This is a genomic window from Roseobacter insulae (assembly GCF_019375555.1).
Taxonomy (GTDB): domain Bacteria; phylum Pseudomonadota; class Alphaproteobacteria; order Rhodobacterales; family Rhodobacteraceae; genus Roseobacter; species Roseobacter insulae.
In genome coordinates, this window is sequence record NZ_JAHXDN010000001.1 from 573,400 (window position 1) to 629,306 (window position 55,907).

59 protein-coding genes (2 of these 59 only partly in view) are annotated in these 55,907 nt (G+C 58.9%); 36 read left to right on the plus strand and 23 right to left on the minus strand.

Annotated elements, in window-relative coordinates:
- The 3 genes in view from KX928_RS02800 to KX928_RS02810 are tightly spaced (each overlapping or abutting the next) and all read right to left on the minus strand, a layout consistent with a single transcriptional unit that may run on beyond the window.
- Nucleotides 1-246: the start of a Smr/MutS family protein gene (locus KX928_RS02800; protein WP_219498623.1), read on the minus strand. 354 nt of this gene lie to the left of the window's left edge; 246 of the gene's 600 nt are visible here — the first part of the coding sequence; its start codon is at nt 244-246; the stop codon falls past the left edge of the window.
- Nucleotides 243-1,280 (minus strand): murein transglycosylase A, encoded by a 1,038-nt coding sequence (mltA, locus tag KX928_RS02805; RefSeq protein ID WP_505561403.1) that lies wholly within the window; start codon nt 1,278-1,280, stop codon nt 243-245. Before mltA ends, KX928_RS02800 begins: the two co-directional genes overlap by 4 nt.
- Nucleotides 1,277-1,936, minus strand: a complete 660-nt coding sequence (locus tag KX928_RS02810; protein ID WP_219498628.1) for a Tim44/TimA family putative adaptor protein — start codon at nt 1,934-1,936, stop codon at nt 1,277-1,279. Before KX928_RS02810 ends, mltA begins: the two co-directional genes overlap by 4 nt.
- 105 nt (nt 1,937-2,041) lie before the next feature.
- On the opposite strand from KX928_RS02810, the gene KX928_RS02815 reads away from it, so the two are divergent.
- Complete coding sequence (locus KX928_RS02815) at nt 2,042-2,521, plus strand: FxsA family protein (RefSeq protein WP_219498631.1); 480 nt, start codon at nt 2,042-2,044, stop codon at nt 2,519-2,521.
- Nucleotides 2,522-2,580: 59 nt separating this feature from the next.
- Complete coding sequence (gene secB, locus KX928_RS02820; RefSeq protein WP_219498632.1) at nt 2,581-3,060, plus strand: protein-export chaperone SecB; 480 nt, start codon at nt 2,581-2,583, stop codon at nt 3,058-3,060.
- Nucleotides 3,061-3,063: 3 nt separating this feature from the next.
- Here secB and dnaQ read toward each other — a convergent pair whose 3' ends face one another.
- Genes dnaQ through KX928_RS02840 form a run of 4 tightly spaced genes read right to left on the minus strand, consistent with a single transcriptional unit; the run spans nt 3,064 to nt 5,774 of the window.
- Nucleotides 3,064-3,750 (minus strand): DNA polymerase III subunit epsilon, encoded by a 687-nt coding sequence (gene dnaQ / locus KX928_RS02825; RefSeq protein ID WP_219498634.1) that lies wholly within the window; start codon nt 3,748-3,750, stop codon nt 3,064-3,066.
- Nucleotides 3,743-4,333: a dephospho-CoA kinase gene (gene coaE, locus KX928_RS02830; RefSeq protein ID WP_219498636.1), complete on the minus strand. Its 591-nt coding sequence runs from the start codon at nt 4,331-4,333 to the stop codon at nt 3,743-3,745. Before coaE ends, dnaQ begins: the two co-directional genes overlap by 8 nt.
- Entirely contained in the window at nt 4,333-5,178 is an 846-nt protein-coding gene (locus KX928_RS02835) for a shikimate dehydrogenase (protein ID WP_219498639.1), read from the minus strand. The genes coaE and KX928_RS02835 overlap by 1 nt, the downstream gene beginning before the upstream one ends.
- Nucleotides 5,175-5,774 (minus strand): Maf family protein, encoded by a 600-nt coding sequence (locus KX928_RS02840; RefSeq protein ID WP_219498643.1) that lies wholly within the window; start codon nt 5,772-5,774, stop codon nt 5,175-5,177. Before KX928_RS02840 ends, KX928_RS02835 begins: the two co-directional genes overlap by 4 nt.
- 402 nt (nt 5,775-6,176) lie before the next feature.
- Here KX928_RS02840 and hemJ point away from each other — a divergent pair, with 402 nt between their 5' ends.
- From hemJ to KX928_RS02875, 7 genes are all read left to right on the plus strand, one after another.
- Entirely contained in the window at nt 6,177-6,626 is a 450-nt protein-coding gene (hemJ, locus tag KX928_RS02845) for a protoporphyrinogen oxidase HemJ (protein WP_219498647.1), read from the plus strand.
- Between the two features lie 126 nt (nt 6,627-6,752).
- Nucleotides 6,753-8,060 (plus strand): transcription termination factor Rho, encoded by a 1,308-nt coding sequence (rho, locus tag KX928_RS02850; protein WP_219498650.1) that lies wholly within the window; start codon nt 6,753-6,755, stop codon nt 8,058-8,060.
- A 30-nt stretch (nt 8,061-8,090) separates the two neighbouring features.
- On the plus strand, nt 8,091-9,377 hold the full coding sequence (gene mnmE / locus KX928_RS02855) for a tRNA uridine-5-carboxymethylaminomethyl(34) synthesis GTPase MnmE (protein ID WP_219498653.1): 1,287 nt from the start codon (nt 8,091-8,093) through the stop codon (nt 9,375-9,377).
- 4 nt (nt 9,378-9,381) lie between these two features.
- The gene (mnmG, locus tag KX928_RS02860) at nt 9,382-11,253 is read left to right on the plus strand and encodes a tRNA uridine-5-carboxymethylaminomethyl(34) synthesis enzyme MnmG (protein ID WP_308342103.1); all 1,872 of its coding nucleotides are present in this window, start codon (nt 9,382-9,384) and stop codon (nt 11,251-11,253) included.
- 2 nt (nt 11,254-11,255) lie between these two features.
- Nucleotides 11,256-11,855 carry a 16S rRNA (guanine(527)-N(7))-methyltransferase RsmG gene (gene rsmG, locus KX928_RS02865; RefSeq protein WP_373274787.1) on the plus strand — a complete coding sequence of 200 codons (600 nt, stop codon included), beginning with the start codon at nt 11,256-11,258 and terminating at the stop codon, nt 11,853-11,855.
- Entirely contained in the window at nt 11,848-12,657 is an 810-nt protein-coding gene (locus KX928_RS02870; protein WP_219498659.1) for a ParA family protein, read from the plus strand. Before rsmG ends, KX928_RS02870 begins: the two co-directional genes overlap by 8 nt.
- A 10-nt stretch (nt 12,658-12,667) precedes the next feature.
- Nucleotides 12,668-13,570 (plus strand): ParB/RepB/Spo0J family partition protein, encoded by a 903-nt coding sequence (locus KX928_RS02875; protein WP_219498663.1) that lies wholly within the window; start codon nt 12,668-12,670, stop codon nt 13,568-13,570.
- On the opposite strand, the gene hemW is transcribed toward KX928_RS02875, so the two are convergent.
- From hemW to rph, 3 genes are read right to left on the minus strand one after another with little or no spacing between them, the layout of a single operon-like run.
- Nucleotides 13,567-14,724 carry a radical SAM family heme chaperone HemW gene (hemW, locus tag KX928_RS02880; protein WP_219498666.1) on the minus strand — a complete coding sequence of 386 codons (1,158 nt, stop codon included), beginning with the start codon at nt 14,722-14,724 and terminating at the stop codon, nt 13,567-13,569. The genes KX928_RS02875 and hemW overlap by 4 nt on opposite strands.
- On the minus strand, nt 14,717-15,328 hold the full coding sequence (rdgB, locus tag KX928_RS02885) for an RdgB/HAM1 family non-canonical purine NTP pyrophosphatase (RefSeq protein ID WP_219498669.1): 612 nt from the start codon (nt 15,326-15,328) through the stop codon (nt 14,717-14,719). The genes hemW and rdgB overlap by 8 nt, the downstream gene beginning before the upstream one ends.
- Nucleotides 15,325-16,038, minus strand: coding sequence for a ribonuclease PH (gene rph, locus KX928_RS02890; protein WP_219498672.1), 714 nt, complete (start codon nt 16,036-16,038; stop codon nt 15,325-15,327). The genes rdgB and rph overlap by 4 nt, the downstream gene beginning before the upstream one ends.
- Before the next feature lie 111 nt (nt 16,039-16,149).
- Here rph and hrcA point away from each other — a divergent pair, with 111 nt between their 5' ends.
- Both hrcA and KX928_RS02900 read left to right on the plus strand, forming a co-directional pair.
- Complete coding sequence (gene hrcA, locus KX928_RS02895; protein WP_219498676.1) at nt 16,150-17,214, plus strand: heat-inducible transcriptional repressor HrcA; 1,065 nt, start codon at nt 16,150-16,152, stop codon at nt 17,212-17,214.
- A 9-nt stretch (nt 17,215-17,223) separates the two neighbouring features.
- A complete protein-coding gene (locus KX928_RS02900; protein WP_219498678.1) occupies nt 17,224-17,787 on the plus strand; it encodes a nucleotide exchange factor GrpE in 564 nt (187 codons plus the stop codon).
- Nucleotides 17,788-17,819: 32 nt separating this feature from the next.
- Here the strand turns inward: KX928_RS02900 and mutS are convergent, their stop codons facing one another.
- On the minus strand, nt 17,820-20,456 hold the full coding sequence (gene mutS / locus KX928_RS02905; RefSeq protein WP_219498681.1) for a DNA mismatch repair protein MutS: 2,637 nt from the start codon (nt 20,454-20,456) through the stop codon (nt 17,820-17,822).
- A 136-nt stretch (nt 20,457-20,592) separates the two neighbouring features.
- Here mutS and KX928_RS02910 point away from each other — a divergent pair, with 136 nt between their 5' ends.
- On the plus strand, nt 20,593-22,848 hold the full coding sequence (locus KX928_RS02910) for an NADP-dependent malic enzyme (protein WP_219498684.1): 2,256 nt from the start codon (nt 20,593-20,595) through the stop codon (nt 22,846-22,848).
- 2 nt (nt 22,849-22,850) lie between these two features.
- Here the strand turns inward: KX928_RS02910 and msrA are convergent, their stop codons facing one another.
- Nucleotides 22,851-23,513, minus strand: a complete 663-nt coding sequence (msrA, locus tag KX928_RS02915; protein ID WP_219498687.1) for a peptide-methionine (S)-S-oxide reductase MsrA — start codon at nt 23,511-23,513, stop codon at nt 22,851-22,853.
- A gap of 191 nt (nt 23,514-23,704) precedes the next feature.
- On the opposite strand from msrA, the gene KX928_RS02920 reads away from it, so the two are divergent.
- Nucleotides 23,705-24,400, plus strand: a complete 696-nt coding sequence (locus tag KX928_RS02920; protein WP_219498688.1) for a sulfotransferase-like domain-containing protein — start codon at nt 23,705-23,707, stop codon at nt 24,398-24,400.
- Nucleotides 24,401-24,523: 123 nt separating this feature from the next.
- On the opposite strand, the gene KX928_RS02925 is transcribed toward KX928_RS02920, so the two are convergent.
- Nucleotides 24,524-25,744: an argininosuccinate synthase gene (locus KX928_RS02925; protein ID WP_219498690.1), complete on the minus strand. Its 1,221-nt coding sequence runs from the start codon at nt 25,742-25,744 to the stop codon at nt 24,524-24,526.
- A gap of 131 nt (nt 25,745-25,875) precedes the next feature.
- Between KX928_RS02925 and ilvA the strand changes: the two genes are divergently transcribed.
- Nucleotides 25,876-27,111, plus strand: coding sequence for a threonine ammonia-lyase IlvA (gene ilvA, locus KX928_RS02930; protein ID WP_219498693.1), 1,236 nt, complete (start codon nt 25,876-25,878; stop codon nt 27,109-27,111).
- Nucleotides 27,112-27,121: 10 nt separating this feature from the next.
- On the plus strand, nt 27,122-27,934 hold the full coding sequence (locus KX928_RS02935) for an SDR family NAD(P)-dependent oxidoreductase (RefSeq protein ID WP_219498697.1): 813 nt from the start codon (nt 27,122-27,124) through the stop codon (nt 27,932-27,934).
- Here the strand turns inward: KX928_RS02935 and KX928_RS02940 are convergent.
- Entirely contained in the window at nt 27,931-28,263 is a 333-nt protein-coding gene (locus tag KX928_RS02940; protein WP_219498700.1) for an Hpt domain-containing protein, read from the minus strand. The two genes, KX928_RS02935 and KX928_RS02940, sit on opposite strands and share 4 nt — an antisense overlap.
- A 148-nt stretch (nt 28,264-28,411) precedes the next feature.
- Here KX928_RS02940 and KX928_RS02945 point away from each other — a divergent pair, with 148 nt between their 5' ends.
- A complete protein-coding gene (locus KX928_RS02945) occupies nt 28,412-29,695 on the plus strand; it encodes a PP2C family protein-serine/threonine phosphatase (RefSeq protein WP_219498701.1) in 1,284 nt (427 codons plus the stop codon).
- On the opposite strand, the gene KX928_RS02950 is transcribed toward KX928_RS02945, so the two are convergent.
- Entirely contained in the window at nt 29,683-30,120 is a 438-nt protein-coding gene (locus tag KX928_RS02950; protein ID WP_219498704.1) for an NUDIX hydrolase, read from the minus strand. The two genes, KX928_RS02945 and KX928_RS02950, sit on opposite strands and share 13 nt — an antisense overlap.
- 81 nt (nt 30,121-30,201) lie before the next feature.
- Here KX928_RS02950 and hslO point away from each other — a divergent pair, with 81 nt between their 5' ends.
- The 8 genes from hslO to KX928_RS02990 all read left to right on the plus strand — a co-directional run bounded on the left by hslO (nt 30,202) and on the right by KX928_RS02990 (nt 39,420).
- Nucleotides 30,202-31,191 carry an Hsp33 family molecular chaperone HslO gene (gene hslO, locus KX928_RS02955; RefSeq protein ID WP_219498708.1) on the plus strand — a complete coding sequence of 330 codons (990 nt, stop codon included), beginning with the start codon at nt 30,202-30,204 and terminating at the stop codon, nt 31,189-31,191.
- On the plus strand, nt 31,181-31,777 hold the full coding sequence (locus KX928_RS02960; RefSeq protein WP_219498711.1) for a CoA pyrophosphatase: 597 nt from the start codon (nt 31,181-31,183) through the stop codon (nt 31,775-31,777). The genes hslO and KX928_RS02960 overlap by 11 nt, the downstream gene beginning before the upstream one ends.
- Nucleotides 31,753-32,931 (plus strand): CCA tRNA nucleotidyltransferase, encoded by a 1,179-nt coding sequence (locus KX928_RS02965; RefSeq protein ID WP_219498715.1) that lies wholly within the window; start codon nt 31,753-31,755, stop codon nt 32,929-32,931. Before KX928_RS02960 ends, KX928_RS02965 begins: the two co-directional genes overlap by 25 nt.
- A gap of 168 nt (nt 32,932-33,099) precedes the next feature.
- Complete coding sequence (locus KX928_RS02970; RefSeq protein ID WP_219498718.1) at nt 33,100-34,938, plus strand: ABC transporter ATP-binding protein; 1,839 nt, start codon at nt 33,100-33,102, stop codon at nt 34,936-34,938.
- Entirely contained in the window at nt 34,935-36,767 is a 1,833-nt protein-coding gene (locus KX928_RS02975) for an ABC transporter ATP-binding protein (RefSeq protein ID WP_219498720.1), read from the plus strand. Before KX928_RS02970 ends, KX928_RS02975 begins: the two co-directional genes overlap by 4 nt.
- Nucleotides 36,768-36,806: 39 nt before the next feature.
- A complete protein-coding gene (locus KX928_RS02980) occupies nt 36,807-38,033 on the plus strand; it encodes a class I SAM-dependent RNA methyltransferase (RefSeq protein WP_219498721.1) in 1,227 nt (408 codons plus the stop codon).
- Between the two features lie 20 nt (nt 38,034-38,053).
- On the plus strand, nt 38,054-38,833 hold the full coding sequence (locus KX928_RS02985) for an ion transporter (protein WP_219498723.1): 780 nt from the start codon (nt 38,054-38,056) through the stop codon (nt 38,831-38,833).
- A gap of 86 nt (nt 38,834-38,919) precedes the next feature.
- The gene (locus KX928_RS02990) at nt 38,920-39,420 is read left to right on the plus strand and encodes a L,D-transpeptidase family protein (RefSeq protein ID WP_219498725.1); all 501 of its coding nucleotides are present in this window, start codon (nt 38,920-38,922) and stop codon (nt 39,418-39,420) included.
- A gap of 3 nt (nt 39,421-39,423) precedes the next feature.
- Here the strand turns inward: KX928_RS02990 and dalA are convergent, their stop codons facing one another.
- The gene (gene dalA / locus KX928_RS02995; protein WP_219498728.1) at nt 39,424-39,951 is read right to left on the minus strand and encodes a divisome-associated lipoprotein DalA; all 528 of its coding nucleotides are present in this window, start codon (nt 39,949-39,951) and stop codon (nt 39,424-39,426) included.
- A 165-nt stretch (nt 39,952-40,116) separates the two neighbouring features.
- Between dalA and KX928_RS03000 the strand changes: the two genes are divergently transcribed.
- Together KX928_RS03000 and KX928_RS03005 are read left to right on the plus strand one after the other, a co-directional pair.
- Nucleotides 40,117-40,728, plus strand: coding sequence for a L,D-transpeptidase (locus KX928_RS03000; protein WP_219498729.1), 612 nt, complete (start codon nt 40,117-40,119; stop codon nt 40,726-40,728).
- Between the two features lie 140 nt (nt 40,729-40,868).
- Nucleotides 40,869-41,045, plus strand: coding sequence for a hypothetical protein (locus tag KX928_RS03005; RefSeq protein WP_219498731.1), 177 nt, complete (start codon nt 40,869-40,871; stop codon nt 41,043-41,045).
- Nucleotides 41,046-41,120: 75 nt separating this feature from the next.
- On the opposite strand, the gene hemH is transcribed toward KX928_RS03005, so the two are convergent.
- Both hemH and KX928_RS03015 read right to left on the minus strand, forming a co-directional pair.
- The gene (hemH, locus tag KX928_RS03010; RefSeq protein ID WP_219498733.1) at nt 41,121-42,191 is read right to left on the minus strand and encodes a ferrochelatase; all 1,071 of its coding nucleotides are present in this window, start codon (nt 42,189-42,191) and stop codon (nt 41,121-41,123) included.
- A 56-nt stretch (nt 42,192-42,247) separates the two neighbouring features.
- Nucleotides 42,248-43,060, minus strand: coding sequence for a methyltransferase domain-containing protein (locus tag KX928_RS03015; RefSeq protein ID WP_219498737.1), 813 nt, complete (start codon nt 43,058-43,060; stop codon nt 42,248-42,250).
- Between the two features lie 47 nt (nt 43,061-43,107).
- Between KX928_RS03015 and KX928_RS03020 the strand changes: the two genes are divergently transcribed.
- Genes KX928_RS03020 through KX928_RS03035 form a run of 4 tightly spaced genes read left to right on the plus strand, consistent with a single transcriptional unit; the run spans nt 43,108 to nt 45,374 of the window.
- Complete coding sequence (locus KX928_RS03020; RefSeq protein WP_219498740.1) at nt 43,108-43,806, plus strand: ComF family protein; 699 nt, start codon at nt 43,108-43,110, stop codon at nt 43,804-43,806.
- 37 nt (nt 43,807-43,843) lie between these two features.
- Nucleotides 43,844-44,101 (plus strand): glutaredoxin 3, encoded by a 258-nt coding sequence (gene grxC, locus KX928_RS03025; protein ID WP_219498743.1) that lies wholly within the window; start codon nt 43,844-43,846, stop codon nt 44,099-44,101.
- The gene (locus tag KX928_RS03030; protein WP_219498747.1) at nt 44,101-44,931 is read left to right on the plus strand and encodes a carbon-nitrogen hydrolase family protein; all 831 of its coding nucleotides are present in this window, start codon (nt 44,101-44,103) and stop codon (nt 44,929-44,931) included. The genes grxC and KX928_RS03030 overlap by 1 nt, the downstream gene beginning before the upstream one ends.
- The gene (locus tag KX928_RS03035; RefSeq protein ID WP_219498750.1) at nt 44,931-45,374 is read left to right on the plus strand and encodes a MarR family winged helix-turn-helix transcriptional regulator; all 444 of its coding nucleotides are present in this window, start codon (nt 44,931-44,933) and stop codon (nt 45,372-45,374) included. The genes KX928_RS03030 and KX928_RS03035 overlap by 1 nt, the downstream gene beginning before the upstream one ends.
- On the opposite strand, the gene ubiG is transcribed toward KX928_RS03035, so the two are convergent.
- Complete coding sequence (gene ubiG / locus KX928_RS03040) at nt 45,371-46,117, minus strand: bifunctional 2-polyprenyl-6-hydroxyphenol methylase/3-demethylubiquinol 3-O-methyltransferase UbiG (RefSeq protein ID WP_219498753.1); 747 nt, start codon at nt 46,115-46,117, stop codon at nt 45,371-45,373. The two genes, KX928_RS03035 and ubiG, sit on opposite strands and share 4 nt — an antisense overlap.
- A gap of 48 nt (nt 46,118-46,165) precedes the next feature.
- Between ubiG and pip the strand changes: the two genes are divergently transcribed.
- The 6 genes from pip (at nt 46,166) to infB (ending at nt 53,507) form a co-directional block, all read left to right on the plus strand.
- Nucleotides 46,166-47,137 (plus strand): prolyl aminopeptidase, encoded by a 972-nt coding sequence (pip, locus tag KX928_RS03045; RefSeq protein WP_219498756.1) that lies wholly within the window; start codon nt 46,166-46,168, stop codon nt 47,135-47,137.
- A complete protein-coding gene (locus KX928_RS03050) occupies nt 47,134-48,030 on the plus strand; it encodes an ABC transporter substrate-binding protein (protein WP_219498759.1) in 897 nt (298 codons plus the stop codon). Before pip ends, KX928_RS03050 begins: the two co-directional genes overlap by 4 nt.
- Nucleotides 48,031-48,163: 133 nt before the next feature.
- On the plus strand, nt 48,164-48,754 hold the full coding sequence (gene rimP, locus KX928_RS03055) for a ribosome maturation factor RimP (RefSeq protein ID WP_219498764.1): 591 nt from the start codon (nt 48,164-48,166) through the stop codon (nt 48,752-48,754).
- A complete protein-coding gene (nusA, locus tag KX928_RS03060; RefSeq protein ID WP_219498767.1) occupies nt 48,755-50,374 on the plus strand; it encodes a transcription termination factor NusA in 1,620 nt (539 codons plus the stop codon). It begins immediately after the preceding gene.
- A 22-nt stretch (nt 50,375-50,396) separates the two neighbouring features.
- Entirely contained in the window at nt 50,397-51,017 is a 621-nt protein-coding gene (locus KX928_RS03065; protein WP_219500073.1) for an RNA-binding protein, read from the plus strand.
- 9 nt (nt 51,018-51,026) lie between these two features.
- A complete protein-coding gene (gene infB, locus KX928_RS03070; protein WP_219498770.1) occupies nt 51,027-53,507 on the plus strand; it encodes a translation initiation factor IF-2 in 2,481 nt (826 codons plus the stop codon).
- Between the two features lie 71 nt (nt 53,508-53,578).
- Here infB and KX928_RS23930 read toward each other — a convergent pair whose 3' ends face one another.
- The 4 genes from KX928_RS23930 to KX928_RS03085 form a co-directional block, all read right to left on the minus strand.
- Complete coding sequence (locus tag KX928_RS23930) at nt 53,579-53,713, minus strand: hypothetical protein (protein WP_257883492.1); 135 nt, start codon at nt 53,711-53,713, stop codon at nt 53,579-53,581.
- 129 nt (nt 53,714-53,842) lie between these two features.
- Nucleotides 53,843-54,250: an 8-oxo-dGTP diphosphatase MutT gene (mutT, locus tag KX928_RS03075; RefSeq protein WP_219498772.1), complete on the minus strand. Its 408-nt coding sequence runs from the start codon at nt 54,248-54,250 to the stop codon at nt 53,843-53,845.
- Nucleotides 54,247-55,473 carry a bifunctional glutamate N-acetyltransferase/amino-acid acetyltransferase ArgJ gene (gene argJ, locus KX928_RS03080; RefSeq protein ID WP_219498775.1) on the minus strand — a complete coding sequence of 409 codons (1,227 nt, stop codon included), beginning with the start codon at nt 55,471-55,473 and terminating at the stop codon, nt 54,247-54,249. The genes mutT and argJ overlap by 4 nt, the downstream gene beginning before the upstream one ends.
- Nucleotides 55,474-55,479: 6 nt before the next feature.
- Nucleotides 55,480-55,907: the final stretch of a peptidylprolyl isomerase gene (locus tag KX928_RS03085; RefSeq protein WP_219498779.1), read on the minus strand. 436 nt of this gene lie beyond the right edge of the window; 428 of the gene's 864 nt are visible here — the last part of the coding sequence; its start codon lies beyond the right edge, outside the window; the stop codon is at nt 55,480-55,482.

The following is a 55,907-nucleotide window of genomic DNA, read 5'->3' on the forward strand; positions in this document are numbered from 1 at the left end:
TTTCTGCAATTCTGCGGGCAGGGAGGGTACAAGAGTGTACCGGGTTTTGCGCGGCGCGGGTTTGGGGGGGGAAGTGCCATCGAGCCGGCCCAGATCGGCCTTTGGGGCCGTGTCCGTTTTTGGCTTGCCCACAGGCGCATAGGCGGCGGGGTCAAATGTCTCTTGAGCGGTCAGCTTCTCTGTCTTCTCGGTGACTTTCTGCCAAAGTGCAACTTCATCCGGCGACAGCTTGCGCCGCCGCGTCACAAGGCACCTTCGGGCGCCATCGCATAGGCGCGCTGGATCGGCAGCAGGACAATCATGCGACCGGGATCCTTCAGCTTGCCCGCCGCACGCCCGGCCTGATCGCCTGTGCCGAAGAAGATGTCGGCGCGTTGCGCCCCCTTGATTGCCGAGCCTGTATCCTGCGCGATCATCAGGCGTCGCAAAGGCTCCCTGCCATCTTTCTCGATCCAGACCGGAGCCCCAAGCGGCGTGAACCTGGGATCGACCGCGATGGTGCGCATCGGCGTGACCGACCGGTTCATCGCACCAAGCGGCCCCTTGCTGGCTGGCACCTCGCTGACTTCCCGGAAAAAGACGTAAGAGGGGTTGTGGAACAGAAGCTCCTTGCCCGCCGCCGGGTTGCGACGCACCCAGTTCTTGATCACATCCGCACTGACCTGATGGGCCTGGTACGTTCCGCGACGCACCAGTTCCGCCCCGATAGAGCGATAAGGATGCCCGTTTGCACCCGCGTATCCGACCCGCAACTTGCCGCCATCCGGCAGATTGACCCGGCCTGACCCCTGAATTTGCAGAAAAAACAACTCTACCGGATCATCGACCCAGGCGATTTCGAGACCCCGCCCGCTCAGCCGGTTTCCGTCCAGTATCTCGCGGCGCGAGAACCAGGGGGCGGACGCCTTGGCTTCCTGGGGCATGGCGTAAAGTGGAAATCTGTACCGCGCTGACCGTGTCCGCGACCCGTCCAGTTCAGGCTCGAAATACCCGGTGAACAGCATGTCCGCGCCATCTTCGATCAGGACCGGACGAAACAGCAGCTCAAAGAACGAACGTGGTTCTGGATTTGACGTGGCATAGGCGCAGACAGCGCGCCAGTCCGGGTCCGGCATGTCCTGACAGGTGTTCCGAAATGTCTCGAAGGCCTCGGCGTGATCGTCGTCTGCCCATCCCGAAAGATCGTCAAACGACAGCACCTCTATCCTTGTCTCGGCATTGGTCGGATGTGTCATACTGAACATCCCCGCGATCAATGCCAAGACAAGCGCGGGCTTCATGCGTCTGTGGAAACGAGCTGCCAATTCGGATCATCCGAACCCATGTCACGCGCAAAGATCCATGTATCCGTCTGGCGCTTCACTTGTGATGTGCTGCCTTCAATGATCTCGCCCTCGCTGTTGCGCACTGCGGAGGTCAGTTCGGCAACAAAGCGGATGGTAAGCTCAGCCTCGTTCGATGCCTCGTTGAACGTCGCATCCATCAGCTTGAGTTCCCTTACACCGATAAAGCTCGCCTCGATCGTCAGGCCCTGATCCTCACGCGCGGCAACACCATCCACGAAGGATTCGTAAATGTCCTCGGCCAAGAACGGCTGAATGTCCGACAACTCTCCTGTCTCATATCCCATTACGATCATCTCGTAGGCGCCGCGCGCGCCGCCCAGAAACTCGGTGACGTTGAAAGAAGGCTCAACCCGTTTCATCGCCGCAAGCGCCTTGGCCGCGTCGGAATCCTCGTCCACGTGATCCACGATATCGAGGTCAGGCCCGCCTTCGATCACTTCGAATTCGCGGCCGCTGCGGCGGCTGGGTTGCTGGTTGGTGACAGGAGGTTGTTCAAAGCCGTCCCGTGTCCCCAGCACGTTTTTCAGACGGAGAATCAAAAAAACAGCAATGCCAGCAAGCACCAGAAGCTGTATCAGGGGCGAATTCATATGGACCTCATGTCGGGCAAAACGTGGAAACAGGTGTATACTGACCTTATGTAGGTGTCGGACTACGCCAAGTCCACTACAGGCTCCACGAAAGGAAGCATCAAAATGTGGCTATTTATCGCTTTTCTTGCGGTACCACTGATCGAAATCACCCTTTTTATTCAAATCGGTGGCGTGATCGGTCTTGGGTGGACCCTGGTGACGGTCGTGCTGACCGCCATCGCGGGGACATGGCTGGTGCGGAATCAGGGGATTCTCGCGCTCTCCCAGCTTAAGTCTTCTTTCTCCGATCTCAAAGACCCAACCGAACCTCTGGTGCATGGCGCGATGATCCTTTTTTCCGGCGCTTTACTGCTGACACCCGGGTTTTTCACGGATGCGGTCGGCTTTTTGCTGCTGATCCCGGCTTTTCGAACGGCGATGTTCAAAGCAATCCGGTCGCGGATCAAGGTGCAGACCTTTGACGCCCGCCCACATCATCCGCGCCACCGCAACCCGGACGGGGACATCATCGATGGCGAGTACTCCGAGGTCCCGCCGAATTATGACCAGATCAAGCGCCCATCCGGATGGACCGACCATTGAGAACCGCAGACCAAGCTGCTAAGGCTCGCCCGATTTATTTTGCACTGTAGGAGTGACCCATGGCCGAAGCCGAAGCACAACAACAAGGGCCGCAGATGCGTGTTCTTGGGCAATTCATTCGTGACATGTCTTTCGAGAACATCATGGCGCAAAAAGGCGCCCCCGCTGACGTGACCCCGGATGTCCAGGTTCAGGTCAATCTGGACGCCAAAAAGCGCAGCGCGGATAACCAGTACGAGACATCCATCAAGCTGAACGTGACATCGAAAGCCAAGGATGGCGACGCGACATTGTTCGTTCTGGAAATTGATTACGCCGGTATTTTCCATGTGGAAAACGTGCCCGAAGACCAGCTGCATCCCTTCTTGTTGATTGAATGCCCACGAATGATCTTCCCGTTTCTGCGCCGGATCGTCAGCGATGTGACGCGTGACGGCGGGTTCCCGCCGCTGAACCTTGAAAACATCGATTTCCTGTCGCTCTACCGGAACGAGCTGGCCCGTCGTCAGGCGGAAGATGCGCCCAAAATGGACGCCTGACCGTCAGGATTTCAACCAAAGCGCCCCGTCGCCCAGTTTCGCTACAAATTCCGAATGGGCGGCGGCTTCCTTCTCGGTGATCCGGGGCGCCAATGGGGTCGGACGCGGGCGCGGTGTCCAGTCTTGCGATCCCTGACCCGCTCTGTGCTGCGCTGTCGTCGACAGGCCGAAATCCGGCTGACGCCCGCCAATCAGTTCCAGATACACCTCGGCCAGAATTTCACTGTCCAGCAACGCGCCGTGCAACGTGCGCGACGAATTGTCGATGTTGAACCGACGGCAGAGCGCATCCAGAGACGCCGGTGACCCGGGAAACCGCTTGCGCGCGATTTCCAGTGTATCGATTGCCTGCTCCCACGGGATTTGCGGCAGACCCATCCACCGCAGTTCCGCGTTGAGAAACTTGATGTCAAACGCCGCGTTGTGGATCACCAGATTGGCATCGCCGATGAAATCAAGAAAGGCCTGACCCACCTGGGCAAACTTCGGCTTGTCGCGCAGAAAATCATCCCCCAACCCATGGACCTGAAAGGCTTCTTCGGGCATCGCGCGTTCGGGGTTGATGTATTGATGGTAGGTTTTGCCGGTGGCCATGTGACCCATCAGTTCAACTGCACCGATCTCGACAATCCGGTCGCCTTTTTCGGGGTCGAATCCAGTGGTTTCTGTGTCGAGGACAACTTCACGCATCGCGCAATCTCTTTCTGATCTGCTCGACGATATTCTGAACCTGTACGCGGGCATGTTCAACCGTGTCCGTCTCGATAACGAAATCTGACCGGGCGCATTTTTCCACGTTGGGCAGCTGCTTTTCGCGAATTTTCAGGAAGGTTTCGCGGGTCATTGTTCCGCGCTCCAGGACACGTCTTTCCTGCTCATCCGGCGGAATGGAGACGCATGCCACGGCGTCCATGCCGGTTTCGCCGCCGGTTTCGAACAGCAAGGGGATATCCAGAACCGCAATATCCGCAACAGGCGTGCGAAGAAACCGAGCCCGGTCTTCTGCAACAAGCGGATGCACAATTGCCTCCACTTGTCTGAGCGCTTGGGGGTCAGTCGAAATGCGCGCTCGCAGCGCATCCCGGGACACCGCACCGTCGATGATGACCTTCGGGAAAAGCTCGGCAATCGGCGCAACTGCTGCACCACCCTTGGCATAGAGCCGATGCACGGCTTCATCCGCATCCCAGAGCGCGCAGCCTTCATCAACGAACATCCGGGCGGTTGTCGATTTGCCCATCCCGATGGATCCGGTCAGACCAAGCCTGAACACTACCGCAATACCGCCGCGCGCGCTTCCCGGTCGACCTCCGGACGTGGACCAAACCAGCGTTCAAAGCCCGGGACCGCCTGATGCAGCAACATGCCCAGGCCGTCCACTGTGACGCAGCCCTTTTCATCGGCCGTTTCAATCAGCCGGGTCTTCAACGGTGTATACACCAGATCCGTCACAACGGTTTCTTTTCGCAACCCGTCGAGAGGCACCCGCATTTCCGGTTTCCCCACCATTCCGAGCGAGGACGTATTGACGACGAGGCTTGCTTCTTCGAGCATATTTCCCGCCTGCACCCAATCAATCACGGTAATGCGGTTGCCAAAATCGGATTGTAGTTTTTCTGCCCGCACGCGCGTTCGGTTGGAAAGCAGGATTTCAGGCACCCCCGCTTCAAGCAGGGATGCGATCACAGCGCGGGAGGCGCCTCCCGCGCCGAGGATTGCCGCGGCGCCTTGTGTAGGGTTCCATTTCGGCGCACCGGCTTTCAGATTTTCAAGAAAACCGTAACCATCTGTATTATCTGCATGAATCTTCCCATCTTTGCGAAAGATCAGCGTATTCGCCGCACCGATCAGCGTGGCCCTATCAGTAACCAGATCGGCAATTTCCAAAACCGCTTCTTTGTGAGGGATGGTGATGTTGACACCAACAAATCCGGCCTTCGGCAGGGTGATCAGGACGTCCCGCAAATCTCGGGCCGCCACATCCATGGGAATGTAAAACCCGCGCACGCCGTACTTGCTCAGCCAGTGACGATGCAGTTGAGGCGATTTGGAATGCGAAATCGGCGATCCGATCACCCCGGCGAGAGGAATGCTGGAAGGCGCTTGTGTGTCGGTCATGTCTCTAGGTCTCCGCGCAGCGTCAGGTAGGATAACAGCTCAAGCAAAGGCAAGCCGAGGACGTTGAAATAGTCGCCCTCGATACCGGTAAAGAGGCGCACACCTTCTTCTTCCAGTTTGTAGGCGCCCACCGCATGACGAATACTCTCCCAGTTTCGGGCGACATATCCTTCGATGTAGTCATCGGACGCTGCCCGCATCCTCAATCGGACGGTGCCGACATGTCGCCAGATCGGTCGACCCGCTTCGCAGATCACGGCTGCGGACAACAGCATATGGCGGTCATTGCGCAGCGCCCGCAGTTGATCAACTGCCTCATCTTTTGTTTGCGGCTTGGACAGAAGCTGCCCCTTGTAATCCAGCACCTGATCACACCCCAGGACAAGCGCATGCGGGTTTTTTTCGCTGATCTTCCTTGCCTTCAGCTCCGCCAGGGCGTCGGCGATATTGCGCGGTGGCTCTGCTTCTGCCAGCATGGCGTCACGCACCATTTCTTCGTCCACGCGGGCCGGCACAACCGTGAAATCAACTGCTGCCTGACCCAAGAGCTGCGCTCTGATGTCCGAGGTGGAGGCGAGGATGAAAGGCTGGGTCATGTGGATAAGCCTGTGTGCGGCGTTAAGATATTCTTAATATGTTCTTCTGAGCAAAAGAACGGTTTGACGCAAGAGGCTCGGTTGATGGGGGTAACACCTCTGAACACAAAAACGACACCACTGCGCATAATAACAACTGCGAACCTGTGCATAAGAAAATGGTGTTGGAATTACCCACAGGGTTATACCTGACATCCGTATAGAAGGCTAGTTTTAAGTAATTGTAATAATTATATTTTTTATGATATTTTGGTTATCCTGAAAAAGGATGGCCGGGGTTTTCCATCGGTAGAAATCATGGGAGAAAACCATAATCCACAGAAGTTCGGATCCCTACATAATCATCATCCTTTTATCTTTCTTTATTAATTAATATGAGAGGCGAACGGATCGGAGAATTTCATGTCGGACTTTCTTGCCCTCGCCTACCCGTGGATCAAGTCCTTTCACATCATGGCGGTGATTGCATGGATGGCCGGGTTGTTCTACATGCCGCGGCTTTTCGTTTATCACGCGGAACAGGTGGGGCAGACGGGTGACACGCACAGGCTGTTTCAAACCATGGAAGTCAAACTGCTGCGCGTCATTATGAACCCGGCAATGATCGCGACATGGGTTTTTGGGTTGTGCCTGGTTTTCACTCCGGGTGTCGTGGACTGGTCCGACATCTGGCCATGGACCAAGGCGATCGGTGTCTCGGCCATGACCGTCTTTCATCATTGGCTTGGAAGGCGTCGCAGGGATTTTGCGAACGGCGCGAATGTTCTGACCGGTCGGCAGTATCGCATGATGAACGAGGTTCCGACCGTCTTGATGGTGCTGATCGTGCTGTCGGTCGTGGTCCGCTTCTGAACGATTTGACTCGCGCCGGGCGCGCGCTTATGTAGAAAGCACCACCCCGTCCGGGGATGGCGCAGACCTACAATTTCCAAATCACTCCAGTCGGCAGCTTTGCTCCGGCTGCTTACGGGTATTTTCATGACATCTGACGTGACCGACACCAAACCTGTTCCAGACACGCTGGAAACGCTGAACCTTGCCGATCTGAAGCGCAAAAGCCCCAAAGACCTTTTGTCCATGGCCGAGGATCTCGAAATCGAGAACGCGTCGACGATGCGCAAGGGCGAGATGATGTTCCAGATTCTGCGTGAACGCGCGGATGAAGGCTGGGAAATCTCCGGGGATGGCGTGCTCGAAGTGCTGCAGGACGGGTTCGGATTCCTCCGCTCGCCGGAGGCGAACTACCTTCCCGGCCCGGATGATATTTATGTGTCGCCCGAGATGATCCGTAAATACTCGCTGCGCACGGGCGATACGATCGAGGGGGTGATCAAGGCACCGGACGATAATGAACGCTACTTCGCGCTGTTGGATGTCACTCAAATCAACTTTGAAGAGCCCGAGAAAGCCCGTCACAAAGTGGCGTTCGAGAACCTGACACCGCTTTACCCGGATGAGCGCCTGACCATGGAAGTTGATGACCCAACGGTTAAGGATCGCTCGTCGCGCATCATTGACCTGGTCGCACCCATCGGGAAGGGGCAGCGCTCGCTGATCGTGGCACCGCCGAGAACCGGTAAGACCGTGCTGCTGCAAAACATCGCGAACTCGATCGAAAAGAACCATCCGGAATGTTACCTCATCGTTTTGTTGATCGATGAACGCCCCGAAGAGGTGACGGACATGCAGCGCTCGGTGAAGGGTGAGGTCGTGTCCTCGACCTTTGACGAACCGGCCACACGTCACGTGGCGGTGTCGGATATGGTGATTGAAAAGGCCAAGCGGCTCGTTGAGCACAAGCGCGACGTGGTGATCCTGCTCGATTCGATCACACGACTTGGACGCGCCTTCAACACGGTTGTCCCATCGTCGGGCAAGGTTCTGACCGGTGGTGTCGATGCAAACGCCCTGCAGCGCCCAAAACGGTTCTTTGGCGCCGCGCGGAATATCGAGGAAGGCGGGTCGCTGACCATCATCGCGACAGCACTGATTGATACCGGCAGCCGGATGGATGAAGTCATCTTCGAAGAGTTCAAGGGTACCGGTAACTCCGAGATCGTGCTGGATCGCAAGATCGCGGACAAACGTGTTTTCCCGGCAATGGATATTCTCAAGTCCGGAACGCGCAAAGAGGATCTGTTGGTCGATAAGGTGGATCTGCAGAAAACCTTTGTCCTGCGCCGTATTCTCAACCCGATGGGCACCACGGATGCGATCGAATTCCTGATCTCCAAGCTGAAACAGACCAAGACCAATTCGGACTTCTTCGATTCCATGAATACGTAACTTATTGTTTTAAAACAGTGAGTTAGATTTATGAATACGATTTTTGCTCTGGCGTCTGCTCAGGGGCGCGCGGGGGTATCCGTTATCCGGATTTCGGGGCCGGATGCTTGGGATGTTGCACGGGGTCTTTCCAGTGAACTGCCCTTGGCCCGGCACTCTGCGACCCGCAAGCTGACGGATCAGGCGGGCGCGGTGCTGGACCATGCGCTGGTGTTGAGCTTTCAGGCGCCACATAGCTTTACCGGCGAAGACGTCGTTGAGTTTCATGTTCATGGCAGCGTTTCGGTTGTTCAGGCGGTGTTGGCGGAATTGTCCGCCAGCCCGGTTGCGCGCATGGCGGAGCCCGGAGAATTCACCCGCAGAGCGATGGAGAACGGCAAGCTGGATCTGGCGCAGGTCGAAGGCCTGGCGGATCTCATCGATGCGGAAACCGAGGCACAGCGCAAGCAAGCCGTGCGGGTTTTTTCCGGCGTACTGGGGGAGCGCGTGGAGACCTGGCGGCGCAAGCTGATCCGCGCCGCGGCTCTGCTTGAAGCGACGATTGATTTCGCTGATGAGGATGTGCCGGTTGACGTCGGTCCGGAGGTGATCGCGCTGACCGATGACGTGCGGGGGGAGTTACAAAATGAAATTGATGGGTCCTACGTGGCCGAGCGCATCCGCAGCGGTTTCGAAGTTGCCTTGGTCGGCCCCCCAAATGCCGGGAAATCCACCTTGCTCAATCGGCTTGCGGGCAGGGACGCTGCGATCACGTCGGAAATTGCAGGAACGACCCGGGATGTGATCGAGGTGCGTATGGATCTGGGTGGATTGCCGGTCACATTCCTCGACACAGCGGGGTTACGCGACAGCGACGACGAGATCGAAACCATCGGTGTGTCGCGCGCAATGCAACGCGCAGCGGCCGCTGACTTGCGCGTCTTTCTGGCCGAAGATGACAGCAGTTTGCTGCTGAAGCCCTCCGGCATGGATATCGTGTTGCGTCCCAAAGCTGATCTTGCAGATGATCCCGCCGCCGGGATTTCAGGAAAAACGGGGCAGGGCGTGCCAGAGCTGATTGCCGAAATACAGGGAATTCTGGCGGAGAGGTCAACATCGGCCGGGATCGCAACGCATGAGCGCCACAGGGTCGCGATGGAACGGGCGCTGGCTGGTCTTGAGGCGGCTGGCGCAATCATTGTTCAGGGGCCGGACCTCTATGATATAGCGGCAGAGGAATTGCGCAGCGCGATTCGAGCTTTGGAAGCGGTGGTCGGCCGCATTGACGTTGAAAACCTGCTGGACGAGATATTCGCCAGCTTCTGTCTGGGGAAGTAATGGAGTGTTTCACGTGAAACATTTTGATGTTGTGGTGATCGGCGGTGGTCATGCGGGCACCGAGGCGGCCCACGCTGCCGCGCGGCTCGGTGCCCAAACGGCCCTGGTTACAATGTCAGAAACCGGGATTGGCGTGATGTCGTGCAATCCAGCTATCGGAGGGCTCGGGAAAGGGCATCTTGTACGGGAGATCGACGCGCTGGATGGTGTGATGGGATGTGTCGCTGACAAGGCTGGCATCCAGTTCCGGTTGTTGAACCGGCGTAAAGGGCCAGCTGTTCAGGGACCCCGCGCGCAGGCTGATCGCGACATTTACCGGAGCGAGATGCTTAAGGAGACCAGGAACCAACCCGACTTGTCGATTGTGGTTGGGGAGGTGATTGATTTCCTGTTGGAAAAGGGGCGGATATGTGGGGTTTTGCTGCATGATGGCTCGGAAATCCGCGCGACATCGGTCGTATTGACCACCGGAACCTTTCTGCGGGGGGTAATCCATATTGGTGACGTGTCGCGCTCCGGTGGCAGGATGGGCGACAAGGCGTCAGTAAAGCTGGCAGAACGCATCGACTCGTTTGAGTTGCCACTGGGCCGTTTGAAAACGGGTACGCCGCCGCGGCTGGATGGTAGAACAATTCGCTGGGAGGTGTTGGAAAATCAGCCGGGTGATGATGATCCGACCATGTTCTCATTCCTCTCAACGGGAGTGTCAGCGCGCCAGATATCCTGCGGGATCACGCACACAAACACCAGAACGCATGATATTATTCGGGAAAACCTTTCCAGATCAGCGATGTACGGGGGTCACATTGATGGAATTGGCCCGCGCTACTGTCCGTCGATCGAAGATAAAATCGTGCGCTTCTCCGACAAGGAATCGCACCAGATCTTTCTGGAACCAGAGGGCCTGACAACAAATACGGTCTATCCCAACGGGATCTCAACCTCTCTGCCCGAAGAGGTCCAGCAAGACTATGTTCACTCGATTTTCGGTCTGGAACAGGCGGTCATTCTACAGCCCGGATATGCGATTGAGTACGATTACGTCGACCCACGGGCCCTGGACGCCGATCTTGGGGTGTCGAAAGTTCCCGGATTGTATCTTGCGGGCCAGATCAACGGAACAACGGGCTACGAGGAGGCGGCAGCGCAAGGCATGGTAGCCGGGCTGAATGCTGCGCTCAAGGCTCAGGGAAATGACCCCCTGCATTTCTCGCGATCACAGAGCTATATCGGTGTGATGATTGACGATTTGACGATTCGGGGGGTCAGCGAGCCCTACCGGATGTTCACCTCGCGTGCGGAATTTCGGCTGTCCCTGCGCGCCGACAATGCTGATCAGCGGCTGACACCTGTCGGCATGGTGATTGGTTGCGTGGGAGAGGCCCGCGCTGCGCAATTCTCCGAAAAAGTGGAGAAGCTTGAGCAAGCACGCGAAATGCTGGATGCATCCTCTTTCACGCCGTCGCAGGTGGCAGATGTAGGTATCAGGATCAATCAGGACGGCGCCCGGCGCACGGCGATGCAACTGCTCGCGTTTCCCGATGTGACCTTCTGCGAAGTGGAGAGTTTGGATGCCGGGTTTTCCACGATCCCGCCTGATATCAAACGTCAGATGGAGCGCGAGGCGCTGTACGCCAATTACATCCAGCGGCAGCAGCGTGACATTGACATGCTGAAGAAAGATGAAGCGCAGGTTATTCCGGCTGATTTTGACTACGATGCCTTGAACGGGCTGTCGAATGAACTGAAATCAAAGCTGGTGGCCACCCGTCCTTCCACTTTGGCGCAGGTTGGTCGCATCGACGGGATGACGCCAGCAGCCTTAACGCTGATCCTTGCAAAACTGCGTCAAAGAAAAAGAAGGCAATCCGCCTGATGATGTCAGAATGCGATGTTTCACGTGAAACATTGGAGAAACTCCAGACCTACCACGATCTCATACACAAATGGAATCCAACGATTAATTTGGTCTCCAGGGCAAGCCTGGCCGAAATCTGGGAGCGCCATATCTGGGATTCGGCGCAGATTTATGATGTGGCTGGCAACGCAGACCATTGGGCGGATATCGGCAGCGGCGGTGGATTGCCCGGCATTGTGGTCGCCATTCTGGCCTGTGAAAAACATCTGGGTCGCCATGTCACCCTGATTGAAAGCGATAGACGAAAGGCCACCTTCCTGCGGACAGTAATTCGCGAGGTTGGTTTGAACGCCTCCGTCATCGTGTCGCGCATCGAAGACGTGCCGCCGCTTGATGCGGACGTACTGTCCGCACGCGCGCTGGCAGATCTGCCCATTCTTCTGGGTTTTGCGGATCGGCACGTAAAGGCTGGCGGCAAATCACTCTTCTTCAAAGGGCAAACCTGGGAAAAAGAGGTCGCGGATGCACGTGAGTCGTGGTCTTTTGATTTGCTAGCGCATAAAAGTAAAACAAACCCGCAGGCCGCCATTCTTGAGGTGAAGGATATCCGACGTGACTGACTTGTCCCGCCCCGCCGGACCGAAAATTATCGCGGTTGCAAACCAGAAGGGCGGCGTCGGTAAGACGACCACAACAATCAATCTGGCAGCTGCCTTGGCGGAAGCGGGCAAACGGGTTCTTGTCGTGGATCTTGATCCGCAGGGAAATGCGTCCACAGGTCTGGGGATCGAGATGGAGGATCGGGAATTCACCACCTACGAGCTGCTACTGGAGGATATCGACCTGAAATCGGTCGTCCTGCCGTCGGTGACGCCCGGATTGATGATCATCCCCGCCACGGTCGATCTGAGCTCGGCGGATATCGAGCTGATTTCAAACGAAAAACGCAGCTTCCTGTTGCATGATGCGCTGCGTCAGACGGCAATGGACGATTTCGCGCTCGATTACATCCTGATTGATTGCCCACCGTCGCTTAATCTGCTGACCGTGAATGCGATGATTGCATCGCACTCGGTGCTCGTCCCGCTGCAAAGTGAGTTCTTTGCCCTAGAAGGGTTGTCACAGCTTATGCTGACGATCCGCGAAGTGCGACAGAGTGGGAATAAGGACTTGCGCATCGAAGGTATTGTGTTGACCATGTATGACCAACGCAACAACTTGTCTTTGCAAGTCGAACAGGATGCACGGGACAATCTGGGAGAGTTGGTTTTCGATACCCGAATTCCGCGGAATGTGAGGGTCAGCGAGGCACCCTCTTTCGCAATGCCGGTTCTGACCTACGATACCGCATCCAAGGGCGCGCAGGCGTATCGGTTGCTGGCACGCGAAGTACTGAGCAGAAACAGCGTAAAAGTCGCATAAGGGGGCAGTCATGGCAGGTGGAGCGGATCGTAAACGTGGGTTGGGGCGCGGCTTGTCAGCGCTGATGTCCGATGTTGCGGAAACTGAAAAGGTGACCAGCGCCGGGCCCGCGTCGGCGGACCGGATGATCCCGATTGAGCAGATTACGCCGAACCCGGACCAGCCACGCAAGCGGTTTGCCGTGGATGATCTGGGTGATCTCGCGTCCTCAATCCGCGAAAAAGGGATAATTCAGCCACTTGTGGTTCGCGCTATGGCGGATGGGCGATACGAAATTGTCGCTGGCGAGCGCCGCTGGCGGGCAGCGCAGATGGCTAAACTGCATGAATTGCCGGTTGTCATCCGGTCCTTTACCGACGTCGAAGTGCTCGAAGTCGCGATCATCGAGAATATCCAGCGTGCTGACCTGAACCCAATCGAAGAAGCCGCGGGCTACCGCCAGTTGATGGATCGATTTGGCCACACCCAGGAAAAGATGGCAGAGGCGCTGGGGAAAAGCAGGAGCCATATTGCCAACCTTCTGCGACTTCTGAACCTGCCTGACGCGGTGTTGGACATGGTCCGCACCGGTGACTTGAGCGCCGGGCACGCCCGCACGCTGATCACTGCCGACAACCCGCTGCGGCTTGCGCAACAGATCGTCAAGGGCGGGTTGTCGGTGCGCGCGGCCGAAGCACTGGTGAAGAAAGAGCAGGCGGGCGCGGCCGGGAACATCTTCGGCAGCAAGGATACCAAGCCCAAACCTGACGGGAAAGACGCTGATACGAAGGCGTTGGAAGGCGATCTGTCCGCATCCCTTGGGATGAAAGTCAGCCTGACCCATAAGCCCGGTCAAGAATCCGGACAAATGACACTGCATTACACGTCGTTGGATGAATTGGATGAATTGTGCCGGTTGCTCAGCAGCCGTTAAGCATCCAGAAGTTCGGCAATAACTGCGTTTAATACTATAAATCCTTGATCTAAAACGATAATTTTACCAGCATCCATGCTAATCATGCCAAGATCTACAAGCTCTGTCACCGTGGACGGATGCAGGGGCGCGCCCGCCAGTTCTTCATAGCGTTTCAGATCGACGCCCTCTTTCAGCCGCAGTCCCATCAGCAGGAACTCACTTGCCTGATCGGCCCTGCCTAATTTCGTACGGGGTTTTTCAGCGGACCCATCTGCCACAGAGGCCAGCCAGCGCGCCGGGTTGGAATAGCACTCGGTTGCCCAACGGTCGCCTTGCAGGGTGAGCCTGCCATGAGCCCCCGGGCCAACACCGATGTAATCGCCGTAGCGCCAATAGATCAGATTATGCCGCGACTGCGCGCCGTCACGCGCGTGGTTGGACACTTCGTAGGCCGGCATGCCCTGCGCGCCGCACAGATCCTGGGTCATTGTGTAAAGATCCGCACCCAGGTCTTCATCCGGCAGACCGTGCAGCTTTCCCGCAGTGTAGCGATCTCTGAAGGCGGTGCCCTGTTCGATCGTCAACTGGTAGAGCGACAGGTGATCCACCGCCATCGACAGCGCCCGTGAGAGTTCAGCCTGCCAATCGGCCAGTGACTGACCCTGACGCGCATAGATCAGATCAAAGCTGACACGGTCAAAGGTATTCCGGGCAATGTCGAACGCCTTCATGGCTTCGTCCGCCGTGTGCAGGCGGCCCAAACGACGAAGGTCCGCATCATTCAGGGCCTGAATGCCCATGGAAATGCGGTTGACCCCACCCGCGTGATACGCCCGAAACCGCCCGGCCTCGACGGAGCCGGGATTGGCCTCAAGTGTGATTTCGAGATCATTCGCGCAGGGCCACAACGCCCTGATCTTCTCGATCACGCGGGCAACGGTGTCGGGGTCCATCAGACTGGGTGTGCCGCCGCCAAGGAAAACAGACCTCAGGACACGGCCCGGTGTCTCTGCCGCCGCCCGGTCCAGTTCTGTCAGGTAGGCGCTGCACCACGCCGCCTGATCAATCTGTCTGGAAACGTGGCTGTTGAAATCGCAATAGGGGCACTTTGCCTCGCAAAACGGCCAGTGCAGGTAAAGGCCAAAGCCACCATTCTGCCAGTCCTCAGCCAAAGCACCCGGCAATCAGTTGGGAAAAGGCGTCCGCGCGGTGGCTGATCCGGTTCTTCTCCGCAGGGTCCATTTCCGCAAAGGTAACTTCATATCCGTCTGGCTGGAACATCGGGTCATAGCCATGGCCTGTTTGTCCGCGCATCGGCCACACCAGCGTTCCGTTGACTTTGCCCTCGAACACCTCTTCATGCCCATCCGGCCAGGCGAGTACCAAGGTGGCGCGAAAGCGGGCCTTGTGCGGCCGTGGCGCGTTTTTCTCTTCCAGCAGGTCGTGAGTTTTGGTCATCGCCATCCCGAAATCTCTGCCATTCGGGGTTTCCGCCCAATCGGCGGTGTAGACACCCGGCGCATTATCCAGCGCTTCGACCTCGATCCCGGAATCGTCCGCGAGGGCAGGCAGGCCGGTTGCCCGCACCGCGGCCAGCGCCTTGATCCGGGCATTGCCAACGAAAGTGGTTTCGGTCTCTTCCGGCTCCGCCAGCTTCATCTCGGCGGCTCCGACAACGGCCACGCCATAGGGTTCGAACAGCTGCTGCATTTCCTCCAGCTTGCCCGCGTTATGCGTGGCGATCAGAATGCGCTTGCCGTCGAACTTTCGGGTCATTGCGTGGCGGCTTTCTGTGCTGCTGCGAGTTCGGACACACCCTTTTCGGCCAGATCCACCAGGGCGTCCATCTGATTGCGGGAAAATACGGAGCCCTCCGCGCTCATTTGCACTTCGATCAGCTGGTGTGATCCTGTCATGATAAAATTGCCGTCAACGCCGGCCTCGGAATCCTCGGGGTAATCAAGGTCCAGCACGGGTTGGCCCGCATAGATTCCACAACTGATCGCCGCAACCGGATCAACCATCGGGTCGCTGATCACATCTCCGGCCTTCATGAGCTTGTTCACCGCGAGACGCAGCGCAATCCAGCCACCGGTGATCGAGGCGCAGCGGGTGCCGCCATCGGCCTGCAGGACATCGCAATCCACCGTGATCTGGCGCTCTCCCAAGGCGACACGGTCGACGCCCGCACGCAGAGACCTACCAATAAGCCTTTGAATTTCAACAGTTCTTCCGCCCTGCTTGCCTGACGCAGCCTCGCGCCGCATCCGGGTGTTCGTGGCGCGCGGCAGCATGCCATATTCGGCGGTCACCCATCCAAGGCCCGATCCCTTGATAAAGGGCGGCACGCGGTCTTCGATGGTTGCCGTACACAGCACATGCGTATCACCCATCTTGATCAGGGCGGACCCTTCGGCATGTTTCGTGAAGCCCGTTTCGATGGAAACGGAACGCATTTCATCTAAAGCTCGACCAGAAGGGCGCATGGGATATCCTTTGCTATATAACCCCCGATACCGTTCCGGACCGTCCAGATGCAACCCCGATTGAAATCTCGCCCTCTTATGCTTTTATTCAGGAGCAGATAGGATACCTTCATGAACGATGTGCCGAATATCCTCGGAGAAATGAACGAACGCTCGCGCGAAGTCTTTCGCCGGGTTGTCGAGGGGTATCTTGAAGACGGGTCTCCCGTCGGATCGCGTACGCTGACGCGCGAATTCAGCGAAAAGGTGAGCGCCGCCACCATCCGCAACGTAATGCAGGATCTCGAATACCTGGGACTTCTCGACAGCCCGCACGTCAGCGCCGGGCGTGTGCCGACGCAACTGGGCCTGCGGATGTTCGTCGATGGCCTTCTGGAAATCGGCAACCCGGATGAAACCGACCGGGAAAAGATCGACGCAACGCTTGGCTCACATGAACAGGACGTCAGCGGGTTGCTGGACCGGGTGGGATCGGCGCTGTCGGGCGTCACCCATGGCGCGTCTCTTGTGCTGACGCCAAAACATGAAGCCCCGATCAAGCATATTGAATTTGTCTCTCTGTCGCCGGACCGGGCGCTGGTCGTTCTGGTCTTTGCCGATGGTCATGTCGAAAATCGCCTGTTCACCCCGCCACCCGGGCAAACGCCAAGCTCCATGCGGGAGGCGGCAAATTTCCTCAACGCCCTGATCGAGGGGAAAACGCTGAGCGAATTGCAGCAAACCATTGAGGCTGAAATTCAAAACAGGCGGCAGGAAATTGATTCGCTTGCGCAGGACCTCGTGAAAAGTGGTTTGGCCGTGTGGGAGGGCGAGGGCGATCAGATCGAACGCCTGATTGTCCGGGGCCGGTCGAATCTCCTCAGCGATGATGGTGAAGCCGAGGATTTGGAGCGGATCAGACGCCTCTTTGACGACCTTGAACGCAAGCGCGACATCGCGGAATTCCTTGAGCTCGCCGAGGAAGGCGACGGTGTGCGCATTTTTATTGGTTCTGAGAACAAACTTTTTTCACTTTCGGGTTCCTCTCTGGTGGTTTCCCCATATATGAACGCTGATCGAAAGATCATTGGCGCCGTGGGCGTCATTGGTCCGACGAGACTGAATTATGGACGCATTGTGCCGATTGTGAATTACACGGCGCAGCTGGTCGGAAAGCTGATCTCCGACCGGAGCTAGAGGTGAATTATGGCAGAGCCCAAGAACGAAGAGTTTCTGGACGACATCGAAGACGCGGAAGCCCAGGCCTACGCCGAAGAGATGGAAGAGATTGACGACGAGGCGCTGGAACTGGACCAGCTGCGTGCGGAACGTGACCAATTGCGGGACCGTTTCATGCGCGCGCTGGCAGATGCGGAGAATGCCCGCAAACGGTCTGACCGGGACCGGCGGGAGGCAGAGAACTACGGCGGGTCGAAACTGTCGCGTGATATGCTGCCCGTTTACGACAACATGAAACGTGCCATCGAAACCATTACGGATGAGCAGAAAGAAGCGAACTCCGCCCTGATCGAAGGCATTGAATTGACGATGCGCGAACTGCTCAGCGTTTTCAAAAAGCACGGGATCGAGATCATCGCGCCCGAGGTAGGTGACCGGTTCGATCCGCAGCATCACCAGGCGATGTTCGAAGCACCGGTGCCAGGCACCAAGGCGGGCGACATTATTCAGGTCGCTGCCGAAGGGTTCATGTTGCACGATCGCCTGTTGCGGCCGGCGCAGGTGGGTGTGTCGTCAACGCCTGCAAGCTGAGCTGTGTATCGCCGAAACGTTCAGGGAGGCCGTCAGGATGTGGCGGCCTCTTTCAGTTTGTAAAGCACCTCAAGCGCCTGTCTTGGGGAGAGTTCATCTGGGTGAACATTTGCCAGGGCGTCTTCGACAGCAGATGTCTTCGGCGCAGGTGGTGGCGGCGATGCGGCCGCGGAAAAGAGCGGCAGATCGTCGATCAGTGTTTTCTGAGTGGCCCCACCTTCGCGCTCACCCTTTTCCAGCGCATCGAGAACAACCCGCGCGCGGGTGATCACGGCGGGCGGTAATCCGGCCAGTTGCGCCACCTGCACACCATATGACCTGTCCGCGGCGCCCTTATGCACCTCGTGCAGGAAGATCACTTCTCCTTCCCACTCCTTGACCGCAACGGTCGCGTTTTCAACGCCGTCCAGCTTGCCCGCAAGGGCGGTCATTTCGTGGTAATGCGTGGCGAAAAGCGCTCGGCTCCGGTTGGAATCGTGCAGGTGTTCCAGGGTCGCCCAGGCAATCGACAGCCCGTCATAGGTTGCCGTGCCGCGCCCGATTTCATCCAGAATGATCAGGGCCCGGTCGTCTGCCTGATTCAGGATCGCGGCGGTTTCGACCATTTCCACCATGAAAGTAGACCGCCCCCGCGCAAGATCATCCGACGCCCCGACGCGACTAAAAAGCTGGCTGATCAGCCCGATATGCGCGGCCTCGGCGGGAACAAAACTGCCCATCTGGGCCAATAGTGCAATGATCGCGTTCTGCCGCAGAAAGGTGGATTTACCGGCCATGTTTGGGCCCGTCAGCAACCAGATTTTTGCTGCGCGATCATCAGCGCTGAGATCACAGTCATTTGCGATGAAGGGGTCGCCGGTGGTTGCCCGCAAGGCGTTTTCGACAACTGGATGACGGCCCCGGGTGATCGTGAAGGCGCGGCTCTCGTCGACTTTCGGTTCCGCCCAGTTCTCGCAGGCGGCCAGTTCCGCCAACCCGGTCGTCAGATCGACCTCTGCAAGACCACTTGCCGCCTGACCGATCTTGCCCGCTGCCTGCAGAACATCGGCTTTCAGAAGGTCGAAATGGTGGCGTTCAATCTCCAGCGCGCGGGCACCAGCGTTGAGGATTTTCGTCTCCATTTCCGACAGCCCCACCGTGGTGAAACGCACCTGATTGGCGGTGGTCTGGCGATGAATGAATGTTTCTGACAGGGGCGGTGACAGCATCTTGTCCGCATGGGTCGCAGGCGTTTCGATGAAGTACCCAAGCACGTTGTTATGTTTGATTTTCAGGGACGAAATGCCCGTGTCAGAGACAAAATCAGCCTGCATTTGCGCGATAACGCCCCGACCCTCGTCCCGCAGTTTGCGGGCGTCGTCCAGATCAGGGTCGTGCCCGGGGGCGATAAAACCACCATCGCGGACCATCAAGGGCGGTTCGGCCACCAATGCAGTATCAAGCCGATCAATCAATTCGGCGTTGCCAATCATCCTTTTCGACGCGTCCGACAGAAGGGGCGGCAGGTCCGACCCTGACAGGTTGGCGCTGATGTCCCCTGCCTGGGTCAGCCCGTTCCGCAGTGCCGCCAGATCCCGGGGTCCGCCGCGATCCAGTGACAAGCGGGACAGCGCGCGGTCCAGATCGGGCACTTTGCGCAGCTGGTCCCGCACCTGGTGACGCAGGGAGGTTTCGGTCACCGCAAAACGCACCGCTTCCAGACGCGCCAACACCGTTGACAGAACGCGTGACGGGCTGGACAGCCGTCGCGCCAGCAATCGCGCACCGCCTGCCGTGACCGATCTATCGAGCACGGCAAGCAATGATCCCGCGCGCCCGCCGGACAAGGCCTGTGTCAGCTCAAGGTTTCGGCGCGTGGCGGCGTCGATCTGCACGGTGCGGGCTGCCGCCTCTCTTTGAGGCACGCGCAGCAGCGGCAGTTTACCCTTCTGGGTAATTTCCAGATACTGGATGATCGCACCCATCGCAGCGACCTCTGCCCGCGTAAATGCCCCATAGGCGTCGAGCGTTTCGACGTTGAACAGCGCGCACAACCGAGCCTCGCCGCCCGTGCTGTCAAAGGCCGACCGCGCAATGCCCGTGAGAGCGATGCCGAAATCATCCGCAAGATCCCGCAGATCCGGCTCCTTGCTTTCGGAGACGATCAATTCGGATGGCGCCAGCCGCGCCAGTTCCGGCCCCAGCCGCAAGTCTGTCAGGGGCATGACGTGAAACGCACCGGTAGAAATATCGACCCATGCAAGGGCTTGCGCATCCCGGACCTCGGCGAAGGCGGTAAGGTAGTTGTGCCGGCGCGCCTCGAGCAGGGATTCTTCGGTCAGCGTGCCCGGTGTGACCAGCCGCACGACGTCGCGCTTGACCACGGATTTTGACCCGCGTTTCTTGGCTTCCGCCGGGCTTTCCATCTGTTCGCAGACGGCCACGCGGAATCCTTTGCGGATCAGCGTCAGCAAATAGCCTTCGGCGGCATGCACCGGGACACCGCACATCGGGATATCCGCACCGTCGTGCTTGCCGCGTTTGGTCAGCGCGATATCCAGCGCTTCTGACGCGGCCACCGCATCCTCAAAAAACATCTCGTAAAAATCGCCCATGCGGTAGAACAGCAGGGCGTCCGAATACTCGGCTTTCAATTCGAGATATTGCGCCATCATCGGCGTGACGGTCATAAGGCCCCCCGGCGGTTTCCGCAGACCTTACAAATCGGAGCGGGCAGGGAAAAGCCTCAAATGCTGTCTGCTTGAGGCGACCGGCGCGCTGGGCTAGAGGTTATGCGCTCGGAACATCAGTAAAGGCCTCAGCCCCATGTCCAAAACCCGCGTGACACCCGAAGAGGCATTGGCCTTTCACCTTGAACCAACGCCCGGCAAGTTCGAGATCACCGCAACGGTGCCCATGACCACACAGCGTGACCTGAGCCTTGCCTACTCCCCCGGGGTCGCGGTCCCTTGCGAGGCCATCGCGGCCAATCCCGAAACCGCCTATGATTACACCAACAAGGGCAATCTGGTCGCGGTGATCTCCAACGGTACGGCGGTTCTGGGCCTTGGCAATCTGGGCGCGCTGGCCTCCAAGCCGGTGATGGAAGGCAAGGCGGTGCTTTTCAAACGATTTGCCGACGTGAACAGCATTGATGTGGAACTGGATACCGAGGACACGGACGCCTTCATAAACGCGGTCAAGCTGATGGGTCCGACCTTTGGCGGTATCAACCTCGAAGACATCAAGGCGCCGGAGTGTTTCATCATCGAGCAGCGTCTGAAAGAAGAGATGGATATCCCGGTCTTTCATGACGATCAGCATGGCACGGCGGTGATTTGCGCGGCGGGGTTGCTGAACGCGCTCTACCTGTCGGGCAAGAAGATCGAGGATGTCCGCATCGTGCTGAATGGCGCGGGCGCAGCGGGCATCGCCTGTCTGGAACTGCTCAAGGCGATGGGCGCAAGGCATCAGAATTGCATCATGTGCGATACGAAGGGTGTTATCTATCAAGGTCGCGCCGAGGGCATGAACCAATGGAAATCGGCGCATGCCGTGGACACAAAATTACGCACGCTGGACGAGGCCATGGCCGGGGCGGATGTCTTTCTGGGCGTGTCCGTGAAAGGTGCTGTCACGCAGGATATGGTCAATAGCATGGCCGAGAACCCGGTGATTTTTGCGATGGCGAACCCGGACCCGGAAATCACCCCGGAAGATGCGCATGACGTACGGCCGGATGCGATTGTCGCCACGGGCCGCAGTGACTATCCAAATCAGGTCAATAACGTGCTCGGGTTTCCTTATCTCTTCCGCGGCGCGCTCGATATCAACGCGCGGGCCATCAATGACGAGATGAAAATCGCCTGCGCCCATGCACTTGCCAATCTTGCCCGCGAGGATGTGCCCGACGAAGTGGCGCTGGCCTATGGCAAGAACCTCACCTTTGGGCGGGATTACATCATTCCCACACCTTTCGACCCGCGTCTGATCCACCGCATTCCGCCCGCCGTTGCACTGGCGGGGATGAACACAGGCGCGGCGCGGCGACCGATTATCGACATGGAGGCATACGAGCTTTCGCTGAAATCACGGATGGACCCGACCGCAAGCATCCTGCGCGGCATCAACGCCCGCGCCCGCGCCAACCAGGCGCGCATGATTTTCGCCGAAGGTGACGACCCCCGGGTGTTGCGCGCTGCGGTCATGTATCAGCGCGCAGGTCTTGGAAAAGCGCTGGTCGTCGGACGCCCGGACGATGTGAAAACCAAGCTTGAAATGGCAGGCCTCGCTGATGCGGACCGTGAAATAGAAATCGTCAATGCGGCCAATACGCTCCATTTAGAGACTTATAAGCACTTTCTTTATGAACGTTTGCACCGCCGCGGATTTGACGCGCAGGATATTCACCGGCTGGCGGCCCGGGACCGGCATGTGTTCTCTGCGCTGATGCTGGCGCATGGTCATGGTGATGGATTGGTCACTGGGGCGACACGCAAGTCGGCGCATATTCTGGACCGGATCAACCATGTTTTTGATGCCGATATCGCCAGTGGTGCGGCGGGCATCACGGCGTTGCTGCACAAAGGGCGGATCATCTTTATTGCCGATACCCTGGTGCATGAATGGCCGGACGAAGAGGATCTTGCCACGATTGCGGAACGGGCCGCCACGGTGGCCCAGAACATGGGGCTTGAACCGCGCGTGGCCTTTGTCAGTTTCTCAACCTTCGGCTACCCGGTTTCGGAACGGGCAGAGAAAATGTACCTCGCGCCCAAGGTTCTGGATGCCCGGGGCGTCAGCTTTGAATACGAAGGGGAAATGACGGTCGATGTGGCGCTCAATGCCAAGGCGCAGGCCAGCTATCCGTTTTCGCGCCTGACCGGCCCCGCCAATATTCTGGTGGTGCCCGCCCGCCATTCCGCCAGCATTTCGGTCAAGCTGATGCAGGAAATGGCAGGGGCCACGGTCATTGGACCAATTCTGGCAGGTGTCAACGGCTCGATCCAGATGTGCTCCACCGTGTCGACGGCAAACGACATTCTGAACATGGCCGTTCTGGCGGCCTGCAAGGTCGGGTAAGGTCAGCTGTTGATAAAGGGAGCGCTGCTGCCCCACAGCTCCCTGACCCGCGCGTCGCGACCGCACGCCTCGCGATAGGCCTTGTAGGCTGATGCCTTCCGTTTGGGTCCAAACCGCGTCAGCACCAGAGAGGACCCTTTGTAGTAGTCCTGGTGATAGGCGTCTGCAGGGTAGAAGGGTGCCGCACCCAGAATGGGTGTAACGATCGACTGGCCCAGATCGGCTGCGGCCCGGGCTTTTGCGTCTTGTGCAATGCTTTTCTGTGCCGGTTTTTCAGCGAAGATGGCGGTGCGATAGCTGTCGCCGCGATCGCAAAACTGGCCGCCCGCATCTGTTGGATCCACGGAACGGAAAAAGAGATCAAGCAGCGTGCGGCGCGTGACGACGGATGGATCGAAAGAGATCTGCACCACCTCGTAGTGCCCCGTTCCGCCGCTTGTTACCTGTTTGTAGGTCGGGTTGGCCACGGTCCCGCCGGCAAAACCGGAAACAGCCTCCGTCACGCCTTTGACCTTCTCGAAGTCAGCTTCGACGCACCAGAAGCATCCGCCCGCCACGGTCAGTGTTTCGAGCTCCGCCGCGTGTGCCGTGCGCGCCTGCGCTACAAAGCCAAAGGCGATCATTCCTGCCAGGGCGATTGATTGCAACGTATAGAGTTTAAGCATGTCGCATCTCCTTTTCCCGCAGTCTGTCGGCGGCGCATGCGCAGAACAATTCACGAGATTGCGATGTCACGGGCTGGTGAAGACAGTTTACGTCTTGGCAATCACAACGGCCGTTTTTAACCTGTTTTGAAACATCGGGAGGTTGGCGAAATGAAGACCGAAACAATTGTGGCTACCGGGGGCGGGGTCTGATGCGGATCGCCATGTGGTCTGGGCCGCGCAACCTGTCGACGGCGATGATGTACAGTTTCGGCGCACGCCGCGACTTTTCGGTCATCGATGAGCCCTTTTATGCCGCGTATCTGGCTCATTCCGGAGTGGACCACCCGATGCGTGACGCAATCCTCGCCAGCCAGTCCAAGGACCCGCAAGAGGTGGCTTCGGCCTGCACCGCACCGATCACAACCCCGCATCTTTACATGAAGCACATGCCGCATCACATGCTGCAAGGGTTTCCGCTGGAGTGGGTGCAAGACTGTGTGAACGTCCACCTGATCCGACATCCTGCGCGGGTCATCGCCAGCTATGCGGCCAAGCGCGAGCAGCCGACGCTGGAGGACATCGGCTTCGTTCAGCAACAGGCCCTGTTCGAGAAAATCGGCGGCGTGGTCATCGACAGTACGGATATTCGCGCCAACCCGGAGCACATGTTGCGGTGCCTGTGTGACGCCATCGAGCTGCCGTTTGACCCCGCGATGCTGTCATGGCCTGCGGGGCCGCGCGATGAAGACGGCATCTGGGCGGCGCATTGGTACGGGGCCGTTCACACAAGCACCGGTTTCTCCGGCGCAGAAGGCGAACTGCCCTTGTTAGATCCTGTTATGGCGGATCTCGCGGATCAGGCGCTCCCCTTCTACCACCAGCTTGAAGCGGTCAAACTGACCTGATGGCTCTTGCGGTCTGGCACAGCGATGTTCCGATTGCGCGACGGAGGTCACGTCGACGCGCATAGACAGAGAGCGGCGGCAAATGCGCCGCCTTGTCTCCGGACATCGGCTTTGGGTCGGGGGTTACTGCTTAAGTCGGCGATCCCGTGCGGCGAGCAGCTTCAGGCGCAGGGCGTTCAGCTGAATGAAGCCTGCGGCGTCTTTCTGATCATAGGCACCCGCGTCATCCTCGAAGGTGACATGCGCTTCGGAATAGAGACTGTGATCGGACCAGCGCCCGACCGTCCGCACATGCCCCTTGTAAAGTTTCAGGCGTACCGTGCCGGTGACGTGAGTTTGCGAGGCATCAATAGCTGCTTGCAGCATCGTCCGTTCAGGCGAAAACCAGAAACCATTGTAAATCAGTTCCGCGTAGCGCGGCATCAGCTCATCCTTGAGGTGCATCGCGCCGCGGTCGAGCGTGATGGATTCAATCGCGCGGTGGGCTTCCAGCAAAAGTGTTCCACCCGGGGTTTCGTAGATGCCGCGGGATTTCATGCCGACGAAACGCCCCTCTACGAGATCGAGACGTCCGCAGCCATGCTTGCCGCCCAGTTCATTCAGCCGGGTCAGGATCGTGGCGGGGGACATTGCCTCGCCGTTGAGGCTCACCGCATCGCCTTTTTCAAACCCGATCTCCACGTACTCCGGCACATCGGGCGCGTCTTCGGGATTCACCGTGCGCTGGTACACGTAATCGGGCGCGTCGACGGCCGGATCTTCGAGCACCTTCCCTTCGGAAGAGGTATGCAGCAGGTTTGCATCGACACTGAAAGGCGCCTCGCCGCGTTTATCCTTTGCGATGGGAATCTGGTTCTTCTCTGCGAAATCCAGCAGCTTTGTCCGGCTTGAGAGATCCCATTCGCGCCATGGGGCAATGACCTTGATATCCGGGTTCAGCGCGTAGGCGGCGAGTTCGAACCGCACCTGATCGTTGCCCTTGCCGGTTGCGCCGTGCGCCACCGCATCCGCGCCGGTTTCCTCCGCGATCTCGACAAGACGTTTGGAGATCAGCGGCCGTGCGATGGACGTGCCCAGCAGGTACAGCCCTTCGTAAACCGCATTGGCGCGGAACATCGGGAAGACAAAGTCACGTACGAACTCTTCGCGCACGTCCTCGATGTAGATGTCCGATGCGCCCATCAGCTCTGCCTTTTTGCGGGCCGGTTCCAGTTCCTCGCCCTGACCCAGATCAGCCGTGAAGGTCACGACCTCGCAGCCGTATTCCGTTTGCAGCCATTTCAGAATGATCGACGTATCAAGGCCGCCGGAATAAGCGAGCACGACTTTTTTGGGCGCAGACATTGCATTCTTCCTTCGTCACATTGCCCGGTGCCGATACCGGGTTTTGCGCAGCGCAGCAAGGTTGAACCGCGTTGACCCGCGTCGCGCGCATGCCTACTGATCAGACACCCATGGACCAAAGGAGCGGGCACATGACCCTCACCGCCTTTGCAGCGGCGGCACGCAAGGCCGAACGGGAGATGCGCACCGTTTTTCCCGCGACCCCGTTGTTGCGCAATGATCATCTGTCCGACCGGTTTGGGGCCGATATCTACCTGAAGCGCGAAGACCTCAGCCCGGTGCGGTCTTACAAGTTGCGCGGCGCGTTCAATGCCATGCGCAAGGTGATCCCGGACCACGATCTTTTCGTCTGTGCGAGCGCTGGCAACCATGCGCAGGGCGTTGCCTTCATGTGTCGGCACTTTGGTGTTCAGGGCGTGGTCTTCATGCCCGTCACCACCCCGCAGCAGAAAATTCAGAAGACACAGATGTTTGGCGGTGATCATGTCGAAATTCGCCTTGTTGGTGACTATTTTGACAAGACGCTGCATGCGGCCCAAAGCTTTTGTGCACAGGCGGGGGCGCATTTTCTGTCACCCTTTGACGATGAGGATGTGATTGAGGGTCAGGCCTCCGTGGCGGCGGAAATTCAGGCCCAGCTGGGAAGGGTGCCGGACCGCATCATTCTGCCGGTGGGCGGCGGCGGTTTGTCTGCCGGTGTGCGCAGCTTTTTTGGCAACGCCTGCGCCTATACCTTCGTTGAACCCACGGGGGCGCAAAGTCTTGGTAAGGCGCTGGAGGAAGGTGCGCCCGTGGATGTGTCGCCGATCAACAGTTTTGTGGACGGAGCGGCTGTGGCGAAGATCGGGGCGCGCACCTTTGAGCGCCTGAGCAATGTGGCGCGCAGCGATGTGATCCACCTGTCCGAAGACCGTATTTGCACAACCATCGTCGAGATGCTGAACGTCGAAGGCATCGTGCTGGAACCTGCGGGCGCCATGGCGATCGAAGCGCTGTCTGACCTTGCCGAAGAGGTAAAGGGCAAGACCGTTGTCTGCATTGCCTCGGGCGGCAACTTTGATTTCGAGCGTCTGCCAGAGGTCAAGGAGCGGGCGCAGCGATACTCGGGCATCAAGAAGTATTTCATTCTTCGCATGCCGCAACGACCCGGCGCGCTCAAAGAGTTCCTGAACATTCTGGGCCCGGAAGACGACATCGCGCGGTTTGAATATCTGAAGAAATCGGCGCGCAATTTCGGTTCCGTGCTCATCGGCATCGAGACGACGCGGCCCGAGAACTTCGTGCGGTTTTTGACTGAACTTGATGAAGCCGGGTTCACCTATACCGACATCACCAACGACGAGACCCTGGCGCAATTCGTCATCTGAGGGGGAATGGATGGAATTCTCTGGCAAAACGGTCGTGATCACTGGTGGGGCCAGCGGCATCGGCGCGGCGCTTGCGGCGATGCTGGTGAAAGAAAAGGCGCAGGTGGTCATTGCGGATCTGGATGCCGCGCGTGTTGATGAAGCGTCGCATACCCTTGGCTGTTGCGGAATTCCCTGCGACGTGACGCGGGAAGCGGATGTCACAGCGCTTGTGCGCAAGGTATCCGATACAGTTGGCCCCATCGACATTTTTGTCTCTAACGCGGGGCTTTTGACACCGCAGCCGGGTCATGCCGCATCTTCCAGCGATGAGGACTGGATGCGCAACTGGTCTGTTCACGTGATGGCACATGTATACGCGGCGCGTGCGCTTCTGCCGCAAATGATCGCGCGGCGGTCCGGCTACTTTGTCAATGTGACCTCAGCGGCGGGGCTGCTCAACCAGATTGGAAACGCCGCCTACTCAGCAACCAAACATGCGGCGGTGAGCTTTGCGGAATCACTGGCGATTTCGCATGCATCCGATGGCATTGGTGTCTCGGTTGTCTGCCCGCAATATGTTGCCACGCCGCTGATTGGGCTGAGTGCCGGGGATGCTGAAAGCCACGAGGGATTGCTGAGCGCCGCGCAAGTGGCAGAGCGGATCGTATCGGGGGTTGAGGCGGGCGAGTTCCTGATCCTGCCGCATCCGCAGGTCGCCGGTTATGCACAATCGCGCGCGCAGGACCACGATGGCTGGATCCGGGGCATGGTTCGTTTGCGCGCCCGCTTGGGGGTTCAGTCGGGGACACCCGATGGGACGGGGCTGTACAAACTGGTCTAGCCTGCGAGCCTTGTGCCCATTTCGCTGAGGAAAACCCCGCGAGAGCTTTCGTAGCTTGCGAGAATTTCCGCAACATCAACCGCTGCTTTGGGATCATGGGCAACGGCAGTTTCCCCCACCTGGCACAGGCCCGAGAACTGCTGGAACCCGAGGCTCAGCGCGCTGCCTTTCAGAAAATGCAGACGCGCCTCCAGATCATTGCAGGGTTGCTGGGCCGTGAGCTCGGAAATTGCGGCGTCGACTTCTTCCAAGAACAGTTCGACCACTTCGTCGAAGTCCTCGGCACCCACTTCTTCCCGCAGTGTGGCCACTCTCTCCCAGTCAATCATCACGAACTCCACCGGTTTGCCAACCCTTCGCACAGGGAACCTTAACCGGTCGTGTGACACCAAGGGTTTTTTACGGCGAAGTTTAAATTTCACCTGCCCTTAAGCATTCTGGGTCTACAGCAGGGTCTCATTCTGAACTGAGTATTCAATGCCGAAGCAATTAGCCTTTTCTGATACGACCACGCTGCCGGAAACGCCGGGGGCGCCAAAACTTGTTCTGGTCGTTGATGACAGCCGGTTACAGCGCAAAATTCTCACCAGTTCCCTGTCCCGCTGGGGGTATGAGGTGATGGAAGCCGAAAGCGGTGAAGCCGCGATGGAAATCTGCGCGGCGCGACCACCCGAGCTGGTCGTGAGTGACTGGATGATGCCGGGGATGTCCGGTATCGAGTTTTGCAAGGCGTTCCGCGAGATCTCCGGGGAGAATTACGGCTACTTCATTCTGCTCACCTCCAAGAGCGAGAAGAACGAAGTTGCAGAGGGGCTTGATGCCGGTGCCGATGACTTCCTGACCAAACCTGTGGATGGCAACGAGCTGCGCGCCCGGATGATGGCCGGTGAACGAATCCTCGAAATGCAGCGCGAACTGACGCTGAAAAACCGCGTGATCACCGAAACGCTCGGGGAATTGCAACGGCTTTACGATTCTCTGGACAACGACCTTGTAGAAGCAAAACAGCTCCAGCAATCGCTTGTCCGTGAACGCCATAAATCATTCGACGCCGGTGATCTGTCGCTGCTGTTGCGCTCCAGTGGCCACGTCGGCGGCGATCTGATCGGCTTTTACCCGGCGGCTGACGGTCACCTGGGATTGTTTGCAATCGACGTGTCGGGACATGGCATCAGTTCTGCGCTGATGACCGCAAGGCTGGCAGGGTATCTCTCTGCAAGCGCGCTGGATCAGAACGTTGCATTGGAAAAGCTGCCGGATGGCACATACCGGTCCCGCCCGCCTGCGCGGGCCATCGAGACGCTGAACGAACTGGTGCTCGACGAGATGGAGACCGAGCACTATTTTACCCTGATGCTTGCCGATATTGACATGCAGACAGGCAAGGTCGTGATTGGCCAGGCAGGTCATCCGCATCCTGTTATTCAACGACGATGCGGCAAGCTTGAACAGGAGGGCACCGGCGGTTTCCCCGTGGGGCTGATGTCCGGCATCTCTTTTTCCCAATTCGAAATGCATCTCGACCCGGGTGATCGGCTGATCATTCTATCCGATGGCGTTACCGAATGCCCCGATGCAAAGGGCGAGATGCTGGAAGAGGCCGGTCTGGAAAGGCTGCTTGACGGCCTGCGCGACATCACCGGGCCTGCGTTTTTCGAATCCCTTGTCTGGTCTCTGACCGAGTTTGCAGGCGGCACGGAATTCCCCGATGATGTATCAGGTCTTCTCTTCGAATACCGGGGTGACGCTCACAACAGGTGACGTTTGAGAAACAGGCGATCGCCCTCGTTGCCCAGTTCTTGCGCGGCTCTTTGGGGTGACAGCCACATCGTTTCGTGATCCGCTTCGAGAGGCGGACCCAGCTGATAGATCGGGCGCGCCACGAATACATGGCAGATTTTCTCCGCCAGAATGTCGTATTCAGGCATGTAGACGAAACGCCGGAACGCGCCCAGTTTGCGCGGCGCAGCGATCCGCCAACCGGTTTCTTCCATGACCTCCCGGTGCAGGGCGCGAATCGTGCTTTCCCCGGGATCTATTCCGCCCCCGGGCAGCTGGATGTCGGGCCGCTCACCCATCTGAACGGTCAGCAACACGCCGCCGTTCAGCGGTAAAATCGCGTAGGCACCGGGCCGCAGGACGTAGCGCTGGTCTGCACGTGGCGCATGGCCGACCCGTATCATCATTCTGGCTTGCCCTCTTTTCATCGCACGCAAGACGTTTATATGGTGCCGGTATGCCAACCCCTTGGCGGTAAGGAAACCCCAATGACACTCGGACACCAGATCGCGTGGGACGATACGGTCCTGCCATTTCAACTTGATGCCAGCGACATCCGCGGCCGTGTTGCGCGGCTGGATGGTGCTTTGAACGGTATTCTCAACCAACATGATTATCCGCCGCAGGTCGAAGCGCTGGTGGCTGAGATGGCGTTGCTGACCGCTCTGATCGGTCAAACCATCAAGCTGCGCTGGAAACTGCAATTGCAGGTTCAGTCCAAGGGGCCTGTGCGCATGATTGCAACAGATTACTATGGCCCTGAAAAAGAGGGTGGAACGGCACGGATCAGAGCCTACGCAAGCTACGACGCCGACCGGCTGACGGAGTCCGCGCCCTTTGATCAGGTGGGCGAGGGATACTTTGCCATCATGATCGACCAGGGCAAGGGGATGACGCCCTATCAGGGGATCACACCGCTTGACGGCACATCGCTGGCAGCCTGCGCAGAGACTTACTTTGCGCAGTCCGAACAGCTGCCGACGCGGTTCTCCCTGAGTTTCGGCAGGTCTGTCGAACCCGGTGTTGCCGAACACTGGCGCGCGGGCGGCATGATGCTGCAACACATGCCCAAGGCGTCACCCTTCGTCGCCGAAGGCAAGGGAACTGGCGACACGCTGACCGCGTCAGACCTGGTGCAGGATGATGAGGCGGAAAACTGGAACCGCGCCAATATCCTGCTCGATACCGTCGAGGAGCTGGAACTGATAGGCCCGACGCTGCCGCCAAACGATCTGTTGCTGAGATTGTTCCACGAGGAGATTCCGCGGGTGTTCGATGCGCAAACCGTGCGCTTTGGCTGTACCTGCTCCGAGGACCGGGTGCGTCAGAGCCTGTCGATCTATTCCGCACGCGACATCGAAAAGATGACCACGGATGCAGGGCGCGTTACGGCAGATTGCCAGTTCTGCGGGGCGCATTATGACCTCGATCCGAAGACAGTGGGTTTCGAGGCGGAACAGGATGGCGATGACGCCTGATCTCGATCGCTTGCGGTCCGCGCTGGGGCGGCCCGGCCGTCCCTCGTCGGATTTCGATCTGAACCCTGAAACGGTTCTGCCTGCCGGGCGCAAACTACGCCCGGCTGGCGTTCTGGCACCCATCGTGCAAAAGCGCGATACCCTGCACCTGCTGCTGACAAAACGGTCCTCGGCATTAAAGCATCATCCCGGACAAATCGCCTTTCCGGGCGGCAAGCAGGATGAGGGCGACACCGACGTCACGGCCGCTGCGCTGCGCGAGGCGCATGAGGAAATAGGGCTGCCGCCGCAAAATGTTGACATCCTCGGATCGCTGCCGGCGCACGAGACTGTGACGGGTTTCACGGTGACACCGGTCATCGGGTTGGTAACAAGCTCCTTCGATATCGTCCCGGAGCCGGGCGAGGTTGACGAAGTCTTCTCCGTTCCGTTGAGTCATGTGCTGAACGAAGACAACTATCTGGTCCAGTCGCGCCGATGGCGTGGGCACATGCGTTCCTATTTTGCCGTTCCTTACGGGCCCTATTACATCTGGGGCGCAACTGCGCGTATGTTGCGGGCATGGACCGACCAGATTTCACAGTAGTTCCGACGGATACACATTGGCTGACCGATCCGGGTGCCCAGGCCGTGTGCCGCGCGGTGTCTGCCAGAGGCGCGCAGATCTATTTCGTCGGCGGCTGCGTGCGCGATGCGGTTCTGGGCATTCCCGGCGCGGATGTCGACATGGCCACCGATGCCCTTCCGCAAGATGTGACGGGTCTGGCCGAGGCTGCGGACCTGAAAGTGGTGCCCACCGGGATTGACCATGGGACGGTGACAATCGTCGCGCATGGCACCGGCTATGAGGTGACAACTTTCCGACGAGACATCAAAACCGATGGGCGTCATGCGGAGGTCGTCTTTTCCAAGGACATCAGCGAGGACGCGCGGCGACGGGATTTCACGCTGAACGCCCTCTATGCCACGCCCGGGGGTACAATCGTCGACCCGCTCGGGGGATTGCCGGACTGCCTTGCCCGGCGCATTCGGTTTATTGAAGACGCCGGTGCGCGCATCCGGGAGGACTATCTGAGGGCATTGAGGTTCTTTCGCTTTCACGCGTGGTACGCGGACCCCGAGGCAGGATTTGATGTGGAGGCGCTGGACGCCATTGCGCAGAATGCAGCAGGTGTCGAAAAGCTTTCGGCAGAACGGATCGGGGCGGAAGTAAGCAAATTGCTGGCGGCGCCGGACCCTGTTCAATGCATCGCAACTATGCAGCATACCGGGCTTCTGCAGCGGGTTCTGCCCGGCAGCGACATCACGTTGCTTGGCCCGGTTGTTCATAATCAGAAAGCTTTGGGCCTGCGCCCGGACTGGCGCGTGCGTCTGGCCGCGCTGGGCGGAGAAGGTGCGAAGGCGCGCCTGCGAATGAGCAGCAAGGACGCGAAGGTAATGGAGCTGCTTCAGAGTGTTTTGGGCAATATGATGCCGATCCCTGAGGTCGCGTATCGATACGGCGAAACCATCGCCGCCGGGGCGCTGGTGCTTGGGTCTGCGCTGGCCAGCCAACCTGTCGTAACAGACGACCTTGACCCCATAAAAAAGGCGGCAGTCGCGCGTTTTCCCATCAAGGCGCAGGACCTGATGCCAGCTCTTTCCGGCAAAGCGCTGGGCGACAGGCTGGGGTATCTGGAACGGCGCTGGATCGCGTCGCAGTTCCGTCTGACACGTGAAGAGTTGATGACATTGGAATGAGGCGGTCGACAAACCGCAGGTTCTTTTGTAAGACCATCGGTATGACAACGGAGGTTTACAAAATGTATCGCGGGATCTGGTTCAGCTGACGCTGAAAAAACCGATCTCTTGAGGGCGCTGCCACGCTGCGCCTGACCATTTTGTATTTTTGACCTAAGGCCCCCTGTCATGTTCCGCTACTTTGAACGTCTTGTTGACCCCTATACGCCCTATCCTGAAACGGACCACCCGCCGCAAAAGCTGTGGCCATTCCTGTGGGAATACTCACAGCCCTTCAAAAAGGTATTCTTCTGGGCGGGGGTGATGTCCATCGTCGTTGCGGCGATCGAGGTTGCCCTGATCTTCTATATGGGTCGGGTCGTGGACCTGCTGGAAGGCGATCCTGCTGTCTTCTGGGATACCTATGGCATGGAACTGCTTATGGCAGGTCTGTTCATCCTGCTGGTAAGGCCCTTGTTGCAGGCGGTTGACGTCGCACTTCTGAACAACGCGATTTTGCCGAATTTCGGTACATTGATCCGGTGGCGGGCGCATCGTCAGGTCCTGCGGCAATCGGTCGGCTGGTTTGAGAACGACTTCGCGGGGCGCGTTGCCAACCGCATCATGCAGACACCGCCCGCTGCCGGTGAAGTGATCTTTCAGGTATTTGACGCGATTTCCTTTTCGCTGGCCTATCTGCTTGGCGCGGCGATCCTGCTGTCATCGTCGGACCCAAGGCTGCTGATTCCGCTTGTCGGGTGGTTCGTGCTGTACGGGTTCCTGCTGCGCTGGACCGTGAAACGGGTGGGCCCGGCATCGCAGGCGGCATCGAACGCACGGTCGCTGGTGACCGGGCGGGTTGTCGATGCCTATACCAACATCCATTCCGTCAAGATGTTTGCGCATCACGATCAGGAGCTTGAATACGCCAAGGAAGCCATCGAAGAGACGCGCACGACGTTTCAGCGTGAGATGCGGATTTTCACCGTGATGGATGTCACGCTGGTGGCGCTGAACGGTTTGCTGATCATCGGCGTTGTGGGCTGGGCCATCCTGTTGTGGATGCAGGGCGCTGCCAGCGTGGGTGTGGTCGCTGCGGCCACCGCGCTGACACTGCGGCTGAACGCGATGACAGGCTGGATCATGTGGGCGTTGACCACGTTCTTCCGCGAACTGGGGGTTGTTGCCGAAGGCATGGAGACGATCGCGCAACCCATTGCTCTGGCGGACACCAAAACCGCGAGACCATTGCAGCTGACGGATGGCACCATTGAGGTCAGGAACCTGTCTCACCACTACGGGCGCCAGTCCGGCGGGTTGGACGGCATCGACCTGACCATCCGGCGGGGCGAAAAGATTGGCCTTGTCGGGCGGTCCGGGGCGGGTAAATCGACGCTCGTCAAGTTGCTCTTGCGATTTTACGATCCTGAAGCCGGGCAGATCCTCATTGACGGTCAGGACATCACGCATGTGACGCAAGACAGCCTGCGCCTGTCGATTGGCATGGTGCAGCAGGACAGTTCGCTGTTGCACCGGTCGGTGCGCGACAACATCCTGTACGGCCGCGTCGATGCAAGCGAGGAAGACGTGATCGCGGCGGCCAGACAGGCGCAGGCGCATGACTTCATTCTTGATCTCGAAGATCCGGAAGGACGCAGGGGCTACGCGGCACAGGTCGGCGAACGCGGCGTCAAACTGTCCGGCGGGCAACGTCAGCGGGTGACGCTTGCGCGGGTGATCCTCAAGGATGCGCCGATATTGCTGCTGGACGAAGCGACCAGCGCGCTGGACAGCGAAGTGGAAGCCGCCATTCAGGATACGCTCTACGGCATGATGGAGGGCAAGACGGTGATTGCCATTGCGCACCGTCTGTCCACCATTGCGCAGATGGACCGCATTCTGGTGCTGGATCAGGGCCGGATTGTCGAAGATGGCAGTCACGACGCGCTTTTGGCGCAGGGCGGACTATATGCAGAATTCTGGGCCCGGCAGTCGGGCGGATTTCTGGCCATTGAGGGAGCTGCGTGAAAGTAACGAACTGGATCAACGCCTTTCGTCCGGCAGAGGGGCCGCCACCGCAAACGCTTGGTGCGTTCATGCGGTGGTGCCTGTCCGGGTCGTGGCCAGCCCTGTGGCTTGCCGCCTTTTTGTCGGCCGCCGCCGGTGCGATGGAGGCTGGCACTGCGCTGATCCTCGGCATGGTGATCGATGCGACAGCCCTGGCGGGACCCGACCAGTTCTTTGACGGGAACAACACCTGGCTTGTGATCGGTGCCATCGCCTTTTTCATCATTGCACGCCCCTTGCTGTTTGGTTTGTCGGCTTCGGCCAATGCGATCATCGTGCAGCCCAACGTGAATCCCCTGGTCCTGTCCCGTCTGCACCGTTGGACGCTTGGCCAGACAGTCGGATTTTTCGACGATGATTTTGCGGGTCGGATTGCGCAGAAGCAGATGCAGGCGGCGCGGGCCGTTACCGACGTGGTATCCGAGGTGATCAATGTCGTGGCTTTCGCGCTGGCGTCACTTCTGGGGTCGGTTCTGCTCCTGCTCGCGATTGACTGGCGCGTCGCACTGGGGTTTGCGGCGTGGCTGGTCGTCTATTTCGCGATGATCAACTGGTTCCTGCCGCGGGTGCGCAAGCTCTCCGCCGGGCGAGCAGGCGCACGCGCGATGGTGTCCGGCCAGGTTGTTGACACGATCACCAATATCAAAACGGTCAAGCTTTTTGCGCATGCCGACCACGAGGATCGTGCTGCCCTTGGCGCGATGCAGACCTTTCGCGCCAGAGCGGTGGAATTCGGGTATCTCGCCGCCGGGTTCCGGTTCGCGCTGATGGCCCTTGCCGGCTGCCTGCCGGTTCTGCTGCTTGGCGGTACCATAGTCTTGTGGCAGTCCGGTCAGGCGACGGAGGGTGATATCGTCGCTGCAGGCGCCGTTGCGATCCGTATTGCGCAAATGACGGGCTGGGTCAGCTTCACGCTGATGGCGATCTATTCGAACGTGGGCGAGATCGAAGACGGGATTCGCACACTGACACCGCGCAATCGCGTTGAAAACGATCCCGGCGCGCCTGATCTGTCAGTGCCAAAGGGCCAGATCGCCCTGCGCGACGTCGGGTTTGCCTACGGGCGGGACAAAGGCGGCGTGCGCAACATCAGCCTGACGATCAATGCCGGCGAAAAGCTTGGCATCGTGGGTGCCTCGGGCGTTGGTAAATCGACGCTCGTGGCGCTGTTGCTGCGTCTTTACGATTCCGAGGAAGGCCGGATCGAAATCGACGGGCAGGACATTACCAAGGTCACGCAGGAAAGCCTGCGCAGCCACATCGGCATGGTCACGCAGGAAACCGCGATGTTCAACCGATCGGCACGTGACAATATTCTCTATGGGCGACCGGATGCGTCGGAAGAAGAGATCATCGCGGCGGCGCAAAAAGCCGAGGCGCATGAGTTCATTCTGGAACTGGTCGATCACAAGGGACGCGCCGGGTACGATGCGCATCTCGGCGAGCGCGGCGTGAAGCTGTCAGGCGGGCAACGTCAGCGTATTGCCCTGGCGCGGGCAATTCTCAAGGATGCGCCGATTCTCGTGTTGGATGAGGCGACGAGCGCGCTCGACAGCGAAGTGGAAGCCGCCATCCAGACCGCTTTGGTACGCGTTATGCGGGGCAAGACTGTGCTCGCCATCGCGCACCGCTTGTCGACCCTTACGGAAATGGACCGGATCATCGTCATGGACGAAGGTCAGATCGTCGAAAACGGCAGCCACGAGACGTTGCTGGCGCAGGGCGGCCTATACGCGCAGTACTGGCAGCGCCAATCCGGTGGGTTCATCCGGACACAGGCTGCGGAATAAGGGTTTTTTGTCGTCGCATCCTGCCCTATGGCAAGTGTCATGACCGAAATCACGATCACACGGCTTGGCCTGCATGGCGATGGCCTCGCGGATGGGCCGATCTACGCGCCACTCACCTTGCCCGGAGAGCGCGTGGAGGGGACGCTGGAAGGCAGCATCCTGAAAGATGTCAAAATCCTGCGTCCGTCAGACAGACGCGTTGCGCCGCCCTGCCGTCATTTCAAATCCTGCGGCGGGTGCCAGCTGCAGCACGCGGATGACGCCCTTGTTGCGGACTGGAAGGTAGACGTCGTGCGCCGCGCTCTGGACGCTCACGGATTGGAGACCGCGTTCAAACCGATCCAGACGTCTCCGCGCCGGTCGCGCAGACGGGCAGGCTTTTCGGCACGCCGTACGAAAAAAGGAGCGATGGCCGGATTTCACGGGCGCGGCTCGGACACCATTGTCGCCATTCCGGAGTGCCAGCTGCTTGACCCGGCGGTGATGCAAGGCATTGCGGTGGCAGAGCAGCTTGCCCTTGTCGGCGCCAGCCGCAAGACGGCGCTGTCAGTGATGGTCACGGCATCGAAGACCGGCCTGGATGTGGCGGTTGCACATGGCAAACCGCTGGATGGCCCCTTGCGCCAACAACTGGCTGCGGTGTGCGATCAGTTGGGCCTTGCACGATTGTCATGGGAGGACGAGGTGGTGGCGATGCGCGCACCGCCGGTGCACCGATTGGATGACGCACAGATCACGCCGCCACCGGGGGCCTTTTTGCAGGCTACGGCGCATGGCGAGGCTGCGCTGAGCGCCTCGGTGATGGACATCACGCAAGACGCCTGGCGGGTGATCGACCTATTTGCGGGCTGCGGCACGTTTTCCTTGCCGCTTGCGCGCCGGGCCGAGGTGCATGCCGTGGAAGGATCGCAGGACATGACCGCGGCGCTGGATCAGGGATGGCGCAACACGCAGGGCCTTAAACAGGTCAGAACGGAAACCCGCGATCTGTTTCGCCGCCCGCTGATGCCGGACGAAATGGCCAAGGCGGAGGCGGTCGTGCTTGATCCGCCACGGGCAGGTGCCGAGGCTCAGGTCGCCGAGCTTGCCAAAATGAAGATGCCGCGCATCGCATATGTGTCCTGCAATCCAGTCACATTTGCACGTGACGCGCAGATGTTGGTGCAGGCAGGGTACGTACTCGATTGGGTGCAGGTGGTGGATCAATTTCGCTGGTCCGCGCATGTAGAACTTGTTGCCAGCTTCACGGCCTCCCATATCCGCTGAAGTCTTTTAAGGAGATGCGCATGTCGCTGAGGAGTAAACTGGATGCCTGGCTGGACCAGGCTTGGGTCATCAACCTGGTGATGGCCGTGATCATCCTGAACGCAGTGCTTCTCGGAATGGAGACATCTCCCGAACTGATGGCGCGTGCCGGGCCGGTTATCATTGCGCTGGACACGGCCTGCCTGGCCATTTTTGTTGTTGAAATCGCGCTGAAAATCTTTGCGCGGGGCGGCCGGTTTTTTCGAAACGGCTGGAGCCTTTTTGACCTGTTCATCGTCGCAGTGGCGCTGGTGCCGGGGTCGCAAACCATATCGGTGCTGCGGGCACTCAGAATCCTGCGGGTGCTTCGGGTCATTTCCGTTGCGCCCAGGCTGCGCCGGGTGGTGGAGGGTTTCATCATCGCCCTGCCGGGAATGGGCAGTGTTTTCCTGTTGATGGCCATCATTTTCTATATCGGCGCGGTCATGGCGACCAAGCTCTTTGCCGCGAGTTTCCCCGAATGGTTCGGATCCCTGCCGCAGAGCGCCTATACCCTGTTCCAGATCATGACGCTGGAAAGCTGGTCGATGGGAATTGTCCGGCCGGTCATGGATATCTACCCCTACGCATGGGCGTTTTTCGTGCCCTTCATCATGATCACGACCTTCGCGGTGGTGAACCTTCTGGTCGGTCTGATCGTGAACTCGATGCAGGATGCGCATCAGGAAGAGATGGGTGCGGTGACCGATGCCTACCGGGACGAGGTGCTGCATCGGCTGATTGCAATTGAGAAACGCTTGGACGAAAAATCCCGGTCCTGACAGATTTGTGAGGTTGTTTAACCAAATAACCATGGTACTTGTGCCAAAAGAGCAGAATGTCGAAAAGACAAACGGGACAGCAGAAAATGCGTCGCAGGAATTTGATTTTAGGCACCGCAGCCGCCGTTGCATTGGGTGGCTGCGCAAGTAATCCGAAGCTTCGTCGGTATGACGGGCCGGAAGTGACCTTCGTGGTGGTCAACAAGGCCGCGCGGCGCATGCATCTGCTGCACCACGACAGGGTGTTGACGAGCTATGATATCAACCTCGGATTTGCCCCCGTGGGCCACAAGCAGTTCGAGGGTGACGGGCGCACACCCGAGGGGCTCTACCGGATCGACCGGCGCAATCCGAACTCCAGTTTTCACCTGTCATTGGGTATCTCCTATCCCAACGTGAACGATGTCGCGGCGGCGAAGTCCATGGGCAAGAGCGCGGGCGGCGATATCTTTATCCACGGTCAGAAAAACCCGTTCCGCAAGGACGACAAGGATTGGACATGGGGCTGTATCTCGGTGACCAATGACGAGATCGAAGATATCTACGCCATGGTCCGGGACGGCACGCTGATCACATTGAACGCCTAGGCGTCAGACAGCCCCGGCACCGGTTTGATTGCTTCCGGTCACCAGCGTCCACCAGATTTTTCCGTTGGTTTCCTGATGCCAGGCAAACCCCATCTGCGTGGCATCGGGCGACAGGATGACACGACGCGTGTCGGGCTGCTCCATCCATGCGGCCAGTGTCTCAATCTCCGTTTCATAGGTTTCGGAGATATTTTCGCCAACCAGTGTGCCCGCGTAGCCGACGCGCTGAATACGGTCGATCGGCGAGGATCCGTCCGAGCCAAAATGCCACGGGCGGTTCTGGATCGACATATCGCGCGAATGGGTGGCGGCGGCGGCGTTCAGCCGGGCGTCAAACTCAAGCGGTGCCTGCCCGGATGCGCTGCGCAGTGCATTGACCGAATCAAGCATGCGGAACTGGATCTTGTTGGTGTCGGACTTCTTGATGCGGTACAATCCGGGTGCCCCGGACCCATCATTGATGGCTGGACCGGGTCCACAGGCGGCAAGCGTTAACCCCAAAGCAATAAAAATCGATAACAGCCGGACCATTTTGCCCTCCTTAAACGTTATGTAATCGCATATATGGCTATGCGTTGTAATTCAAACGCACATCGGCGCGACACTGCCAGATGACAAGTGTTTGATTTGCGACTGAGGCATTCGCGCAATAAAATGTGCAAGAAAGTGATCTGTTTGTGTTTATGGAGGCATCCAGTGTCTGACAAACCTTTTAACGTCCCAAGCCGTCGCGCCTTTCTGGCGGGCAGTGCGGCACTGCTCGCGACCCCTGCCATCGCGCAGGATACATCATCCGTGAATTCTGCGGCGACCACGCAGGGTGAAAGGGACCTGACAGAGGTGGTGCGTCGCAACATTTCGAGTTTCCGGACGCTGGACTGGCAGCCGTATTTCTCCAACCTGAAGAATGGCGCGATCCTTGTCGATATCGACAGCCGGGCGCTGCATTATTGGGCGGAAGATGAGAGCTTCTACAAGCTCTATCCGTCAAGTGTGCCCCTCACCGAAGAGCTGACACGGCGCGGCCGCACATCCGTGATCCGGAAGGTGGAAGGTCCAAGCTGGCGTCCGACCCCCTCCATGCTGAAACGCAATCCAGAGTGGCCGGAATACATCGGCCCCGGTCCCGATAACCCGCTGGGAACGCATGCTCTTTACCTGAGCTGGACGTATTATCGAATCCACGGAACGCATGATACACGCAAAATCGGCCGGCAATCCTCCAACGGCTGCATCGGTCTTTACAACGAGCATATTTCCGAACTCTTCGCATTGGCGAAAGTTGGCACACAAGTGTTGCTTATTTGACGACATCAGCTTTGATTTGCGGAACGATCCGGGAATCCAGTTTGCAAAGGCCGATTTATGGTGCTTTACAAACAACTACGAGGAAAGTCTTGGGTGCGTTCCACCGTAATTAGTGGTGCGCCATTTCTGGAGGTTATGATATGAAGAAACTCGTTCTCGCCGCTGCTCTGACAGCTGCCGCATCGACAGCATACGCAGGTTCGCTTGCTGAGCCCGTCGTTGAAGCACCTGTTGTTGTTGAAGAAGCAGAAGGCTCGTCCGCAGGCGCGCTGCTGCCGATCCTTCTGTTGATCGTGGCTGCTGCAGCTCTTTCCTAATAAGAGACGCACTGCAAATCAAAAAGGCGGCGCTCAGCGCCGCCTTTTTACGTTTCTGTCCACAGATCCGGCTTCTTAACCGATCCAGCCTTTCAGATTGTCATCGATCACATTCGCCAGCGCATCAATATGCGCGTCGTCATCGTTCAGGCACGGGATATAGGTAAAGCTCTCGCCCCCCGCTTCCTCAAAGCTTTCCTTGATCTCTTCGTTGATCTCTTCCAGCGTCTCGATGCAGTCCGCTGAGAAGGCGGGTGCGCAGACGGCAATGTTCTTTTTCCCGTTCTCCGCCAGGCGCGCGACCTCTTCGACGGTGTAGGGTTGCAGCCATTCTTCAGGCCCGAACTTAGACTGGAATGTCGTGGTGATCTCCGTGTCCTCCCATCCCAGGCGTTCTTTGAGTAAACGGGTCGTTTTCTGGCACTGGCAATGGTAGGGGTCGCCCTCCATCAGGTATCGAATGGGCACACCGTGGTAGGAGCAGACCAGAATATCGGGTTTTGTCGCCAACCCCGCGTAAGCACGCTCGATCGACTGCGCCAGGGCTTCGATGTAGTCTGACCGGCCGAAATAGGGCTCTACCGTACGTGTCACCGGTTGCCATTTCTCAAAGGTGAGCGAGCGAAAGAATTCGTCGTTAGCGGTGGCGGACGTGGCCCCGGCGTAATGGGGGTAGAGTGGAAAAAACAATATCTTACGGCACCCCGCCGCGGTCATTTCGGCGACCTTGGAGCGGGTCGACGGGTTGCCGTAGCGCATGCAGAAATCCACCATGACAGTGTCGCCGTGACGCTTTTGCATTTCCGTTTTGATTTTTGCCGTTTGCGCCTTGGTGATCGTCATCAAGGGGCTTTCGCCGGCGTCCTCATTCCAGATCGATTTGTAGGCTGCACCGCTTGAAAACGGCCGCTTGCTGAGGATGATGAGTTGCAGCAGCGGTTGCCAAATCCACGGGCTGTAGTCGATGACACGACGATCCGACAGAAACTCGTTCAGATATCGGCGCATGGACCAGTAGTCGTAGTTGTCCGGTGTCCCAAGGTTTGCCAGCAGAATGCCGATCTTGGGTTCTGCGACTTCAGGATGGTCATCCTTGGCATGTTCCGGTCGAACGGTCACGGGCGCGGAGGCGCTGCTGTCCAGCATTTCAATCGGTCCTTGTAGTGCGGTTAAAGCCTCAGATAGACAGTTTTGCGCGGGCGTCAATCAGGCAAGGGTGTTTCGGTCACCGACAACGCGTTAGCCAGCCGTTGCGTCGCGGACCCCGGCCGCAGCGGTTTGGGCTGCTTGTCGTCAGGTGCCCAACCGGTCAGAAAAACCAATTCGAAGGTGGCGGCAATACGGCCATCGGCGGCCGGATATTGCATTGAATAGAGCCTGTTGGCCTCGTCGAAAACCGCGCGCTTCGTGGGTTTACGGTGGCGTGTCGCCAGCGCGTTTCTTTCCCCCATTGCCTGAAGATCATGCATCAGATGCCAGATATCCCGGTAGGCAACGTTCAACGTGAGACTATCCGCCACAGGCAGCGCAAGGCCGGCGCGTTGCAGCAAAGCGCCGAGATCCCTGATTTCGCCCATGGGCGCCACCCGGGGGGACAGACCACCTGTGGTGGCGATTTCCGCCTCGCCCAGACAGGCGCGCAGCTCTTCCAGGGTTTGCCCGCCAAGGCTTGCGGTGATCAGCAGGCCGTCGGGTTGCAACGCGCGGCGGCACTGGATCAACTGGCCAACCGGGTCGTTGGCCCAATGCAGCCCAAGGGAATGGATCACCAGATCATGCGCACCCTCCCGCAGCGTCAGGGTGTCGTCATCCGGCACAAGCGTGGCCTTGGGAAACCGGGTTTCCCACACCTGCGAAAAAGGGGTCACCACGGCGGGTGACGTAAACGCCCTGTTAACCAAGGAGAGGCGATCCTGCACTTCGTCCGCTGCAGTTTCCTGCAGGAAGTGAGTCGTCGCGCGTGCGCGGTGTCTGTGCAGAGCGACAACATCAGTCAGGGCATTCGGTGCATTCATGAAGGGGACATAGCGTGGCGGAAGTGAGTTTTCAAACGGCTGTCTCGATGATCTACCCACCCCGCTGCCTGGGGTGTGGCGGCAAAGTGATGAGCGATTTTGGCCTGTGCGGCACCTGCTGGCGGGACACGCTCTTTATCGGGGGATCGATCTGCGATGCATGCGGTATGCCGCTGCCCGGCGATGACCTGTCAGACACACTAAAATGTGATGACTGCATGACCACGCCGCGACCCTGGACCAAGGGGCGGTCCGCATTGATCTACAAAGACAACGGCAAACGGTTGGTTTTGGCGCTGAAACACGGTGATCGTCAGGAAATCGCAGCACCGGCCGCACAGTGGATGGCGCAGGCAATGGCCGATCTGCCCACGGAAAACATGATCATCGCGCCGGTGCCGCTGCATTGGATGCGCATGGTCAAAAGGCGCTACAATCAATCCGCGTTATTGGCGCAAGCTCTTGCAAAGACGACAGGATTACCGGTTTGTCCGGACCTGCTGCAACGTCAGAAGCGGACGCTCCCTATGGAGGGTATGACAAAAGAGGTGCGGTTTTCGTCGGTCAAGGGGGCCATTACCGCACATCCGCGGCGACGCCATCGGTTGGTGGGGCGCCCGGTGTTGCTGGTGGATGACGTGCTGACCTCCGGCGCAACTCTCTCAGCGGCGACCGACGCATGCATTGCAGCCGGATCAGGGCCGGTTTATGTCGTGACCCTAGCACGCGTCGTCAAGGATACCTAAGTTCCGATCCAAGCACGACGCCAAAAGGATCAAAGACATGAAGCCCGTTGAAATCTACACTTCGCCACTCTGCGGATTTTGCCATGCCGCAAAACGATTGCTGAAGGAGAAAGGTGTAAGCTTTTCCGAAGTGGACGTTCTGTCCAACCCCAGCCGCAAGCCAGAAATGATACAGCGTGCGAATGGCGGGCGGACCGTTCCGCAGATCTTCGTGGGGGAGACACACGTAGGCGGCTGTGACGAGCTTTATGCGCTTGAGCGGTCCGGCAAGCTGGATGCGCTGCTGGCGGCCTGATGAAGACCGCTCTGCTGCAGCTCAACGTGTCCGACGACCCGGCGGCCAATCTGGAAATCACGCTGGATTACATGCGTGATGCCGCTGCGCAGGGGGCAACTTTTATCCTGACACCGGAAGTGATCAACTGTGTCTCAACCAGCCGGAAACATCAGGACGCGGTGCTGCAGCACGAGGTAGATGATATCACGCTTGCCGCGTTGCGCGCGCAGGCGCAGGCATCGGGTGTCTGGCTGCTGATCGGGTCGCTTGGCCTTAAGACAAACGATGCGGACGGGCGGTTTGCCAACCGGTCCTTTGTCGTCAATCCGGATGGCGACATCGTTGCGCGATATGACAAGATCCACATGTTCGACGTTGCGGTATCGCCCGAGGAGACGTGGCGCGAGTCCGAAGGGTATCGCCCCGGTGAGCAAGCTGTCATCGCCCAGACCCCTTTTGCGCCGATCGGGCTGACGATCTGCTATGATCTGCGGTTTCCGAAACTGCATGCAGCCCTTGCCAAGTCGGGGGCGCAGATACTGACCGTGCCGGCGGCGTTTTCCCCAGTGACCGGTGCGGCGCACTGGCACACGCTCCTGCGCGCCCGCGCGATAGAGACAGGGTGTTTCGTTCTCGCCCCCGCCCAGACGGGGGAACACGCCAGTACGGCTCACAAAACGCGCCGGACCTATGGACATTCGCTGGTCGTTTCCCCCTGGGGAGAGGTCCAAATGGACGCAGGTGACGCGCCGGGCGTTTACATAACAGACCTCGATATGGGAGAAGTGGCCAAGGCTCGGGGCCGTGTCCCCAGTCTTGAGAATGCGCGACCTTTTGATGGACCCTGATGAACGACGACCGAAATGCCCTGGCAATTGCTCTGTTCAGTGAGGTGCTCGCGGCGGACCAGATGGTGCGCGCGCGCCTGAGCCGCGTATTGCCTAAAGGTATGGAAATATCGCATTTTTCCGTGCTGAACCATCTGGCGCGCACGATGGATGAACGCACCCCGGCGCAACTGGCAGAGACATTTCACGTCACCCGCGGCGCAATGACCAACACGCTGAGCAAGCTGGAATGGGCGGGCTATGTGCACATCCGGCCGGATTGGGACGACGCGCGGCGCAAGATGGTTGCCATCAGCCCTGCCGGGCGTCAGGCGCGGGATCACGCGGTAGGCTCGATCACGCCGCTGATCAATCAGGTGGTGGAAAAGCTTGGCGACACGCAGGTGCGCGAGGCGCTCCCGATCCTGCGGGAGATGCGCCGCCAACTCGGCGAAGAGACCTAGGCCGGTTTCACACTGGCGGTGACGTAATTTACGCTCAGGTCTCTGTCGGACAAACGCCATGACCACGTCAGCGGGTTGAACACAAATCCCTTCCGATCCACCGGGTCAAGGCCCGCGTCCTGCAGCAGGGAGAAGAGTTCATCCGGGGTGATGAACTTTGACCATTCATGGGTCCCCTTGGGCAGCCAACGCATCACGTGTTCCGCGCCAATAATCGCCATCATGTATGATTTCGGGTTGCGGTTCAGGGTCGAGCAGATGTGCAGGCCGCCCGGTTTCAGAAGCTTGCGGCAGGCAATGAGGTAGTCGATGGGGGATGCCACATGCTCCACGACTTCCATGTTCAGCACGGCATCGAATTGCTCACCCGCCTCCGCCAAAGCCTCGGCGGTGGTGTGACGATAGTCGATGTTCAGACCGGATTGTTCGGCGTGAATTCGTGCCACCGGGATGTTCCGTTCGGCCGCATCTGCCCCCACGACATCCGCTCCCAAGCGCGCCATGGGTTCCGCCAGCAGGCCGCCACCGCACCCAATGTCGAGAATGCGCAGCCCCTTGAAGGCTGCGGGCGCCGTCAGGTCGCGATCAAACTCACCCGCGATCTGGCTGGTGATGTAGTCCAGCCGGCAGGGGTTCAGCATGTGCAGCGGCTTGAATTTACCATTCTCATCCCACCAATCGGCCGCCATCGCTTCGAATTTCGCGATTTCCGAGGGGTCCACCGTGGTTTGAGGCGCTTGCATTCTGATCTCCATGTGCTCAAGTGCGTTTTCGTATTATATAGGCCTGTAATGGACAAATTCTCGGACCAAAAGCGCGCAGTGCAATATCTGTACCCGCCGATCGATCCTTTCGATCAGCGCATGCTCGACGTGGGCCAGGGACATAAGGTCTATGTGGAGCAATGTGGTAATCCGCAGGGCATTCCGGTCATCGTGCTGCACGGTGGGCCGGGTGGTGGATGCAGCCCCGCGATGCGGCGATACTTTGACCCGGAAATCTACCGGGTGATTCTTTTTGATCAGCGCGGCTGTGGCCGGTCACGGCCTCATGCCAGCGTGACGCATAATACGACGTGGCATCTGGTGGATGATATCGAGCGTATTCGCCGGGAAATGCGTATAGAGCACTGGATTGTCTTTGGCGGCAGTTGGGGCGCGACGCTGGCCCTTATCTACGCGCAGGCGCACCCGGATCACGTGCGCCATATCGTCCTGCGTGGTGTGTTCCTGATGACCAAGCGGGAACTGGACTGGTTCTATGGCGGCGGCGCTGGGAAATTCTGGCCTGAAGTATGGGAGCGGTTCACGACCCTTGTGCCGAAGGACGAACAGGATAACCTGATTGAAGCCTATCGGCGGCGGCTGTTCTGTGGCGATATGACGATCGAGACACGCTACGCCAAGGCATGGTCTTCGTGGGAAAATGCGCTGGCGTCCATTCACTCCTCGGGCGCAACAGGCGAAAGCCCGGGAGATTACGCCCGCGCCTTCGCACGATTGGAGAATCACTATTTCTCCAACGCCGGATTTCTTGAATTTGACGGCCAGATCCTCGCGCACGTCGGGCGGATCGCGCATATTCCCGGCGTGATCGTGCAGGGCCGTTACGATATGATCTGCCCGCCGGACAGCGCCTATGCCCTGTCGGAGGCCTGGGAAAACTGTGATCTGAAAATGGTGCGCAACGCCGGGCACGCATTGTCAGAACCCGGAATCAGCGCGGAACTGGTCCGGACAATGGACAGGATCGGCGGACGATGAGCCGGACGCGCGCGCATATGGATCGCCGGGCGCTTTTTGCCTCGGGTGCGGCGGCGGCGCTTCTGGCGGCGACGGGCGTGTCGGCGCAATCGGCGCCCGTGCGCGGGGGCCGTCTGCGCATAGCCCTGTCAGGCGCTGCCCGGACGGATGGCTTTGACGCCCGTGTGCCGCAGGGGTTGTTCATGCAGGTGGCCATGGTCGGTGCCGTTTTCGAGACGCTGACCGAAGTGGCTGCCGATGGTACTCTGCGCGGGGAACTGGCGACCCGGTGGCACGGAAGCGCGGATGCACAAGACTGGGTTTTTGACCTCCGCGGGAATGTCCGTTTCCACAACGGCGCATCATTTTCAGCCGCAGATGTCGTGGAATCGTTTGAGCTACACCGCGCAGGCGCGCTGGCAGATATTGAGACAATCGCAGCGACATCCGACAACCAGGTTCGGATTTCACTGTCCCACCCGGATGCCGATTTTCCGTACCGTCTGACCGCCCCGGAACTGGTGGTGTATCCGGCGCGCGACATGGCGCTGGCCATGCGTGCGGGTATCGGCACCGGCCTTTACCGCGTGCATCGGTTCCAGCCGGGCCGGCAATTCGTGGGTCACCGCGTCGAGACCCACTACAAGGACGGTCAGGCGGGCTGGTTCGACAGCGTGGAACTGGTGTCGCTGCCAGCCGACGCTGTGCGGGCAGAGGCGCTGCGCGAGCACTATGTGGATGCCGCTGACCTGACGCATGCGGTGGATCTGGGGGATCTTACCGAAATGGTGCTGCTGCCGGAGGAGAACTTCATGACCTCCGCTGTATCTACCAGCATGGCCTTGCCGGGACAGATTGGCGCGCGCTGGCCGCTGGACAATCTGCGGGCAGCTGAAAGGTGGTGGATCGCCTGACGCGATCGGGGGTTGCAGACTCCTCGTCTGATGCGTATATCCACGATAACAGCGGCGCGTTCGGGTCCAAACCAAACGCACCACCGAAACACGATACGGGCCGCGCGCCCGTTTTTTTGTGCCTGAAAGAAGTATGACCAACGACCTGATAGCCAAAGCTGCCATCGATCGCCGCATGGCCGAGATCATCACACCGGTGATCGAGGATATGGGGTTCGAACTGGTGCGCGTGCGCCTGATGTCGGGCAAATCCACGATCCTGCAGATCATGGCGGATAAGCCCGAGGGGGGCATCGAGGTTGATGATTGTGCAGAGATCAGCCAGGCCGTGAGCGCGATTCTGGACGTCGAAGACCCGATTCTCGATGAATACACGCTGGAAGTCTCCAGCCCCGGGATCGACCGTCCGCTGACACGTCTGAAGGATTTCGAGATGTTCGAAGGCTATGAGGCCAAGATCGAAACCGGCGAGATGATCGATGGGCGCCGCCGGTTCAAGGGGGAATTGGCCGGTGTCGAAGATGACGAGGTTCTGATCAACGTGACCGAGGGCACGATTGGGCTGAAGTTTGACTGGCTCAGCGATGCAAAGCTTGTGCTGACCGACGATCTGATCAAGGAAATGCTGCGACAGCGCAAGGCTGCGGGCGCAATTGACGAAACGAAGTTTGACGAAATTTCCGACGAGGTAGCGTCGGGAGAGTCCGCTGAGGGAGACGAATAAATGGCAATCACATCAGCAAACCAGCTTGAGCTGTTGCAAACCGCCGAGGCGGTCGCACGTGAAAAGATGATCGACCCAAATCTTGTGGTCGAGGCGATGGAAGAATCGCTCGCCCGCGCGGCGAAGTCCCGTTACGGCGCCGAGATGGATATTCGTGTCTCCATCGACCGCAAGACGGGTCGGGCCACATTCACCCGGGTGCGCACCGTGGTCGAGGATGAGGAGCTGGAAAACTATCAGGCCGAGTTCACGGTGGAGCAGGCCAAGCAGTATCTGGATGATCCCAAGGTCGGCGACACTTTTGTCGAAGAAGTCCCGCCCGTGGAAATGGGCCGGATCGCCGCGCAATCCGCCAAGCAGGTCATCCTGCAAAAAGTGCGCGAAGCGGAACGTGATCGTCAGTTCGAGGAATTCAAAGACCGCGCAGGGACGATCATCAATGGTCTCGTCAAGCGTGAGGAATATGGCAACGTCATCGTCGATGTGGGTGCCGGCGAGGCGATCCTGCGTCGGAACGAGAAAATCGGCCGCGAGAGCTACCGCCCGAATGATCGTATTCGTGTCTATATCAAGGACGTGCGCCGTGAGCAGCGCGGTCCGCAGATTTTCCTCAGCCGCACCGCGCCGGAATTCATGGCCGAGCTGTTCAAAATGGAAGTGCCGGAAATCTACGACGGCATCATCGAGATCAAGGCGGTTGCCCGCGATCCGGGTAGCCGTGCGAAGATCGCGGTGATTTCCTATGACAACTCGATCGACCCCGTGGGTGCCTGTGTTGGTATGCGCGGCAGCCGGGTGCAGGCCGTCGTGAACGAGCTGCAGGGTGAGAAGATCGACATTATCCCGTGGAACGAAGACCAGCCCACCTTCCTTGTGAACGCATTGCAACCGGCCGAAGTATCCAAAGTGGTTCTGGACGAGGAAGCTGGCAAGATCGAAGTCGTGGTCCCGGAAGAGCAACTGAGCCTTGCGATTGGCCGCCGCGGTCAGAACGTGCGCCTCGCGTCCCAACTGACCGGGCTCGATATCGACATCATGACCGAAGAGCAGGAAAGCGCGCGCCGTCAGGCCGAGTTCGAGCTGCGCACCAAGCTCTTTGTCGACAATCTCGACCTTGATGAGTTCTTTGCCCAGCTTCTGGTGTCTGAAGGATTCTCCAACCTCGAAGAGGTGGCCTATGTCGAGCTGGACGAACTGCTGGTCATCGACGGTGTCGACGAAGACACCGCCAACGAGCTTCAAGCCCGTGCCCGGGATGTCCTGGAAGCGCAGAACAAGGCGGCCCTGGAAAGCGCGCGGGCGCTGGGTGTTGAGGACAGCCTGGTTGAATTTGAGGGGCTGACACCCCAGATGATTGAGGCACTGGCCAAAGATGATGTGAAAACGCTTGAAGACTTCGCAACCTGTGCGGATTGGGAACTGGCGGGCGGCTGGACGACGGTGGATGGCGAACGCGTGAAAGACGATGGTGTTCTGGAACCCTTCGATGTGTCCTTGGAAGAAGCGCAGCAATTGATCATGACCGCACGCGTCATGTTGGGCTGGGTTGATCCGGCGGATCTGGAGGCTGAGGCCGAAGAAGAGCTGGACGCAGAAGAAGCGGAGGAGACCGAGGTCTGATCTCAGGCCTCGGGGTCTCATGATGGGTCGCGGTGGCGCTCCCAAAGACCGCACCGACGGTCCTGAACGCAAATGTCTTGCCACGGGCGAGGTGCAGCCGAAATTCGGGCTGATCCGCTTTGTCGCTGGCCCGGATGGGCAGATTTTTCCGGATATTCGGGGGAAACTGCCGGGACGCGGCATGTATGTGGCCGCGGATCGTGCCGCGCTGGAAAAGGCCATCAAAAAGGGTCTGTTTTCGCGTGGTGCCAAACAGCCCGTGACGGTGCCGGATGATCTGATTGCGGAGATCGAGCGTCAACTGGTGCGGCGTGTGGTGGAGCTGATCTCGCTCCAGCGCAAGGCGGGAAAGGCCGTTGCCGGGTACGAAAAAGTGAAAAGCTGGCTTCAAATGGAGGAAGCCGAAGTGCTGATTCAGGCGGTTGATGGATCGGGACGTGGGAAATCGAAATTAAGCACGCCGCATTTCGGCCATTACATTGGCTGCCTGACAGCGGACGAATTGGGTTTGGCATTCGGTCGTCAAACTGTGATACATGGGGCGCTCGCCTCTGGTGGACTCACTCAACGTGTTGTAGAGGAAGCCCAACGACTTAAAGGCGTGCGCGAAAACGAGGGTGGCAAGGGCCACTCGAAAGGATAGACGAGCTTCATGAGCGATACTGACGGCAAAAAAACATTGGGTCTGCGTGGCGGTGCTGCGCGTCCGGGCAACGTAAAGCAAAGCTTTAGCCACGGACGGACCAAAAACGTCGTGGTGGAGACCAAACGCAAGCGCGTTGTGGTGCCGAAACCGGGTGCAGGCAAAGCCAGCGCCGGAGGCAGTGCGGCAACCGGTGATCCGTCGAAACGGCCAGCCGGCATTTCCGACGCGGAAATGGAGCGTCGGCTGAAGGCTGTTCAAGCGGCAAAAGCCCGTGAGGCGGAAGAGGCCGCGTCACGTCAGGCCGAGGAGAAGGCGCGCGCCGAAGATCGTGAGCGCCGCCGGGCTGAACAGGAAGAAAAAGAACGCGTTGAACGGGAGCGCGAGGAGAGCCTTAAGGCGAAGGCCGAGGAAGATGCGCGCCGCAAACAGGAAGCGGAAGATGCCGCCAAAGCTGCGGCTGCGCCGGTCGAAGAGCCTGTGGTCGCACGTCCGACCAGCACGAAGGCGCCGGAAGCCGCGCCCCGCAAGCAGCAGGACCGCGACCGGGACAACAACAAACGCGGGGGCAAGGGCGGTGAGGATAATCGTCGCTCCGGCAAGCTGACGCTGAACCAGGCGCTTTCTGGCGGCGAGGGCGGGCGTCAACGCTCCATGGCGGCAATGAAGCGCAAGCAGGAGCGCGCGCGTCAGAAAGCCATGGGCGGCAGTGTCGAACGTGAAAAGGTTGTGCGCGAAGTGCAATTGCCGGAAGCGATTGTCGTTTCTGAACTGGCGAACCGGATGGCCGAGCGGGTTGGCGAAGTCGTCAAGGCGTTGATGAACAACGGTATGATGCTCACGCAGAACGAAACGATTGATGCGGATACCGCCGAACTGATCATCGAGGAATTTGGTCACAAGGTTGTCCGCGTGTCTGATTCCGATGTGGAAGACGTGATCAAAGAGGTTGAAGACGACGACAAGGACCTCAAGCCGCGGCCGCCGGTCATCACGATCATGGGCCATGTTGACCACGGTAAAACGTCGCTTCTAGACGCGATCCGCAACGCCAAGGTTGTTGCCGGTGAAGCGGGCGGCATCACGCAGCACATCGGCGCCTACCAGGTGAAAACCGACGGCGGACAGGTGCTCAGCTTCCTCGATACGCCCGGTCACGCTGCGTTTACGTCGATGCGGTCGCGCGGTGCGCAGGTCACCGATATCGTCGTGCTGGTTGTGGCCGCCGATGACGCGGTGATGCCGCAGACCATCGAGGCGATCAATCATGCGAAGGCCGCCGAGGTGCCGATGATCGTGGCGATCAACAAGATCGACCGCCCGGCGGCTGATCCCGACAAGGTGCGGACGGATCTGCTGCAGCATGAGGTCATCGTCGAGAAGATGTCGGGCGAGGTACAGGATGTCGAAGTGTCGGCCATCACCGGCCAGGGCCTTGATGAACTGCTGGAAGCCATTGCGCTGCAGGCGGAGATCCTGGAGCTGAAAGCCAACCCCGACCGCGCCGCACAAGGTGCCGTGATCGAAGCGCAGCTTGATGTGGGCCGCGGGCCGGTCGCGACTGTTCTGGTGCAGAACGGCACCTTGCGTCAGGGTGATATCTTCGTCGTGGGTGAGCAGTATGGTAAAGTCCGGGCGCTGATCGACGATCAGGGTAACCGCGTCAAGGAAGCGGGGCCGTCTGTTCCGGTCGAGGTTCTGGGCCTGAATGGCACACCCGAAGCGGGTGACGTTCTGAACGTCACTGAAACCGAAGCGCAGGCACGCGAAATCGCGGCTTACCGTGAACAGGCCGCCAAGGACAAACGCGCCGCTGCCGGTGCCGCGACGACACTTGAACAGCTGATGGCCAATGCCAAGGCGGACGAGAATGTCAGCGAACTGCCAATTCTGGTCAAGGCCGATGTGCAGGGATCTGCCGAAGCGATCGTTCAGGCGATGGAGAAAATCGGTAACGACGAGGTGCGCGTGCGCGTGCTGCATTCAGGCGTGGGCGCGATCACGGAAACGGATGTCGGCCTCGCCGAAGCGAGCCAGGCGCCGATCATGGGCTTCAACGTCCGTGCAAACGCCTCGGCACGCAACACGGCAAACCAGAAAGGTGTCGAAATCCGGTATTATTCGGTGATCTATGACCTTGTGGACGATGTGAAAGCGGCCGCCTCTGGCCTGCTCAGCGCAGAAATCCGCGAGAATTTCATCGGGTATGCAACGATCAAGGAAGTCTTCAAGGTCACCGGTGTTGGCAAGGTCGCTGGCTGTCTGGTCACCGAAGGCGTGGCCCGTCGATCCGCCGGGGTCCGCCTGCTTCGCGATAACGTGGTGATTCACGAAGGAACGCTAAAAACGCTGAAGCGCTTCAAGGATGAAGTCGCCGAAGTGCAGTCAGGTCAGGAATGCGGTATGGCGTTCGAGAACTACGATGACATTCGTGCAGACGACGTGATCGAGATTTTCGAGCGTGAAGAGATCACCCGCACGCTCAGCTAAGTTGAAAGACACATACAAGAACGAAAAAGGGACAGCACCGTGCTGTCCCTTTTGCTTTACTGGTGGTGCGTTCAGGCCGCTTTGGTGACCGGCAGGCCTGCGTAGCTTGTATCGTCGACTTTCACCACAATCCGGCCGTCTGGTAACGCCCGAACATAGGTTCCCTGAATTGATACGGCACTTCCCAGTGTGATTGTCCGTAACATGCCCTTTTCCTCCCCAGGATAATGACAAGATAATCGTGCAATGAAGTTTGACCGATTGTAATAAAAATATAGTTAATTGCCCGGAATAGGCGAAAAATCGCAAACGGATTCACGTAAGAGGAAATTTGCCTAGAGCCAATCCCGGAGAATCGGAATTAAAGGAACGTCTGCCGCGGGCATCGGGTAGTCTTTGAGGGCTGAGGCGCGCACCCATTTCAGGCTTTGACCCTCGCGCGATTGCGGTGCGCCGTCCCACTTTCGGCATGCGAAGAGCGGCATCAGGAGATGGAAATCATCGTAGCTGTGGCTGGCAAATGTCAGTGGTGCGAGGCAGGACGCCCATGTGGCGATGCCGAGCTCCTCGTGCAACTCGCGGATCAATGCGGCCTCGGGGGTTTCACCCGGCTCCACCTTTCCGCCGGGAAACTCCCACAGCCCGGCCATTGATTTTCCCGCCGGGCGTTGTGCCAGCAGAACGCGCCCGTCTACATCGATAAGCGCCACAGCTGACACCAGAACAACCTTTTTTGATGTCATGATCTGTAGTCAGCGTTGATGTCGATGTAGCCGTGCGTCAGATCGCAGGTCCATACTGTCGAGCGGCCTTCGCCGAGACCGATGTCGACACCGATGAAAAGCTCTTCGCCCTTCATGTGACCCGCTGCCTTGGCCTCATCATAACCTTCACTGACCCAGCCATTCTCCGCGACCACAACGTCGCCAAACCGAATGGACAGACGATCCCGGTCCGCCGCGGCGCCGGATTTCCCGATGGCCATGACAACGCGACCCCAGTTCGGATCCTCCCCGGCAATGGCCGTTTTCACGAGAGGGGAATTGGCAATCGACATCGCATGCGTTTTTGCATCCCGGTCACTGGCCGCGCCGGTAACCGTGATCTCCACGAACTTGGTTGCGCCTTCGCCATCCCGTACCACCTGATGTGCAAGGTCCAGCATCACGCCGTGCAGGGCGTCGGAGAAGGCAAGATCGCCGCTTACATCAACGCCGGATGCGCCGGTCGCCGCGACGATCAGCGTGTCCGATGTAGAAGTGTCACTGTCCACCGTGATGCAATTGAATGTTTGCGCGTTGTGGCCGGATACCATCGCCTGCAATTCGGCCTGCGGCAGCTTGGCATCGGTGAAGATGTAGACAAGCATCGTTGCCATGTCGGGGGCAATCATGCCGGACCCCTTTGCGATGCCGGCGATCTTTACCGTCTGTCCAGCAATCTTGACCTCGGTGCCCGCGCCCTTCGGGAAGGTATCGGTCGTCATGATCGCCCGGGCGGCGGCAGCAATCCCAGAGGTATCCAACTGGCTGGCCAACGCGGTCAGATGCGCGGTGATCTTTTCAAACGGGAGTGGTTCGCCAATCACGCCGGTAGACGCCGTGAATACGCGCGATTGCGGAACGTCACAGGCTGCTGCGGTCGCCGCCGTAATTTCTTCTACGGCCGATACACCACCCTTGCCGGTAAAGGCGTTGGAGTTGCCGGAATTCACCAGAATTGCGGCTCCGTCTTCGCTCGCCCTGCCCAGCTTGTCCTGACAATCGAGCACTGGCGCGGACCGCGTGGCGGAGGTGGTAAATACGCCAGCAAGTGCTGTGCCGGGGATCAGTTTTGCCAGCATCACATCGGTGCGGCCCTGATAGCGAACACCAGCCGCGACTGTCGAGAAAGTTACACCTTCAATGACCGGAAGATCGGGAAAAGCATCGGGCGCCAGCGGCGAAACAGACGAAATCGTGGCCATTCCGTGCTATTCCAGCAGGTCAATCTGTTTCAGAACGGCGGGGTCGATCTCCTGATCAGCCGGCAACTGGACATCGGCTGCATCGGCCGCCTCGGTAATCGCCTGTTGCGCCGCCATCTGACGTATCTCGTTTGTCAAATCGCCGCGTACTTCCTCGATGGTGGGAATGGCTGCTTTGCGTGTGTCGTTGAGCTTGATGATATGCCAGCCGAACTGGGTCTGAACCGGCGCGGAGACCTCACCAACGCTCAGCGCAATGGTGGCGGCTTCAAAAGTCGGCACCATCATGCCCGCTCCGAACCAACCCAACTCTCCACCACCCGGGCCGGAAGGACCTGTGGATTTCTCGCGCGCTGTGGCTGCGAAATCGGCACCGCCATCGATAGTCTCCTTGACGGCCAGCGCTTCTTCTTCGGTTTCCACCAGAATATGCG

Bases quoted from the DNA above. Each gene is read 5' to 3' on its own strand.
- KX928_RS02875 (WP_219498663.1), top strand. From the start codon at position 12,668: ATGGCAGGTGGAGCGGATCGTAAACGTGGGTTGGGGCGCGGCTTGTCA.
- mutT (WP_219498772.1), bottom strand. From the start codon at position 54,250: ATGACATCAAAAAAGGTTGTTCTGGTGTCAGCTGTGGCGCTTATCGAT.
- KX928_RS02835 (WP_219498639.1), bottom strand. From the start codon at position 5,178: ATGACCGACACACAAGCGCCTTCCAGCATTCCTCTCGCCGGGGTGATC.
- grxC (WP_219498743.1), top strand. From the start codon at position 43,844: ATGAAGCCCGTTGAAATCTACACTTCGCCACTCTGCGGATTTTGCCAT.
- KX928_RS03050 (WP_219498759.1), top strand. From the start codon at position 47,134: ATGAGCCGGACGCGCGCGCATATGGATCGCCGGGCGCTTTTTGCCTCG.
- KX928_RS02960 (WP_219498711.1), top strand. From the start codon at position 31,181: ATGACGCCTGATCTCGATCGCTTGCGGTCCGCGCTGGGGCGGCCCGGC.
- hslO (WP_219498708.1), top strand. From the start codon at position 30,202: ATGACACTCGGACACCAGATCGCGTGGGACGATACGGTCCTGCCATTT.
- KX928_RS02985 (WP_219498723.1), top strand. From the start codon at position 38,054: ATGTCGCTGAGGAGTAAACTGGATGCCTGGCTGGACCAGGCTTGGGTC.
- KX928_RS02910 (WP_219498684.1), top strand. From the start codon at position 20,593: ATGTCCAAAACCCGCGTGACACCCGAAGAGGCATTGGCCTTTCACCTT.
- KX928_RS03005 (WP_219498731.1), top strand. From the start codon at position 40,869: ATGAAGAAACTCGTTCTCGCCGCTGCTCTGACAGCTGCCGCATCGACA.
- dnaQ (WP_219498634.1), bottom strand. From the start codon at position 3,750: ATGCGTGAAGTTGTCCTCGACACAGAAACCACTGGATTCGACCCCGAA.
- KX928_RS02980 (WP_219498721.1), top strand. From the start codon at position 36,807: ATGACCGAAATCACGATCACACGGCTTGGCCTGCATGGCGATGGCCTC.
- rho (WP_219498650.1), top strand. From the start codon at position 6,753: ATGACATCTGACGTGACCGACACCAAACCTGTTCCAGACACGCTGGAA.
- rsmG (WP_373274787.1), top strand. From the start codon at position 11,256: ATGTCAGAATGCGATGTTTCACGTGAAACATTGGAGAAACTCCAGACC.
- KX928_RS02945 (WP_219498701.1), top strand. From the start codon at position 28,412: ATGCCGAAGCAATTAGCCTTTTCTGATACGACCACGCTGCCGGAAACG.
- msrA (WP_219498687.1), bottom strand. From the start codon at position 23,513: ATGCTTAAACTCTATACGTTGCAATCAATCGCCCTGGCAGGAATGATC.
- mltA (WP_505561403.1), bottom strand. From the start codon at position 1,280: ATGAAGCCCGCGCTTGTCTTGGCATTGATCGCGGGGATGTTCAGTATG.
- KX928_RS02900 (WP_219498678.1), top strand. From the start codon at position 17,224: ATGGCAGAGCCCAAGAACGAAGAGTTTCTGGACGACATCGAAGACGCG.
- KX928_RS02840 (WP_219498643.1), bottom strand. From the start codon at position 5,774: ATGACCCAGCCTTTCATCCTCGCCTCCACCTCGGACATCAGAGCGCAG.
- pip (WP_219498756.1), top strand. From the start codon at position 46,166: ATGGACAAATTCTCGGACCAAAAGCGCGCAGTGCAATATCTGTACCCG.
- ilvA (WP_219498693.1), top strand. From the start codon at position 25,876: ATGACCCTCACCGCCTTTGCAGCGGCGGCACGCAAGGCCGAACGGGAG.
- ubiG (WP_219498753.1), bottom strand. From the start codon at position 46,117: ATGCAAGCGCCTCAAACCACGGTGGACCCCTCGGAAATCGCGAAATTC.
- KX928_RS02920 (WP_219498688.1), top strand. From the start codon at position 23,705: ATGCGGATCGCCATGTGGTCTGGGCCGCGCAACCTGTCGACGGCGATG.
- KX928_RS23930 (WP_257883492.1), bottom strand. From the start codon at position 53,713: ATGTTACGGACAATCACACTGGGAAGTGCCGTATCAATTCAGGGAACC.
- KX928_RS02940 (WP_219498700.1), bottom strand. From the start codon at position 28,263: ATGATTGACTGGGAGAGAGTGGCCACACTGCGGGAAGAAGTGGGTGCC.
- nusA (WP_219498767.1), top strand. From the start codon at position 48,755: ATGGCAATCACATCAGCAAACCAGCTTGAGCTGTTGCAAACCGCCGAG.
- hemH (WP_219498733.1), bottom strand. From the start codon at position 42,191: ATGCTGGACAGCAGCGCCTCCGCGCCCGTGACCGTTCGACCGGAACAT.
- KX928_RS03065 (WP_219500073.1), top strand. From the start codon at position 50,397: ATGGGTCGCGGTGGCGCTCCCAAAGACCGCACCGACGGTCCTGAACGC.
- KX928_RS02990 (WP_219498725.1), top strand. From the start codon at position 38,920: ATGCGTCGCAGGAATTTGATTTTAGGCACCGCAGCCGCCGTTGCATTG.
- argJ (WP_219498775.1), bottom strand. From the start codon at position 55,473: ATGGCCACGATTTCGTCTGTTTCGCCGCTGGCGCCCGATGCTTTTCCC.
- KX928_RS03035 (WP_219498750.1), top strand. From the start codon at position 44,931: ATGAACGACGACCGAAATGCCCTGGCAATTGCTCTGTTCAGTGAGGTG.
- KX928_RS03020 (WP_219498740.1), top strand. From the start codon at position 43,108: ATGATCTACCCACCCCGCTGCCTGGGGTGTGGCGGCAAAGTGATGAGC.
- rph (WP_219498672.1), bottom strand. From the start codon at position 16,038: ATGCGCCCTTCTGGTCGAGCTTTAGATGAAATGCGTTCCGTTTCCATC.
- KX928_RS02815 (WP_219498631.1), top strand. From the start codon at position 2,042: ATGTGGCTATTTATCGCTTTTCTTGCGGTACCACTGATCGAAATCACC.
- mutS (WP_219498681.1), bottom strand. From the start codon at position 20,456: ATGACCGTCACGCCGATGATGGCGCAATATCTCGAATTGAAAGCCGAG.
- KX928_RS02925 (WP_219498690.1), bottom strand. From the start codon at position 25,744: ATGTCTGCGCCCAAAAAAGTCGTGCTCGCTTATTCCGGCGGCCTTGAT.
- KX928_RS03030 (WP_219498747.1), top strand. From the start codon at position 44,101: ATGAAGACCGCTCTGCTGCAGCTCAACGTGTCCGACGACCCGGCGGCC.
- hrcA (WP_219498676.1), top strand. From the start codon at position 16,150: ATGAACGATGTGCCGAATATCCTCGGAGAAATGAACGAACGCTCGCGC.
- KX928_RS02950 (WP_219498704.1), bottom strand. From the start codon at position 30,120: ATGATGATACGGGTCGGCCATGCGCCACGTGCAGACCAGCGCTACGTC.
- infB (WP_219498770.1), top strand. From the start codon at position 51,027: ATGAGCGATACTGACGGCAAAAAAACATTGGGTCTGCGTGGCGGTGCT.
- KX928_RS03015 (WP_219498737.1), bottom strand. From the start codon at position 43,060: ATGAATGCACCGAATGCCCTGACTGATGTTGTCGCTCTGCACAGACAC.
- rdgB (WP_219498669.1), bottom strand. From the start codon at position 15,328: ATGACCCGAAAGTTCGACGGCAAGCGCATTCTGATCGCCACGCATAAC.
- hemJ (WP_219498647.1), top strand. From the start codon at position 6,177: ATGTCGGACTTTCTTGCCCTCGCCTACCCGTGGATCAAGTCCTTTCAC.
- mnmE (WP_219498653.1), top strand. From the start codon at position 8,091: ATGAATACGATTTTTGCTCTGGCGTCTGCTCAGGGGCGCGCGGGGGTA.
- KX928_RS02965 (WP_219498715.1), top strand. From the start codon at position 31,753: ATGGACCGACCAGATTTCACAGTAGTTCCGACGGATACACATTGGCTG.
- KX928_RS02810 (WP_219498628.1), bottom strand. From the start codon at position 1,936: ATGAATTCGCCCCTGATACAGCTTCTGGTGCTTGCTGGCATTGCTGTT.
- secB (WP_219498632.1), top strand. From the start codon at position 2,581: ATGGCCGAAGCCGAAGCACAACAACAAGGGCCGCAGATGCGTGTTCTT.
- KX928_RS02935 (WP_219498697.1), top strand. From the start codon at position 27,122: ATGGAATTCTCTGGCAAAACGGTCGTGATCACTGGTGGGGCCAGCGGC.
- rimP (WP_219498764.1), top strand. From the start codon at position 48,164: ATGACCAACGACCTGATAGCCAAAGCTGCCATCGATCGCCGCATGGCC.
- dalA (WP_219498728.1), bottom strand. From the start codon at position 39,951: ATGGTCCGGCTGTTATCGATTTTTATTGCTTTGGGGTTAACGCTTGCC.
- KX928_RS02970 (WP_219498718.1), top strand. From the start codon at position 33,100: ATGTTCCGCTACTTTGAACGTCTTGTTGACCCCTATACGCCCTATCCT.